The organism is Aquitalea sp. FJL05, assembly GCF_003852595.1.
In the GTDB taxonomy this organism is placed as follows: Bacteria; Pseudomonadota; Gammaproteobacteria; order Burkholderiales; family Chromobacteriaceae; genus Aquitalea; species Aquitalea aquatilis.
Map to the genome: position 1 here is coordinate 176,383 of NZ_QAJS01000009.1, position 57,671 is coordinate 234,053.

The 57,671-nt window shown below is 59.4% G+C and carries 52 protein-coding genes (2 of these 52 only partly in view); 36 read left to right on the forward strand and 16 right to left on the reverse strand.

Annotated elements, in window-relative coordinates:
• Nucleotides 1-1,025: the 3' portion of an MFS transporter gene (locus tag DBR44_RS08910; RefSeq protein ID WP_124643726.1), read on the forward strand. 169 nt of this gene lie to the left of the window's left edge; the window shows 1,025 of its 1,194 coding nt (coding positions 170-1,194); its start codon lies off the left edge, out of view; the stop codon is at nt 1,023-1,025.
• Here the strand turns inward: DBR44_RS08910 and DBR44_RS08915 are convergent.
• A complete protein-coding gene (locus DBR44_RS08915; RefSeq protein WP_124643727.1) occupies nt 1,009-1,791 on the reverse strand; it encodes a helix-turn-helix transcriptional regulator in 783 nt (260 codons plus the stop codon). The two genes, DBR44_RS08910 and DBR44_RS08915, sit on opposite strands and share 17 nt — an antisense overlap.
• A 232-nt stretch (nt 1,792-2,023) precedes the next feature.
• Between DBR44_RS08915 and leuC the strand changes: the two genes are divergently transcribed.
• The 15 genes from leuC to DBR44_RS08990 all read left to right on the forward strand — a co-directional run bounded on the left by leuC (nt 2,024) and on the right by DBR44_RS08990 (nt 19,992).
• On the forward strand, nt 2,024-3,430 hold the full coding sequence (gene leuC / locus DBR44_RS08920) for a 3-isopropylmalate dehydratase large subunit (RefSeq protein WP_124643728.1): 1,407 nt from the start codon (nt 2,024-2,026) through the stop codon (nt 3,428-3,430).
• Between the two features lie 21 nt (nt 3,431-3,451).
• Nucleotides 3,452-3,604: an entericidin EcnAB gene (locus tag DBR44_RS08925; RefSeq protein ID WP_124643729.1), complete on the forward strand. Its 153-nt coding sequence runs from the start codon at nt 3,452-3,454 to the stop codon at nt 3,602-3,604.
• Nucleotides 3,605-3,631: 27 nt separating this feature from the next.
• Nucleotides 3,632-4,276 carry a 3-isopropylmalate dehydratase small subunit gene (gene leuD, locus DBR44_RS08930; RefSeq protein WP_124643730.1) on the forward strand — a complete coding sequence of 215 codons (645 nt, stop codon included), beginning with the start codon at nt 3,632-3,634 and terminating at the stop codon, nt 4,274-4,276.
• 12 nt (nt 4,277-4,288) lie between these two features.
• Complete coding sequence (locus tag DBR44_RS08935) at nt 4,289-5,050, forward strand: class I SAM-dependent methyltransferase (protein WP_124643731.1); 762 nt, start codon at nt 4,289-4,291, stop codon at nt 5,048-5,050.
• A 42-nt stretch (nt 5,051-5,092) separates the two neighbouring features.
• Nucleotides 5,093-6,157 carry a 3-isopropylmalate dehydrogenase gene (gene leuB / locus DBR44_RS08940; RefSeq protein WP_124643732.1) on the forward strand — a complete coding sequence of 355 codons (1,065 nt, stop codon included), beginning with the start codon at nt 5,093-5,095 and terminating at the stop codon, nt 6,155-6,157.
• A 142-nt stretch (nt 6,158-6,299) separates the two neighbouring features.
• A complete protein-coding gene (gene asd, locus DBR44_RS08945; RefSeq protein ID WP_124643733.1) occupies nt 6,300-7,406 on the forward strand; it encodes an aspartate-semialdehyde dehydrogenase in 1,107 nt (368 codons plus the stop codon).
• A 136-nt stretch (nt 7,407-7,542) separates the two neighbouring features.
• Nucleotides 7,543-8,544, forward strand: coding sequence for an aspartate-semialdehyde dehydrogenase (locus tag DBR44_RS08950; protein WP_124643734.1), 1,002 nt, complete (start codon nt 7,543-7,545; stop codon nt 8,542-8,544).
• Between the two features lie 153 nt (nt 8,545-8,697).
• Nucleotides 8,698-11,076 (forward strand): FimV/HubP family polar landmark protein, encoded by a 2,379-nt coding sequence (locus DBR44_RS08955; RefSeq protein WP_124643735.1) that lies wholly within the window; start codon nt 8,698-8,700, stop codon nt 11,074-11,076.
• 151 nt (nt 11,077-11,227) lie between these two features.
• A complete protein-coding gene (locus DBR44_RS19610; protein ID WP_199731003.1) occupies nt 11,228-13,894 on the forward strand; it encodes a FimV family protein in 2,667 nt (888 codons plus the stop codon).
• A 222-nt stretch (nt 13,895-14,116) separates the two neighbouring features.
• The gene (gene truA / locus DBR44_RS08965) at nt 14,117-14,905 is read left to right on the forward strand and encodes a tRNA pseudouridine(38-40) synthase TruA (protein WP_124643736.1); all 789 of its coding nucleotides are present in this window, start codon (nt 14,117-14,119) and stop codon (nt 14,903-14,905) included.
• A gap of 1 nt (nt 14,906) precedes the next feature.
• Complete coding sequence (locus DBR44_RS08970; RefSeq protein WP_124643737.1) at nt 14,907-15,530, forward strand: phosphoribosylanthranilate isomerase; 624 nt, start codon at nt 14,907-14,909, stop codon at nt 15,528-15,530.
• A complete protein-coding gene (trpB, locus tag DBR44_RS08975; RefSeq protein WP_124643738.1) occupies nt 15,517-16,719 on the forward strand; it encodes a tryptophan synthase subunit beta in 1,203 nt (400 codons plus the stop codon). The genes DBR44_RS08970 and trpB overlap by 14 nt, the downstream gene beginning before the upstream one ends.
• 18 nt (nt 16,720-16,737) lie before the next feature.
• Nucleotides 16,738-17,526 (forward strand): tryptophan synthase subunit alpha, encoded by a 789-nt coding sequence (trpA, locus tag DBR44_RS08980; protein WP_124643739.1) that lies wholly within the window; start codon nt 16,738-16,740, stop codon nt 17,524-17,526.
• 82 nt (nt 17,527-17,608) lie between these two features.
• Nucleotides 17,609-18,478 (forward strand): acetyl-CoA carboxylase, carboxyltransferase subunit beta, encoded by an 870-nt coding sequence (gene accD / locus DBR44_RS08985; protein ID WP_124643740.1) that lies wholly within the window; start codon nt 17,609-17,611, stop codon nt 18,476-18,478.
• A gap of 113 nt (nt 18,479-18,591) precedes the next feature.
• Entirely contained in the window at nt 18,592-19,992 is a 1,401-nt protein-coding gene (locus DBR44_RS08990; RefSeq protein ID WP_233578438.1) for an FAD-binding oxidoreductase, read from the forward strand.
• 467 nt (nt 19,993-20,459) lie between these two features.
• On the opposite strand, the gene DBR44_RS08995 is transcribed toward DBR44_RS08990, so the two are convergent.
• Nucleotides 20,460-22,376, reverse strand: coding sequence for an ATP-binding cassette domain-containing protein (locus DBR44_RS08995; protein WP_124643741.1), 1,917 nt, complete (start codon nt 22,374-22,376; stop codon nt 20,460-20,462).
• Nucleotides 22,377-22,422: 46 nt separating this feature from the next.
• Complete coding sequence (gene tsaD, locus DBR44_RS09000; RefSeq protein WP_124643742.1) at nt 22,423-23,448, reverse strand: tRNA (adenosine(37)-N6)-threonylcarbamoyltransferase complex transferase subunit TsaD; 1,026 nt, start codon at nt 23,446-23,448, stop codon at nt 22,423-22,425.
• 122 nt (nt 23,449-23,570) lie between these two features.
• Between tsaD and DBR44_RS09005 the strand changes: the two genes are divergently transcribed.
• From DBR44_RS09005 to flgL, 12 genes are all read left to right on the forward strand, one after another.
• A complete protein-coding gene (locus tag DBR44_RS09005) occupies nt 23,571-23,987 on the forward strand; it encodes an OsmC family protein (protein WP_124643743.1) in 417 nt (138 codons plus the stop codon).
• Between the two features lie 251 nt (nt 23,988-24,238).
• Nucleotides 24,239-24,649: a flagellar basal body rod protein FlgB gene (gene flgB / locus DBR44_RS09010; RefSeq protein ID WP_124643744.1), complete on the forward strand. Its 411-nt coding sequence runs from the start codon at nt 24,239-24,241 to the stop codon at nt 24,647-24,649.
• 2 nt (nt 24,650-24,651) lie between these two features.
• On the forward strand, nt 24,652-25,062 hold the full coding sequence (flgC, locus tag DBR44_RS09015; protein WP_089086096.1) for a flagellar basal body rod protein FlgC: 411 nt from the start codon (nt 24,652-24,654) through the stop codon (nt 25,060-25,062).
• Between the two features lie 15 nt (nt 25,063-25,077).
• Nucleotides 25,078-25,773, forward strand: a complete 696-nt coding sequence (locus tag DBR44_RS09020; protein WP_124643745.1) for a flagellar hook assembly protein FlgD — start codon at nt 25,078-25,080, stop codon at nt 25,771-25,773.
• 39 nt (nt 25,774-25,812) lie between these two features.
• Nucleotides 25,813-27,051, forward strand: a complete 1,239-nt coding sequence (gene flgE / locus DBR44_RS09025; protein WP_124643746.1) for a flagellar hook protein FlgE — start codon at nt 25,813-25,815, stop codon at nt 27,049-27,051.
• A 39-nt stretch (nt 27,052-27,090) separates the two neighbouring features.
• A complete protein-coding gene (locus DBR44_RS09030) occupies nt 27,091-27,831 on the forward strand; it encodes a flagellar basal body rod protein FlgF (protein WP_124643747.1) in 741 nt (246 codons plus the stop codon).
• Nucleotides 27,832-27,885: 54 nt separating this feature from the next.
• Nucleotides 27,886-28,668 (forward strand): flagellar basal-body rod protein FlgG, encoded by a 783-nt coding sequence (flgG, locus tag DBR44_RS09035; protein ID WP_124643748.1) that lies wholly within the window; start codon nt 27,886-27,888, stop codon nt 28,666-28,668.
• Between the two features lie 80 nt (nt 28,669-28,748).
• A complete protein-coding gene (locus tag DBR44_RS09040; RefSeq protein WP_124643749.1) occupies nt 28,749-29,432 on the forward strand; it encodes a flagellar basal body L-ring protein FlgH in 684 nt (227 codons plus the stop codon).
• A gap of 27 nt (nt 29,433-29,459) precedes the next feature.
• Nucleotides 29,460-30,557, forward strand: a complete 1,098-nt coding sequence (locus DBR44_RS09045) for a flagellar basal body P-ring protein FlgI (protein WP_124643750.1) — start codon at nt 29,460-29,462, stop codon at nt 30,555-30,557.
• A gap of 89 nt (nt 30,558-30,646) precedes the next feature.
• On the forward strand, nt 30,647-31,624 hold the full coding sequence (gene flgJ / locus DBR44_RS09050) for a flagellar assembly peptidoglycan hydrolase FlgJ (RefSeq protein WP_124643751.1): 978 nt from the start codon (nt 30,647-30,649) through the stop codon (nt 31,622-31,624).
• Between the two features lie 46 nt (nt 31,625-31,670).
• Nucleotides 31,671-33,470 carry a flagellar hook-associated protein FlgK gene (flgK, locus tag DBR44_RS09055; protein ID WP_124643752.1) on the forward strand — a complete coding sequence of 600 codons (1,800 nt, stop codon included), beginning with the start codon at nt 31,671-31,673 and terminating at the stop codon, nt 33,468-33,470.
• A 15-nt stretch (nt 33,471-33,485) separates the two neighbouring features.
• Nucleotides 33,486-34,400 carry a flagellar hook-associated protein FlgL gene (gene flgL / locus DBR44_RS09060; RefSeq protein WP_124643753.1) on the forward strand — a complete coding sequence of 305 codons (915 nt, stop codon included), beginning with the start codon at nt 33,486-33,488 and terminating at the stop codon, nt 34,398-34,400.
• A gap of 71 nt (nt 34,401-34,471) precedes the next feature.
• Here the strand turns inward: flgL and astE are convergent, their stop codons facing one another.
• From astE to DBR44_RS09075, 3 genes are all read right to left on the reverse strand, one after another.
• Complete coding sequence (astE, locus tag DBR44_RS09065) at nt 34,472-35,485, reverse strand: succinylglutamate desuccinylase (protein ID WP_124643754.1); 1,014 nt, start codon at nt 35,483-35,485, stop codon at nt 34,472-34,474.
• Between the two features lie 100 nt (nt 35,486-35,585).
• Nucleotides 35,586-36,371: an enoyl-CoA hydratase-related protein gene (locus tag DBR44_RS09070; protein WP_124643755.1), complete on the reverse strand. Its 786-nt coding sequence runs from the start codon at nt 36,369-36,371 to the stop codon at nt 35,586-35,588.
• A 46-nt stretch (nt 36,372-36,417) separates the two neighbouring features.
• On the reverse strand, nt 36,418-37,206 hold the full coding sequence (locus DBR44_RS09075; RefSeq protein WP_124643756.1) for an alpha/beta fold hydrolase: 789 nt from the start codon (nt 37,204-37,206) through the stop codon (nt 36,418-36,420).
• Nucleotides 37,207-37,404: 198 nt separating this feature from the next.
• Between DBR44_RS09075 and DBR44_RS09080 the strand changes: the two genes are divergently transcribed.
• The 5 genes from DBR44_RS09080 (at nt 37,405) to speA (ending at nt 44,762) form a co-directional block, all read left to right on the forward strand.
• Nucleotides 37,405-39,219 carry a GGDEF domain-containing protein gene (locus DBR44_RS09080; protein WP_233578440.1) on the forward strand — a complete coding sequence of 605 codons (1,815 nt, stop codon included), beginning with the start codon at nt 37,405-37,407 and terminating at the stop codon, nt 39,217-39,219.
• 307 nt (nt 39,220-39,526) lie between these two features.
• Entirely contained in the window at nt 39,527-39,700 is a 174-nt protein-coding gene (locus DBR44_RS19485) for a hypothetical protein (protein WP_158613584.1), read from the forward strand.
• A gap of 112 nt (nt 39,701-39,812) precedes the next feature.
• Nucleotides 39,813-40,994 carry an ABC transporter ATP-binding protein gene (locus DBR44_RS09085; RefSeq protein ID WP_124643757.1) on the forward strand — a complete coding sequence of 394 codons (1,182 nt, stop codon included), beginning with the start codon at nt 39,813-39,815 and terminating at the stop codon, nt 40,992-40,994.
• Between the two features lie 188 nt (nt 40,995-41,182).
• A complete protein-coding gene (locus DBR44_RS09090) occupies nt 41,183-42,472 on the forward strand; it encodes an FAD-binding oxidoreductase (RefSeq protein WP_124643758.1) in 1,290 nt (429 codons plus the stop codon).
• Between the two features lie 409 nt (nt 42,473-42,881).
• Complete coding sequence (gene speA, locus DBR44_RS09095; RefSeq protein ID WP_124643759.1) at nt 42,882-44,762, forward strand: arginine decarboxylase; 1,881 nt, start codon at nt 42,882-42,884, stop codon at nt 44,760-44,762.
• Nucleotides 44,763-44,825: 63 nt separating this feature from the next.
• Here speA and DBR44_RS09100 read toward each other — a convergent pair whose 3' ends face one another.
• Both DBR44_RS09100 and DBR44_RS09105 read right to left on the reverse strand, forming a co-directional pair.
• Nucleotides 44,826-46,160, reverse strand: coding sequence for an APC family permease (locus tag DBR44_RS09100; protein ID WP_124643760.1), 1,335 nt, complete (start codon nt 46,158-46,160; stop codon nt 44,826-44,828).
• 132 nt (nt 46,161-46,292) lie between these two features.
• Nucleotides 46,293-47,108: a carbon-nitrogen hydrolase family protein gene (locus DBR44_RS09105; RefSeq protein WP_124643761.1), complete on the reverse strand. Its 816-nt coding sequence runs from the start codon at nt 47,106-47,108 to the stop codon at nt 46,293-46,295.
• Nucleotides 47,109-47,288: 180 nt separating this feature from the next.
• Between DBR44_RS09105 and DBR44_RS09110 the strand changes: the two genes are divergently transcribed.
• Nucleotides 47,289-48,065, forward strand: a complete 777-nt coding sequence (locus DBR44_RS09110) for a helix-turn-helix transcriptional regulator (RefSeq protein WP_124643762.1) — start codon at nt 47,289-47,291, stop codon at nt 48,063-48,065.
• A 119-nt stretch (nt 48,066-48,184) separates the two neighbouring features.
• Here the strand turns inward: DBR44_RS09110 and DBR44_RS09115 are convergent, their stop codons facing one another.
• The 5 genes from DBR44_RS09115 to DBR44_RS09135 all read right to left on the reverse strand — a co-directional run bounded on the left by DBR44_RS09115 (nt 48,185) and on the right by DBR44_RS09135 (nt 52,876).
• Nucleotides 48,185-49,219 (reverse strand): fimbrial protein, encoded by a 1,035-nt coding sequence (locus DBR44_RS09115; RefSeq protein ID WP_158613585.1) that lies wholly within the window; start codon nt 49,217-49,219, stop codon nt 48,185-48,187.
• Nucleotides 49,220-49,456: 237 nt separating this feature from the next.
• Nucleotides 49,457-50,503 (reverse strand): fimbrial protein, encoded by a 1,047-nt coding sequence (locus tag DBR44_RS09120; protein WP_124643764.1) that lies wholly within the window; start codon nt 50,501-50,503, stop codon nt 49,457-49,459.
• Nucleotides 50,504-50,778: 275 nt separating this feature from the next.
• Entirely contained in the window at nt 50,779-51,855 is a 1,077-nt protein-coding gene (mnmA, locus tag DBR44_RS09125; RefSeq protein ID WP_124643765.1) for a tRNA 2-thiouridine(34) synthase MnmA, read from the reverse strand.
• Nucleotides 51,852-52,406: a hypothetical protein gene (locus tag DBR44_RS09130; protein ID WP_124643766.1), complete on the reverse strand. Its 555-nt coding sequence runs from the start codon at nt 52,404-52,406 to the stop codon at nt 51,852-51,854. The genes mnmA and DBR44_RS09130 overlap by 4 nt, the downstream gene beginning before the upstream one ends.
• Nucleotides 52,407-52,429: 23 nt before the next feature.
• Nucleotides 52,430-52,876: an NUDIX hydrolase gene (locus DBR44_RS09135; RefSeq protein ID WP_124643767.1), complete on the reverse strand. Its 447-nt coding sequence runs from the start codon at nt 52,874-52,876 to the stop codon at nt 52,430-52,432.
• A gap of 81 nt (nt 52,877-52,957) precedes the next feature.
• Between DBR44_RS09135 and DBR44_RS09140 the strand changes: the two genes are divergently transcribed.
• Nucleotides 52,958-53,158, forward strand: a complete 201-nt coding sequence (locus tag DBR44_RS09140) for a (2Fe-2S)-binding protein (protein ID WP_124643768.1) — start codon at nt 52,958-52,960, stop codon at nt 53,156-53,158.
• Nucleotides 53,159-53,246: 88 nt separating this feature from the next.
• On the opposite strand, the gene DBR44_RS09145 is transcribed toward DBR44_RS09140, so the two are convergent.
• Nucleotides 53,247-54,845, reverse strand: a complete 1,599-nt coding sequence (locus DBR44_RS09145; RefSeq protein WP_124643769.1) for a YdgA family protein — start codon at nt 54,843-54,845, stop codon at nt 53,247-53,249.
• A gap of 143 nt (nt 54,846-54,988) precedes the next feature.
• On the opposite strand from DBR44_RS09145, the gene DBR44_RS09150 reads away from it, so the two are divergent.
• Complete coding sequence (locus DBR44_RS09150) at nt 54,989-56,164, forward strand: fatty acid desaturase (protein WP_124643770.1); 1,176 nt, start codon at nt 54,989-54,991, stop codon at nt 56,162-56,164.
• A gap of 64 nt (nt 56,165-56,228) precedes the next feature.
• On the opposite strand, the gene DBR44_RS09155 is transcribed toward DBR44_RS09150, so the two are convergent.
• Nucleotides 56,229-56,933: an MgtC/SapB family protein gene (locus tag DBR44_RS09155; protein ID WP_124643771.1), complete on the reverse strand. Its 705-nt coding sequence runs from the start codon at nt 56,931-56,933 to the stop codon at nt 56,229-56,231.
• A gap of 126 nt (nt 56,934-57,059) precedes the next feature.
• Nucleotides 57,060-57,671: the 3' end of an Nramp family divalent metal transporter gene (locus DBR44_RS09160; protein WP_124643772.1), read on the reverse strand. It continues 1,029 nt past the right edge of the window; the window shows 612 of its 1,641 coding nt (coding positions 1,030-1,641); its start codon lies beyond the right edge, outside the window — the gene reads right to left on this strand; it ends in the stop codon at nt 57,060-57,062.

The window sequence follows — 57,671 nt, forward strand, 5'->3', positions numbered from 1 at the left end:
TGTCCACGCTGGCGCGTATTGCGGCGCCCGGTTTCTGGGGCTGGCTGGCCGATCGCCAGGGGCGTCGGCGTGCCATCATCATCAGCACTTCGCTGTGCTCGGCACTGGCCTTTGCCTTTGTCGGGCTGGGGCAGGGCTTCTGGTGGATTTTCATCAGCCTGGCGGTGTCGCACTTTTTCTGGGCTGGTGCATTGCCACTGGTCGAGGCCAGTACCGCCTATCTGACACGGGCGCAACCGGGGCGCTATAGCCGGGTGCGGGTGTGGGGGTCGATCGGTTTTGTCTGCCTGTCCATGGTGGGTGGCTATGTGCTGGACCTGATCCATCTGGCCAATCTGCCCTGGGCGCTGTTGTGCTTGCTGGTGCTAATTGTGCTGGCCGGCTGGCTGGTGCCGGATGTGGCCTCGCATCGCCAGCAGGCTGCTGCAGCCCCCATCTGGCACACGCTGCGCCAGCCCAGAGTGCTGGCCCTGTTTGGCTGCTGCTTCCTGATGGCGTATGCCCACGGGCCTTACTACACCTTCTACTCCATCGGCCTGCGCCATGCCGGCTATGCCCAGGGGGCCATCGGCCTGCTGTGGTCGGTGGGGGTGATCAGTGAAATCCTGGTCTTCCTGCTGATGCCGCGCATCATGGGGCGATTTTCGCTGGAGCGGCTGATGCTGGCGTCCTTGCTCACCGCCGTGCTGCGTTTCCTGCTGATTGCCACGGTGGTCGATCATCCAGCATGGGCGGTACTGGCGCAAAGCATGCACGCGCTCACTTTCGGCCTGCATCACGCCACCTCGGTGGGCCTGATTCACCGCTTCTTTGCCGAGCAGCACCAGGGGCGGGCGCAGGGGCTGTACATCATTGCCTCCTTCGGCATCGGTGGCAGCACCGGTGGGCTGGTCGGCGGTGTGTTGTGGCCGCACGGCGGCATGTTGCTCACCTTTGGCATGTCGGTGCTGGCGGCGGCGCTGGGTGTGCTGCTGTGCTGGCGCTATTTGCGGCCACCGGCTGCCCGGCTTACTGCAGCAGCATGATGAGCTTGAGTTCGGCTGAGGCTGCCAGATTGAGTGTCAGCTGCTGATAGACCAGCCGGCCGCGTTGCGGATGATTGAAGGCACGTTCACCTCCTTCGCGGCCTTGTACATCGTGCTGTTGCCACAGACTGTCGAATTCCGCACTGCCCAGCCGCAGCGTGTCCACCCATTGCTGGATGGCGGTTTCATCCAGTCGCTCGCCGGCATCGGCGCGAAATTCCGCCACCATGCGCCTGGCCCGGGTCGGCCAGTCTTCCACCAGTTGGCGCGAGGCCGGCTGCAGGAACATGAAATCCAGCAGATTGTGCCGCGCCAGCGGCTGGTCCAGCCAGCCGCAGAACAAATCCTGTGCCAGGGGATTCCAGGCCAGGGCATTCCAGTTGCCATCCAGTACATAGGCGGGTGTTGCGATCACTTCGACCGCTGCAGCCAGCGCCTCGCGTGCCTGCGGGTTGCGCTCGGTCGGGCGTTCCTGCGGGTTTTTCAGTCCGGCGAGCTTGAACAGGTAATCGCGCTCGGCATGGGTCAGCAGCAGGGCATCGGCCAGCCGTGACAGCGTGGGTGCGGATACCGACTGGCTGCGGCCTTGCTCAATCCAGGTCAGCCAGGTGGGGCTGATGCCGCACAGGGCGGCGACCTCTTCGCGGCGCAAGCCCTTGGCGCGGCGACGCACTCCCGCCGGCAGGCCGGCTTGTTGCGGGCTGAGGCGCTCGCGGTGCGCGCGGATGAATTCACCCAGCGGGCTGGTGGTCTTGCTATGGCTCATGTGCTTTCCCCCGGAGGCAATCTCAACGTGGTAGTGTCAGTACTAGTATAAATGCTTATCTTGTACTAGGAAAAAAGCTGAGACATGATGTCAGGCAACAGCAGCCCTTGTGACTGCTGCCAGATGCACGAGGCCGGTTTCATCCGCCTTGTAGTGCCAGCTGGCAGCGTGACAGAATGACTGCCTTATCCGGCAAACCGGCGGCGCGGCCGCCATCAACGAGCAGGAAGCCATGACAGCACAAACTCTTTACGACAAGCTCTGGTCCAGCCATGTGGTGCGGGAAGAGGCCGACGGCACCGTACTTCTGTATATCGACCGCCACCTGGTGCACGAAGTGACCAGCCCACAAGCCTTTGAAGGCCTGAAGCTGGCCGGGCGCGGCCTGTGGCGGGTGGATTCGGTGGTGTCCACTGCCGACCACAACACCCCGACCGATCACTGGGACGAAGGCATCAAGGACCCGATTTCGCGCCAGCAGGTGGAAACCCTGGACGCCAATATCAAGTCCTTCGGTGCGCTGGCTTACTTCCCGTTCAAGGACAAGGGTCAGGGCATTGTGCATGTGATGGGGCCGGAGCAGGGTGCCACCCTGCCGGGGATGACCGTGGTCTGTGGCGACAGCCATACCTCTACCCATGGCGCTTTCGGTGCGCTGGCACACGGCATCGGTACCTCGGAAGTCGAGCACGTCATGGCGACCCAGTGTCTCGTGGCCAAGAAATCCAAGAACATGCTGGTGCAGGTGAATGGCCCGCTGGCTGCCGGCATCACTGGCAAGGACGTGGCGCTGGCAATCATCGGCAAGATTGGCACTGCTGGCGGTACCGGCTACGCCATCGAGTTTGGTGGCGAAGCCATCCGCAGCCTGTCGATGGAAGGGCGCATGACCTTGTGCAATATGGCCATCGAAGCGGGTGCCCGCTCCGGCATGGTGGCGGTGGATGAAAAAACCATCGACTACGTCAAGGGCCGCCCCTTTGCGCCGAGCGAAGCCGACTGGGATGCTGCCGTGGCCTACTGGAATACCCTGCACTCCGACGAAGGCGCGCATTTCGACGCCGTTGTCGAGCTGGATGCCGGCCAGATCAAGCCGCAAGTCACCTGGGGTACTTCGCCGGAAATGGTCACCGACATCGACGGCATCGTGCCGGACCCGGCCGCCGAAGCCGACCCGGTGAAGAAGGGCAGTATTGAACGCGCGCTGGCTTACATGGGTCTGACCGCCAATACCCCGGTGAAAGAGATTCCGGTCGACATCGTGTTTATCGGCTCCTGTACCAATTCCCGTATCGAAGACCTGCGTGAAGCCGCCGCTGTGGCACGTGGCCGCAGCAAGGCAGCCAGCGTGAAGCAGGTGCTGGTGGTGCCGGGCTCCGGTCTGGTGAAGGCACAGGCCGAGGCCGAAGGACTGGACAAGATTTTCATCGCCGCCGGTTTTGAATGGCGCGAGCCGGGTTGCTCCATGTGTCTGGCGATGAATGCCGACCGTCTGCAGCCGGGTGAGCGTTGTGCGTCTACCTCGAACCGCAACTTCGAAGGCCGTCAGGGGCAGGGTGGGCGTACCCATCTGGTCAGCCCGGCCATGGCGGCGGCGGCAGGGGTAACCGGCCATTTTGTCGACATCCGTCAGCTTTAATTCTGCGAAAGGAATTCATCCATGAAAAAAATTGCACTCAGCCTGTTTGTGACCATCCTGCTGTCTGCCTGCAATACCTTACACGGCGCGGGTGAAGACCTGAAACAAGGTGGCCAGGCTGTTGGTCATGGCATCCAGAAGGCCGGACAGGCCATCGAAAACGCTGCCCAGTAAGGGCAGCCAGATTCGGAAAGAATCCCAATGAAAGCATTCAATACACTCGACGGGCTGGTGTGCCCGCTTGATCGCGCCAACGTCGATACCGACGCCATCATCCCCAAGCAGTTTCTGAAGTCGATCAACCGTTCCGGCTTTGGCCCGAATCTGTTCGACGAGTGGCGCTATCTGGACCACAGCGAACCGGGCATGGACAACAGTGTGCGTCCGATTAATCCGGATTTCGTGCTCAACTTCCCGCGCTACGCCGGTGCCCAGGTATTGCTGGCACGGGAAAACTTTGGCTGTGGTTCCAGCCGCGAACACGCGCCGTGGGCGCTGGATGATCAGGGCTTCCGCGTGGTGATTGCGCCCAGCTTTGCCGACATCTTCTTCAACAACTGCTACAAAAATGGCCTGTTGCCCATCGTCCAGCCAGCCGAGGTGGTCGACCAGCTGTTCCGCGAATGCGCAGCCAATGAAGGCTACCGCCTGACGGTAGATCTGGCAGCGCAGACCATCACCACCCCGTCCGGTCAGTCGTTTGCTTTTGATGTCACCGAGCATCGCAAGCACTGCCTGCTGGGTGGCCTGGATGAAATCGGCCTTACCTTGCAACACGCCGACACCATCAAGACTTACGAGGCGGCGCGTCGCCAAAGCCAGCCCTGGTTGTTCCATCAGGCCTGATTGGAGAATGACATGAGCCAGAGCGCACACGCAGAGCACGTCCAACAGCAGTTTGGTGCCCAGGCCGCGGCCTACCTGCACAGCCAGGTACACGCCCAGGGCGCGGAGTTTGCCCAGCTACAGCAAGCCGTGCGTGAACACGGCGCGGCGCGGGTACTGGATCTGGGCTGCGGCGCTGGCCATGTCAGCTTCCAGATTGCCGAACACGCCGCCAGCGTGGTGGCCTATGACTTGTCGGCCAGCATGTTGCAGGTGGTGGCGGACGAGGCTGCATCGCGTGGCCTCGGCACGCTCACCACCCAGCAAGGCGCGGCCGAACGACTCCCTTTTGCCGATGGCGAATTCGACTTCGTGTTCAGTCGCTACTCCGCCCACCACTGGGGTGATCTGGCTCTGGCGCTGCGTGAAGCGCGCCGGGTGCTCAAGCCGGGTGGCCGGCTGGCCTTCATTGATGTGATGTCGCCCGGTCAGCCGCTGCTGGATACCTATCTGCAGACCGTCGAGGTGCTGCGTGATACCAGTCATGTGCATAACTACGCCATGGCCGAGTGGCTGAGCGCATTGTCCGGTGCCGGCTGGCAAGTGCAGCAGGTGACGCGGCAAAAGCTGCGGCTGGAATTTGGCGTATGGGTGGAGCGCATGCGTACGCCGGAAACCCTGCGTCAGGCCATTCGCCTGTTGCAGAAGTCCGTCGGCCAGGAAGTGCGCGATTACTACGCCATCGAGGCGGATGGCAGCTTTACGGTCGACGTGATCGTGCTGTGGGCGGCGTGAAGCATTCAAAAACAAACAAATACAGAAACCAAAGGATAAATCATGAAAATCGCCGTATTGCCGGGTGACGGCATTGGTCCGGAAATCATTGCCCAGGCCTGTCGCGTGCTGGATGTGCTGCGTCAGGATGGTCTGCCCATCGAACTGGAAGAAGCCCCGCTGGGTGGTGCTGGCTACGATGCCTATGGCGTGCCGTATCCGGAATTCACCCAGAAGCTGTGCCGCGCAGCCGATGCCGTGCTGCTGGGTGCCGTGGGCGGCCCGCAATACGACACGCTGGATCGTCCGCTGCGCCCCGAGCGTGGCCTGCTGGCCATCCGCAAGGACCTGAACCTGTTTGCCAACCTGCGTCCGGCCATCCTGTATCCGGAACTGGCCAATGCCTCCACCCTGAAGCCGGAAGTGGTGTCGGGCCTGGATATCATGATCGTGCGCGAACTTACCGGTGACATCTACTTTGGTCAGCCGCGCGGCATGGGCGTGAACGAGCAGGGCGAACGTGAAGCCTTCAACACCATGCGCTACAGCGAAAGCGAAGTGCGTCGCATCGCCCACGTTGCCTTCGGCATTGCCATGAAGCGCAACAAGAAGCTGTGTTCGGTGGACAAGGCCAATGTGCTGGAAACCACCGAGTTCTGGAAAGAAATCATGATCGACGTGGCGCGCGAATACCCGCAGGTGGAACTGAGCCACATGTATGTGGACAACGCCGCCATGCAGCTGGTGCGCAATCCCAAGCAGTTCGACGTGATGGTGACCGGCAATATTTTCGGCGACATCCTGTCCGACGAAGCGTCCATGCTCACCGGCTCCATCGGCATGCTGCCGTCTGCTTCGCTCGACCAGAACAACAAGGGTCTGTACGAACCTTCGCATGGTTCCGCCCCGGATATCGCTGGCAAGAACCTGGCCAATCCGCTGGCCACCATCCTGTCTGCCGCCATGATGCTGCGCTACACCTTTGCCCAGGAAGAAGCTGCCCAGCGCGTGGAAAACGCCGTCAAGCGCGTGCTGGCCCAAGGCTACCGCACCGGCGACATCTTCGAAGCGGGCTGCCAGAAAGTCAGCTGCTCCGGCATGGGTGACGCGGTGGTGGCAGCGCTGTAAAAAAAACTTCACCCGGATAGGGTTGACCCCATTGCCTCAGTCGCTATCGCGCTGCACAATGGAGTAATAAAAATACTTGGCCCGCTAACGCTTGCGTTGACGGGCCAATCGCAACTTTAGAGACAGATCCCAGGAGAAACCCGTGAAAGTAGGCTTTGTAGGCTGGCGTGGCATGGTTGGTTCCGTGCTGATGCAACGTATGCGTGAAGAGAACGATTTCGCTGTCATCAACGAACCGGTGTTCTTCACCACTTCCAATGTCGGTGGCAAAGGCCCGGACATCGGCCGTGACGTACCGGCATTGAAAGATGCCAAGAACATCGACGAACTGAAGGCCATGGACGCCATCGTCACCTGTCAGGGTGGCGACTACACCAGCGACATCTACCCGCAACTGCGCGCAGCCGGCTGGACTGGCTACTGGATCGATGCAGCTTCCACCCTGCGCATGGCGGACGATGCCGTCATCGTGCTGGACCCGGTTAACCGCAATGTGATCGATGCGGCACTGGCCAAGGGTGTGAAGGACTACATCGGCGGCAACTGTACCAACTCCATCATGCTGATGGGCATGGGCGGTCTGTTCCGTGAAGGTCTGGTGGAGTGGGTGTCTTCCATGACTTATCAGGCAGCTTCCGGTGGTGGTGCCAACCACATGCGCGAACTGCTCAAGGGCATGGGCGTGGTACACGCTGCCGTGGCCGACGAGCTGGCCACGCCGTCGTCTGCCATTCTGGACATCGACCGCAAGGTGGCTGCCGCCATCCGCGAAGACGTACCGACCGAATTCTTTGGTGCGCCGCTGGCTGGTGGTCTGATCCCCTGGATCGACAAGCAGCTGGACAATGGCCAGTCCAAGGAAGAGTGGAAGGGCCAGGCCGAGGTCAACAAGATTCTGGGCAACGAAGCCGCCATTCCGGTGGATGGCCTGTGCGTGCGCATCGGTGCCATGCGCTGCCACAGCCTGGCTCTGACCATTAAACTGAAAAAAGACCTGCCGCTGGCTGAAATCGAAGCCATCATCAAGTCGGGCAATGACTGGGTGAAGTGGGTACCGAACGACCGCGAAATCAGTGTCAAGGAACTGACCCCGGCTGCCATTACCGGCGGGCTGGAAGTGGGCGTCGGCCGTGTGCGCAAGCTGAACATGGGTGGCGAATACCTGTCGGCCTTCGTTATCGGTGACCAGCTGCTGTGGGGTGCGGCCGAACCGCTGCGCCGCATGCTGCGCATCCTGATCGAGCGCTGATTCGGCTTGACATGGTTGTAAGGCTTTAACCGGACTGTCGCCGGAATCGACTACACTGCAAAGGGCGCCTTAACGCGCCCTTTGCTTTTGGCTGAGGTACAATCAGCCTTTTCCAAGAATGTAAGGATTTATTCGGATGATGCAGCTTGCTGTGGTAGGTGCCGCTGGCCTGGTTGGCCAATCTGTTCTCGAACTGCTGGCCCAGCGCCAGTTCCCGGCGGAGCGGGTGTTTGCCGTGGATGGCCCGGAGCATGAAGCGTCTACCGTCAGCTATGGCAATCTGGAGCTGGATATTCGTCAGTTGGACGAGTTTGGTTTCGAGAATGTGGCGCTGGCGATTTTTGTTGCCGGCGACAGCGTGGCGCGTGAATACGTGCCGCAAGCGCGCGCAGCCGGGGTTACGGTCATCGATTTCAGCTCGGCCTTCCGCCTGGATGCCGAAGTGCCGCTGGTGGTGCCGGCAGTCAATGCCGAACAGCTGGCCGGCCTGGAAGCTGGTGCGCTGGTTGCGGTTCCCAATTGCACGGTCACCCCGCTGGCCATGGCGCTGCGCCCCTTGCTGCCCTTGCAGCCCAAGCGGCTGACCGTGGCAACTTATCAGTCGGTTTCCGGCAGTGGTCAAAAGGCCCTGGAAGAACTGGCCGAGCAAACCACCGCCTTGTTCTCGCAGCGCGAATCGGAAAATACCGTATTTGAAAAGCGTATCGCCTTTAATGTGCTGCCGCAGATTGGTGCGCTGGATGAGGACGGTATGGCGGAAGAAGAACGTTCGATCATGCTGGAATTGCGCCGGCTGTTGCAGCAAGCAGAATTGCCGATTGAGGCCACTGCAGTACGGGTGCCGGTTTTCTTCGGACATGCCTGGGCGGTTAGCCTGGAGGTCGCTGCTGATATTGATCTGGTACAAGTCAAAAATCGTCTGGTGGCGGCAGGATTGCAATGTGTCACGGCCGATCAGCATGGCGGCCATATTACGCCGATGGAAGCAACCGGTAATGACGGGGTATGGATCAGCCGCTTGCGCAAAGCGGGAAATACCATTCAATTCTGGTTGGCGGCAGATAATGTGCGCGTTGGCGCGGCATTGAATTGCGTACTGGTTGCCGAGGCCATGTATAAAGCAGGCGTGTTTGAATAAATGTAAAGCCCCGGTTCATCCGGGGTTTTGTTGTTATGTAATCTAGCTAAAAGCTTGGCTAGGGCCTAAGATGGCACTAGTTGCCAGCTCTTTGCCTGCGATGGGCAAACCGAGCGAATAAGATCAAGACAAATAAGTGCCGGAAGGTAGACTGTGAATAATCAGGCAAAATTCAAGCTGAGCGTACTGGCGGTAGCCGTGGTTTGCTCGGCAAATGTATGGGCCGGACTTGGCAGGATCAATGTGCGATCCTTCCTGGGGGAAACCTTTCACGCGGACATCGAGCTGACCGGGGTGCGCTCGAATGAACTGGAAGGCGCACGCATCGGCCTGGCCAGTCCGGATACCTTCCGTGACCTGAATGTCGATTATGCCAGCACGATGTCGGCACTGCGTTTTCAGCTGGCTCCGTCGGCGCATGGTGCCATTATTCGCGTCAGTTCTGCCGTTCCCATCAATGATCCGTATTTACGCTTTGTCGTAGAGGCCAAAACCAGTGCCGGCCGTTCGGTGCGCGAATATACCGTGTTGCTTGATCCGTCCAGCTATAACGCTCCGCAATCCAAATCCATCGTGCAGGATGCCCCGCGCTACGCTGATGAAAACCTGTCCAGCCGCTATCAGGGCAAGCCGGGTAAAGCCAGCCGCAATACCAGCCATGGCGTGTTGCAGACGCGCTCCGGCTCGACCCTGCGCGGCATGGCTGCCAAGGCCGTTCCGCCGGGTGCCACGCTGGAGCAGACCATGGCAGCGCTGGTGCTGGCCAATCCGCATGCCTTCAGTGATGGCAATCCCAGTGCGCTGAAAGCAGGTATTACCCTGAAGCTGCCACCTGTTGCCAAGATCAAGTCGCTGTCTGCGGCGCGGGTCAATGCCATCCTGCGCCCTGACGGTGCTGCTGCGCCGACTACAGCAGTGGCCGATGCCAAGCCGCAAGCGCATGGTCAGGGCGGAGACGTTCTCAAGATATTGCCGCCGGACGCACTGGCCGGTCAGTCGAATCCCAAGCTTTCCGTACTGGAACAGCAGGTTTCTGCGCGTGAACAATCGCTGAAGGACGCCGAAGCCCGCATCTCGGCCTTGGAGCAGCAGCTCAAGGCCATGCAAAGCGGCAAGCCGCAAGCTTCTCAGCCGCAGGCCGAGGCCGCAGCGTCAGTAGCCGCTTCGATGCCAGCCACGGAAACGCTGCAGCCGGCCAGCATGCCGGTTGCCGAGGCTGCCCCTGCGCCGAAACCGGCCGTGGTGCACAAGCCGCTTGCGCCGCCGCCCCCTCCGCCCGAACCTTCCATGCTGGATCGCCTCATCGACAACCTGCCGCTGGTTGGTGGTGGTGTGGCCGGTGTTGGTCTGCTGGGGCTGCTGGGCGCGCTGATTGCCCGCCGCCGCAAAGCTGGTGCTTCCTCGCTGCAGCTGTCCACCCAGACCAATAATGCCGTGCTGGGGCGCGGCGCAGTCGGCAGTGGACCGCAAACAGTCAGTGGCGGTCACTCCTTCATGACCAATTTCACCCAGGCGTCCGGTGATATCGATGCAGCAGAAGTCGATCCGGTTGCCGAGGCTGAGGTGTATATGGCCTATGGGCGTGATGCGCAGGCTGAGGAAATCCTCAAGGATGCGCTGGCCAAGGATCCCTCACGCCAGGAAGTGCGTCAAAAACTGCTTGAGCTGTATGCCGCACGCCCGGACGCCGGCAATTTCGAAAAACTGGCGCGCGAGTTCCATGCCACTACCGATGGCAAGGGCCAGGCCTGGGCCAGGGTGGCTGCCATGGGGCTGGGTATTGATCCGGCCAATGCGCTGTATCAGTTGCCGGAAGACGCGGCCCCAGTGGAAAGTGCCGCCGCTGTTGACGACGGTATTATCGATCTGGATCGCGAACTGTTTGGCGATCTGCAGGCTGAGACGCCACCGCCAGCGGCAGTAGTCGAGCCGGAGCCGGCAGCAGACCCGTTGCGCGCAGCCTTGTTTGAAGAAGATGCCCCCGTGTCCGCGCCAGCCGTGGCGGATGCCAATATGCTGGATTTCGATCTGGATGCCGAACTGGCAGCCGCTCCGCTGGTCGAGCCTGTCGCTGCACCAAGCCTGGCCGAGCCAGCCGCGGCCGATACCAATTTGCTGGATTTTGATTTCAACCTGGATGGCCTGGCTGCTGAAATGGCCGCCGACAACCAGGGCCAGCCGGAAACCGGCACCCTCGAGCTGCCGGCTTCTGCCGCTAGCACGGATGGTTTTGAATCGCTGTATGAAGACATGGTGGCTGCCACGCCGGCAGCAGCGCCAGCGGCACCTGCTGAAACAGCAGCGGTCAGTGCTGCTCCGGTGGTCGCACCTGCACCCGAACCTGCACCGGTCGTGGCCGAGGGCATGACCCTGCTGGATGATCCTTTGTCTACCAAGCTTGATCTGGCCAAAGTTTATCTGGACATGGGCGACCGCGACGGTGCCCGTGAAGTGTTGCAGGATCTGGTCGGAGAAGCACAAGGAAGTTTGAAACAAGAAGCCCAGGCTTTACTTACCAAAATCAGCAGCTGATGCGCCGAGCTTGTCGATCAGGTCCAGTTTTGTGATGCCAGCCGCGCTGTTTTGCAATATTGTCGGTTTTACTATTGAATGGCACACGTTTTAGCCGGGTAGTTCATTAGCAATAAAACCTGCCTAAGCAGGAATCGGGGAAGTCCGGATCATGGCTTCAAAACATAGCATGACCTTGCTCGCCATTTTGTTGGCCGGCATGGGCTCTGCAGGATCGGCCTTGGCCGGCCTGGGGTCGATTCATGTCCTGTCTTCGGAAGGTCAGCCTTTTGAAGCGGAAATTCCCGTGGTGGACGAAGATCCGCAAGGGAATGTGCTGGTCAGCCTGGCTGATCGCAACAAATATCCGCTGGTGTCGACTTATAGCCAGTCGGCACCGGTGCTGAAGTTTTCTGCCATTCGCAAAGCGGATGGCGGTATTCAGAAGATTCTGGTCAAAGGCCCCAGCCATTTCGATGAAGCACTATTGCGCTTTGCCGTGGAAATGAACTGGCCAGCCGGGCGTCTGGTGCGTGAATTCGAAGTTGATTACCAGCGGGATGGCCCGCCGCGCAAGGACAAGCAGCCGGCTCATGATGATACCGTCAAGAAAACCGCCGTCTCGCCAGACCTGATGCCCCGCCTGAGCAGCCTCGGTCTGGGCGAACTCAAGGTTAAGTCCAAGCTGGGCGAGCCGCTGGTGGCCGAGCTGGAGCTGTTTGGTACTGCCGTCAAGCAGACTGACAATGTTCGGGTGGCACTGGCTGCCGATAGCCTGCAAGGCGCACCCAGCGGCGAGCAATTGCAACTGATTGCCTCCATCTCGCACCAGATCAGCAAGTCGCCGGCTGGCAAATCCATGCTGCTGTTGCGCAGCAGTCAGCCTATGAATGACCCGGTGCTGGCTTTCCGCCTGGAAGTCGGGGCGGGCAATGTCCATGCGCAGAAACATTACAATCTGCTGCTGGACCCCAATGGTTACACCGTTGAAGAGCGTTCCATCAATCCGGTCAGCGCCGGCAAGAGTGCGCGTGCTGCGGAGAAGGTGCAGCCGCTGAAGGTATACCGGGTTCTGCATGGCGACACCTTGTCGCTGATCGCCTCCAGGGTAAAGGGCGGCGGTAACCCGGCTGATATCGCCAAGCGCTTGTATCGCAGTAATCCGGATGCATTCATCTCTGGTGACGTCAATCGCCTGCGCGCAGGTGCAGCCCTGAAGTACCCGGCCGACTGGCGTCTGGCCACGGCAGGTAATTCTCCGGCTGCAGCCGAGCCGCCCGCTGTGGCGCAAGAAGCGCCGGTGCCGGCAGCCAAAGCCCCGGCCAAGTCCGATGCTGTCACCCTCAAACCCATGAACAAGCCGCTTCCTGAAGCGGCCCATCCTGCAGCCAAGGTGGCAGCCTCGGCTCCCCAGGTGACCGCAGTCAAGGCGGTGGCGGTGGGTGGGGCTGACACTGCTCAGGAGGATCGCCTGAAAACCATCCTGCAAAAGCAGGATCAGGCCCTGTTACATGCCCAGCAGAAGACGCTGGAGCTGGAACAGAAAATCCGTAATCTGCAAATTGCCAAAGCCGCAACGGCCAGTACGGCTGCCGGTGAAACCCGCGTTGTGGCGAGTCAAGCGGCGGTGGCTGCCGTAGCCAGTCAGCCGGCTGCTGCCGTTGCTGCTGTGGCCAGCCAGCCTGCTGCAGTGCTTGCGTCTGCTCCGGCAGCGCAGCCCGTCAAGCCGGCGGAACCCGCTCATCCGCCAGTCAAGGCGGCCGCGCCGGTCAAGCCCGCTGTCGAGGCCCCGCCACCGTCATTCCTGGTGGATGACGTGCTGGACAGCCTGCGCAACAGTGGGGCGCTGATGTATGGCGGCGGTGCCGCTGCCGTCGGCCTGGGAGCCTTGCTGGTGGCGCAGCGCCTGCGGCAGCGTAAGGCAGCCGAGTCCGGCAGCAAGCCTGCCAGCAAGTCGTCTGCTGATAACGCATCCATGCTGACCATGGGGCCGTTGACCACCTTGATGAGTGGCATCAAGCGTGGTGAAGGTATCGATCTGGCCTCGGTTGACCTGATCGCCGAGGCAGAGGTCTACCTTGCCTATGGTCGCATCGACCAGGCGCTGGAAATCCTGCGCGAAGGTCTGGTGCGCGAACCGATGCGCCAGGATCTGCGCTACAAACTGCTGGAAGTCCTGGCCATGCAGCCGGACAGGGACGGCTTCATTGCCGAAGCGACCACGGCGCGGGGGATTTTCGGCAAGGACAGCACCTTGTGGATGCGGGTGTGTGAACTGGGCCGCACGCTGGCTCCGGAGCATCCGCTGTTTGATGCCAAGCCGGTTGCGGCAGCATCGCCGCTGAATCTGGAAGCCGTGCGCGTCAATTCGGCGGCAGCGCCGGTGGATGTTGCGGCTGAGGCCTTGGCTGAGGCTCCGGCTGAGCGTGTGCCACCGCTGGATCTGGCCGTTGAGCTGGGGGCGGTTGAACCCGAGCCGGAAGCACCGCTGGCCATGGACTTTCTGGACAAGCCGGCAGCCGGGCCCGCTCCGCTGCCGCCGGCTACCGAGCCCAATCCGGCCTTGAGTGGGCTGGATGCCTTTGCTTCGCTGGGTGAGCAGGAGCTGGAGAATGCGGTAAAGCAGGCACCGGAACCGATGTTGAGCATGGATTTCCTGTCTGATCTGCCTGCCTCGGTCAAGGTAGATCCACCTCTAGCGCCAGCTGCGGCAACGACGCAAGCCAAGTCGCAATCCGAGGCCAACGACAAGATGGAGCTGGCCAAGCTTTACCTGGAAATGGGCGACAAGGAAACGGCAGAAGCCCTGATGAAGGAAGCCGGCCAAACCGTTTCGTGACGCAGGACTGGCCGTAGCAAGCGGGGGAGCAGATGCTCCCCCGTTTTGCATTGTGCTGTGCTGCGGGTGATTTTTGCGTGGCAGCCGCCGGTGGCCGGCAGGCGGATCATGCAAGACGGCATGGCGTAAACCCCGCCGGATAGGGTAGAGTTGTCGTTTTAGCGTCTGCTGTCGGCTGCCTAGGCTGCCGACAGCGGAAGATGTTGCAAGCAAGGTGTGGGCATGAGAATAGCGCTCGGCATCGAGTATGACGGCCGGGCCTTTTCCGGCTGGCAGACTCAGCCGCATGGCAATACCGTCCAGGACAGATTGAACCGGGCCCTGAGCCAGATCGCCGGACAAGACATTACAACCCTGGCCGCAGGCCGTACCGATGCCGGCGTGCACGCCGCCATGCAGGTGGTGCATTTCGACAGCCAGATTACGCGCCCGCTCAATGCCTGGGTGCGCGGGGTCAATGCCCATCTGCCGCCCGAGGTGGCCGTGGTGTGGGCACGCGAGGTGGACGAGGGCTTTCACGCCCGCTTTTCCGCTTTTTCGCGCTCCTACAGCTATTTCCTGCTGACGCATCCGGTACGCCCCTGCCTGTTGGCCGGCAAGGTGGGCTGGTATCACCAGCCGCTGGATGTCGAGGCCATGCGCGAGGTTGCTGCCGTGTTGCTGGGTTCGCATGATTTTTCCAGCTTCCGCGCGGCGGAATGCCAGGCGAAAAGCCCGGTCAAGAACCTGCAGCAACTGGCGATCAGCGAGGAGGGCGGGCTGATCCGTTTCGATCTGCTGGCCGATGCCTTCCTGCACCACATGGTGCGCAATATCGTTGGTGCATTGCTGTATGTGGGCAAGGGCAGTCTGACAACGGCCGACCTGGAGGCGCTGCTGGCCGCACAGGACCGCACCCGTGCGCCGCCTACCTTCATGCCGGACGGGCTGTACCTGACCGGGGTCGGTTATCCGGCACAATACCAATTGCCATCGCAGACCGAGCCGGCCCGACTGGCCCTGTGGAGATGATGTGACCATCAGAATCAAGATTTGCGGCATTACCCGGCCCGAGGATGGCGCAGAAGCCGCCCGGCTGGGCGCGGATGCCATCGGCCTGGTGTTTTATCCGAAAAGCCCGCGCAATGTCAGCCTGGCGCAGGCACAGGCGGTGATTGCCGCCTTGCCGCCTTTTGTCAGCGTGGTGGCGTTGTTCGTCAACCCGGAGCGCGAGTGGGTGGAAGAGGTGCTGGCACATTGCGGCATCGACATCCTGCAATTTCACGGTGAAGAACCGGCTGAATTCTGCCGCTCTTTCCAGCGGCCCTATCTCAAGGCGGTGCGGGTCAAGCCCGGACTGGACCTGACAGTAGCCGCCGCCCAATACCCGGACGCGCGCGGCCTGCTCACCGACGCCTTTGTTGAAGGCGCACATGGTGGCACCGGTACCACGTTTGACTGGACTTTGCTGCCGGCAAACCTGCCCCTGCCGTTGATTTTGTCCGGTGGGCTGGACGACCAGAATATCAAGCAAGCCGTGGCCGCAGTGCGGCCGGCGGCGGTGGATGTTTCCAGCGGAGTGGAAGCAGCCAAAGGAATCAAAGATGCCGCCAGGATGGCGGCGTTCATATCAGGAGCAAGGCATGGAGCGGTATGATCTTCCGGATGCAAACGGCCACTTTGGACCGTATGGTGGCGTCTATGTTGCCGAAACCTTGATGGCGGCACTGGACGAACTCAAGAACGAATACGAGCGCGTCAAGGCCGATCCGACTTTCTGGGAAGAGTTTCGCCACGAGCTGAAACACTATGTGGGCCGCCCCAGCCCCATCTACCATGCCAAGCGCTGGTCGGAGCAACTGGGTGGTGCGCAGATCTTCCTCAAGCGTGAAGACCTCAACCACACTGGCGCGCACAAGATCAGCAATGCCATCGGCCAGGCGCTGTTGGCCCGCCGCATGGGCAAGAAACGGGTGATTGCCGAAACCGGTGCCGGTCAGCATGGCGTGGCCACGGCTACCGTGGCTGCCCGTTATGGCATGGAATGCTTTGTCTATATGGGTGCCGAGGACATCAAGCGCCAGTCGCCCAATGTCTTCCGCATGAAGCTGCTGGGTGCCACCGTGGTGCCGGTGGAGTCCGGCTCCAAGACCCTGAAAGATGCACTGAACGAAGCCATGCGCGACTGGGTGACCAATGTCGACAGCACCTTCTACATTCTGGGTACGGCGGCAGGTCCGCATCCTTACCCGATGATGGTGCGTGACTTCCTGTCGGTGATCGGTGAGGAATCCAAGGAGCAGATGCCGGAAGTGGCCGGTCGCCAGCCGGATGTGGTGGTGGCCTGCGTCGGTGGCGGCTCCAACGCCATCGGCATGTTCTATCCCTATATCGGTGTGAATGGCGTGCGCATGGTGGGTGTCGAGGCCGGTGGCCACGGCATTGCCAGCGGCATGCACGCCGCTCCACTGTCCGGTGGGGCTGGCGTAGGCGTGCTGCACGGTGCCAAGAGCTATCTGATGCAGGATGCCAATGGTCAGGTTGTCGAGACCCACTCGGTATCGGCCGGTCTGGATTACCCCGGTGTTGGCCCGGAGCACAGCTATCTGAAGGACATCGGCCGCGCCGAATACGTCGCCATCGACGACAAGGAAGCCTTGTCGGCCTTCCACGACTGCTGTCATCTGGAAGGCATCATCCCGGCGCTGGAATCCAGCCATGCGCTGGCCTGGGCTGCCAAGGTGGCACCGACCATGGCCAAGGACAAGGTGATTCTGGTGAATCTGTCCGGCCGTGGCGACAAGGACATCAATACCGTGGCCGGTCTGGCCGGTATCACGCTCTAACAAGGCTAAGGAAGGCTTATGTCACGTATTGCTGCATGTTTTGCCCGGCTGGACGGCAAGAAAGCACTGATCCCGTTTATCACGGCCGGTGACCCGCATCCCTCGCTGACCGTTGAGCTGATGCACGGTCTGGTAGATGGTGGTGCCGACATCATCGAGCTGGGGGTGCCGTTTTCCGATCCGATGGCCGATGGCCCGGTGATCCAGCGTGCGTCCGAACGTGCGCTGGTGCACAAGGTCGGCCTGCGCGATGTGCTGGCCTTGGTGGCCGAATTCCGCAAGAGCAATGCCACCACGCCCGTGGTGCTGATGGGTTATCTGAACCCGGTGTTCGTCATGGGCTATACCGCCTTTGCCGAACAGGCTCACGCTGCCGGTGTGGATGGCGTGCTGACCGTGGACTGCCCGCCGGAAGAAGCGGCCGAACTGTCTGCGGCACTGATTGCGGCGGATCTTGATCCGGTATTCCTGATTGCACCGACCACGCCGGAAGCGCGGGTGCGTGAAATCGCCCGCCATGCCCGTGGTTATGTCTACTATGTGTCGCTGAAAGGCGTCACCGGTGCAGGAAATCTGGACATTGACGACGTAGCGCGTAAAATTGCCGCCCTTAGAGCACATATTCAGGTTCCCATCGGCGTAGGCTTCGGCATTCGCGATGCCGCCACCGCCCAGGCCATCTCCGTGACGGCCGATGCCGTGGTGGTAGGGAGCCGTCTGGTGCAGGAAATCGAGGCGGCTACAGCAGAAACCGCCAGAGAGCGGTTGACCCGTCTGGTGGCCGAATTGAAGGCCGCCATTCTTTAAGGACACGCAAACGGGGTGACAACACCCCGTTTTATTGTCAGCCCGGCATACCCTGCCGGGCTGCGTTGAGCAAGGAGTCAGCATGAGCTGGTTGAACAAGCTCCTGCCGCCGAAGATCAAGCGCGATTCTCGCGCTGACAAGCCTTCAGCGGTACCGGAGGGGCTGTGGAGCAAGTGCCCGGCATGTGAAGCCGTACTGTATTACACCGACCTGGAGAGCAATCTGCAGGTTTGTCCCAAATGTAATCATCACCATCCGCTGAATGCACGTCAGCGGCTGGATGTCCTGCTGGATGACGAAGGCCGCCGTGAAATCGGTGCCGAGGTCAAGCCGGTGGACATTCTCAAGTTCAAGGATGGCAAACGCTATCCCGACCGTCTGGCTGCCGCCCAGAGCAATACTGGCGAAGACGACGCGCTGGTGGTGATGCAGGGCAGCATCCATTCCATGCCGGCTGTCGTGGCCGCCTTCGAGTTCCGCTTCATCGGCGGTTCCATGGGTTCGGTAGTGGGTGAGCGTTTTGTGCGTGGCGTACAGGCTGCCATCGAAGCCAAGGCCCCCTTCATCTGTGTGGCCGCATCGGGTGGTGCGCGCATGCAGGAAGGTCTGAATTCGCTGATGCAGATGGCCAAGACCAGTGCCGCACTGCAATTGCTGACCGATCACCAGCTGCCCTTCATCTCGGTGCTGACCGATCCGACCATGGGTGGCGTTTCCGCCTCCTTCGCCTTCCTGGGCGATGTGGTGATTGGCGAGCCGGGGGCGCTGATTGGTTTTGCCGGTCCGCGCGTGATCGAGCAGACCGTGCGCGAAACCCTGCCGGAAGGCTTCCAGCGTTCGGAATTCCTGCTGGAAAAGGGTGCCATCGACATGATCGTCGATCGTCGCGAACTCAAGCGCAAGATTGCCGAGCTGGTCTCCATACTGCAAAAGCAGGCTGCTGTTGCCTGATTCTTGCTGACAGCACCAAGATCATCCAGGCCGCTTCCTTCGGGGGGCGGCTTTTTTATTTGTTTTGCCGCGTGCTATGGTAGCCGCTGCCACTTTTCTGTCTGGATATTGCCGTGCTGACCTCGCCCCAACTCTCTGCCTTGCAAACCATTATTCCTGCCGAGCGTATTCATGGCGATGCCGATACGCTGGAGCGTTACGGCCAGGACTGGACCCGTTACACCAAGCCGCAGGCGGCGGCAGTGGTGTTCCCGCTCAGTATTGAGGAAGTGCAGGCGGTGGTGCGCTGGGCCAATGCGCATGGCGTTGCCATCGTGCCGTCCGGTGGCCGTACCGGCTTGTCCGGCGGTGCCGTGGCGGCGCAGGGCGAGGTGGTGCTGTCCTTCGAACGGGTGAATCGTATCGACCAGTTCGACCCGCTGGCGCGCACGGTACGCTGCCAGGCGGGGGTGGTCACGGCAGCGCTGCAGGCCTTTGCCCAAGAGCAGGGGCTGCTGTATCCGGTGGATTTTGCTTCCAGCGGCTCCAGCCAGATCGGCGGCAATATCGCCACCAACGCCGGCGGCATCCGCGTGGTGCGTTATGGCATGACCCGGGACTGGATTGCCGGGCTGACGGTGGTGACTGGCCGCGGTGAGCTGCTGCAGTGCAATCTGGGCCTTAACAAGAACAATAGCGGCTATGACTTCCGTCACCTGTTTATCGGTTCGGAAGGCACGCTGGGGCTGGTGGTGGAGGCAACGGTGCGCTTGTGTGATCCGGCACCGCCCAGCGCGGTATTGCTGCTGGCCGTACCGCAATTGCCCGACATCATGGCGGTGTTCCATGCCTTCCGTAGCCGGCTGACCTTGCAAGCCTTCGAGTTTTTCTCCGATCAGGCCTTGACCCATGTGCTGGCGGCCGAGCAGGCGCAGCCACCGCTGGCAGAGCGGCAGCCATTTTATGTGCTGCTGGAGTGCGAATTGCCGCCAGCGGCTGACGATGCGCTGGTATTGCAGGCATTTGAATATTGCCTGGAACAAGGTTGGGTGGTGGATGGTGTGCTGGCGCAGTCGCAGCAGCAGGCCAGGGCGCTATGGCGCTTGCGCGAGGGCATCAGTGCTGCCATTACGCCGCGTACGCCGTACAAGAACGACATTTCGGTGGTGATTAGCCGTCTGCCGGATTTTGTGTCCCGGCTACAAGCCTTGCTGGCCCGCGATTACCCGGATTTCGAGGTGCTGTGGTATGGCCATATCGGCGATGGCAATCTGCATATCAATGTGCTGAAGCCCGAAAGCTGGGCGCTGGAAGATTTTCGTCACGCCTGCGAGGCGGTCAACAAGCAGGTGTTTGCACTGGTGGCCGAGTTTGCCGGCAGCATGTCGGCCGAGCATGGCGTGGGGCTGTTGAAACGCGATTATCTGGGGGTAACGCGCAGTGCTGCAGACATTGCGCTGATGCGCGGGGTCAAGGCGGTATTCGATCCCAACAACATCATGAATCCGGGCAAGTTGCTGAGCCGAGAGGGATAGGCTGCTGTTGCCCGGCGCACTGGTATTTGAACCGTCATCTTCATGGCATATATTTTTTCATATGAGCTACTGAAAAAATAAAGATAAACAGTATATTTTCATTAAAATCAATGGCTTGATTTGAATTATTGCAATCAGGCAAGCAGGGAAGTGCTCAGGACTGATAATCAGTAGCCAACTGGGTCTATTCTGCCTTTTTAGTGAGCAGTTGCAGCAAGTTGTTAAGGTAAAAAGACTTTTTTTATTTGTTCAGTACTTATCCACAGAGTTATCCGCTGATTGCTGTGGATAATTGCAGCCGGCAGCAAGAGGCATGGGCGGGTGGCATCGGCCCAGCCTCGCTGATGACAAGCTTTGGCGCCGCTAACAAAAACCCTGTTGCGGCCTTGCGCCTCCTGGCCGTACACCTTGCAATGTCTGCGTCGGTGTCCCTTGCTCCAGGGGCGCTACGCTCTTGTTAGCCGCTCTTAGTCCGGGCTGTCCATACTGTTTTCCAGCGCTTCCAGCTCTTCTTGCAGCAGCATCCAGTCTTCCTCTACCTGAGCCAGTTCACTGCTGACCACACCCAGCCGTTTTACCGCCTCGGCCAGCTTGCTCTTGTTGGCGTCCGAGTAGGCTTCTTCGCCAGACATGAAGGCGTCCAGCTGGTTTTTTTCGCTGCTCAGTTGCTCCAGCTGCTTCTCCAGCTTGGCGAGCTTGCTCAGCAGCGGCTTTTTCAGCTGAGCCAATTTCTGGCGGGCTTCGGCTTCCTGTCGCTTCTGCTCCTTGCGGTTGACGGCCTGGGCGTCGCCGCTGGACGGTTTGCCGCTTTCTGCCAGCTGGGCCAGTCGCCACTGGCGATAGTCTTCCAGATCGCCGTCAAACGGGGTGACCGTGCCGCCGCTGACCAGCCAGAACAGGTCGGTGGTGGATTCCAGCAGGCTGCGGTCGTGGGAAACCACGATCAGCGCGCCGGAAAAATCCTGCAGTGCCAGCGTCAGGGCATGGCGCATTTCCAGGTCCAGATGGTTGGTCGGTTCGTCCAGCAGCAAGAGGTTGGGCTTTTGCCAGACGATCATTGCCAGTGCCAGTCTGGCCTTTTCACCGCCGGACATGGGGCCGACCAGATCGGTCGCGTTGTCGCCACGGAAATTGAAGCCGCCCAGAAAGCTGCGCAGTTCCAGCTCGCGTGCAGTGGGGGCCAGTCTCTGCATATGCTGCAGCGGTGATTCGTCCTCGCGCAGGGTTTCCAGCTGGTGCTGGGCGAAATAGCCTATCTTCAGCGTTTGCGCCTTGATCAGCTCGCCCGCCTGTTGCGGCAGGTCGCCCGCCAGCAGCTTCACCAGTGTGGATTTACCGGCACCATTCACCCCCAGCAGGCCAATGCGGCTGCCGGCTTCTACCGACAGCGACAGGCCCTGCAAGATGGTCGTATCGCCGTAGCCGATATTCACCTTGTCCAGCCGCAACAGCGGGTTGGGCAGGTTGTCTGGGCTGTCGAAGTGAAAATCGAAGGGCGAGGCAATGTGGGCCGGGGCAATGCGCTCCAGTTTTTCCAGTGCCTTGACCCGGCTTTGTGCCTGCTTGGCCTTGGTGGCCTTGGCCTTGAAGCGGGTGATGAAGGATTCCAGATGAGCAATCTGGCGCTGCTGCTTGTCGAATTCGCCCTGTTGGCGCGCCAGCTTTTCCGCACGCATGGTTTCAAACTGGCTGTAATTGCCGGTGTACAGCGTCAGGGTCTGGTTGGCTACTTCGGCAATATGGCTGCAGATGCTGTCGAGGAAGTCGCGATCATGCGAGATGATCAGCAAGGTCCCCGGATAGCTTTGCAGCCAGTCTTCCAGCCACAGTACGGTTTCCAGATCCAGGTGGTTGGTGGGTTCATCCAGCAGCAGCAGGTCGGAACGGCACATCAGCGCCTGCGCCAGGTTCAGCCGCATGCGCCAGCCGCCGGAGAAGCTTTTCACTGCCCGCTGGTGGGCTTCGGTGGCAAAGCCCAGGCCGGTCAGCAGCTTGGCGGCGCGGGCCGGGGCAGAATAGGCTTCGATGCGCGCCAACTCACCATGCAGATGGCCGATGGCGCTGCCGTCGTCGCGCGCTTCGGCGGCAGAGAGTTCGGCTTCCAGTTGGCGTAACTCGTGGTCGCCATCCAGCACGTAATCGATGGCAGCGGTGTCCAGTGCCGGCGTTTCCTGCGCCACATGGGCCATGACCCATTGCTTGGGGATGTCGGCATCGCCGCCATCGGCGTGCAGCTCGCCCTTGAGCAGGGCAAACAGGCTGGATTTGCCCACACCATTGGCACCGACCAGGCCGGTTTTGTAGCCGGGGTTCAGGGTCAGGCTGGCGTTGACCAGTAATTCTTTCAGGCCGCGACGCAGGCTGAGGTTTTTCAGTTGGATCATGATGGGGTTGTCAGGCCGACGCAGCAGGCTGCGCCGGCGGGGTGATTTAGGCAGCGGGCAGGCCGGACAGGTCCCAGCGCGGTTTGATCGAGTAGCTGCCGGGTGCGGTGGCGTATTTCAGCCGCATGGCGCCAGCAAAGGCAATCATGGCACCGTTGTCGGTGCACAGGGCCAGTGGCGGGTAGAACACCTCCAGCTTGCGCCTTGCCGCGGCCTGATCCAGTGCGGCGCGCAGCTGTTTGTTGGCACCTACGCCGCCAGCCACCACCAGCTTTTTCATGCCGGTCTGCTTCAGGGCTTTCAGCGATTTGCTGACCAGCACGTCGACAATGGCCTCCTGAAAGGCGCGGCAGATGTCTTTGCGCGTCTGTTCGTCGATCTGGCCATGCTCGGCTTCCACCTGTTTGCTCAGTGTCAGCACGGCAGTCTTGAGGCCGGAGAAGCTCATGTCCAGGTTGTCGCTGTGCAGCATGGGGCGTGGCAGGTTGAAGCGCGCCGGGTCGCCTTCTTCGGCCAGGCGCGACAACAGCGGGCCGCCTGGGTAGGGCAGGCCCAGCAGTTTTGCCGTCTTGTCGAAGGCTTCGCCGGCTGCGTCGTCCAGCGTTTCGCCCAGCACCTCGTACTGGCCGATGCCGCGTACGGCCATCAGCTGGGTGTGGCCGCCGGATACCAAGAGGGCGATGAAGGGAAAGTCCGGTCGCGGCTCCGCCAGCAGCGGCGATAGCAGATGGCCTTCCAGATGATGGACGCCAATCACCGGAATGTTCAGGCCAAAGGCTAGCGCATTGGCCACGCTGGCACCAACCAGCAGGGCTCCACCCAGGCCGGGGCCTTGGGTGTAGGCAATGGCATCCACATCGGCCAGGGTCTTGCCGACTTCAGCTAGGCAGGCTTCGGTGAGCGGGATAACCCGGCGGATGTGGTCGCGGCTGGCCAGTTCGGGCACCACGCCACCGTATTCGGCGTGCATGGCCATTTGCGTATGCAGTTGGTGGGCAATGAGGCCCGCCTTAAGGTCGTACAGTGCAACGCCGGTTTCGTCGCACGATGATTCGATTCCAAGTACCAGCATGATGGCTTTATAACAGGTCAATCTTTCCATTTTACCGGTGAATCTTTGTCTGCCCAAATCGGGAATGATAGTCTGTGGCGATTAAGCGGATTTGCGCTGAACAAAAGCGGAAGGATGGGGCAGTGAAAGCAAGACTCAAATGGGTGGATGGCGTGTGTTTCATGGGCGAGAGCGGCAGCGGCCATGCGGTGGTGATGGATGGTGCGCCGGAAGGCGGCGGCCGCAATCTGGGGCCGCGTCCGATGGAGCTGCTGCTCTTGGGCACTGCCGGCTGTACCAGCTATGACGTGATTTCCATTCTGAAAAAGTCGCGTCAGCAAGTGACTGATTGCTGGGTGGAAATGGAAGCCGAGCGCGCCGAGACCGAACCCAAGGTCTTCACCAAGATTCATTTCCACTTTGTGGTCACCGGACGTGATCTCAAGTCCGAGGTAGTGGAGCGGGCCATCAAGCTGTCGGCGGAGAAATACTGCTCGGCCTCCATCATGCTGGGCAAGACGGCTGACATCAGCCACGATTTCGAGCTGCGCGCAGACTAAGAAGCTGTTTGCGGGGTGTGCTGTTAAGGCTGGATCAAAACCGCCGACGCCATGGGCCGTCGGCGGTTTTGTTTTGGTGGCAGCGGCAGCGGGGCGGTGATGGCGGCAAAACTTGCCGCTCCTGCCGGTGTGCGCTGTGCGGGTGGTGGTGTGTATTGCCTGTAGTTTCAATAAAATCAATGGTCTGTATGGATTGTTTGTGCTGGCACAGTTCCTGCTAAGGATGGGGACGCATTCAAGGAGGCAAGGTCATGTTGGACAAGATTGGCAAGGAATTTGATTTTCAGCAGCGAGCGCTCAACCTGCGCGCCTATCGCCAGGAAGTCATTGCCAGCAATGTTGCCAATGCCGATACCCCCAATTACAAGGCAGTCGATTTCGATTTCAAGCAGGCCTTGCAGTCTGCGCAGGATGGACAGGGCAAGCTGGCGATGAATGTGACCGATACGCGCCATCTGGCTGGTACGGGGGCTGGCAGTGCCGGCAAGCCGGCGGTGCAGTATCGCAATGCGGTACAGCAAAGCCTGGACGGCAACACGGTGGATATGGATGTGGAGCGTGCGGCCTTTGCCGATAACGCCTTGCAATACCAGACCACGCTCACCTTCCTCAGCAAGCGTATGTCCAGTCTGAATACCGCCATTACCGGTGGAGGCCAGTAACCATGTCGCTCGCCAATATTTTTGCCATTTCCGGTTCGGCGCTGACTGCCCAGTCCATGCGTCTTAACGTGGTGGCCAGCAATATCGCCAATGCGGAAAGTGCCACCAGCTCGACCGGCCAGCCTTACAAGGGCCGCCACGTGGTGTTTACCGCCTTGCCGGTTACCGCCAGTCAGCCGCAAGTGGCCGGTGTGAGGGTGACTTCCATTGTGGAAGACCAGACCCCGCCGCGGCTGAAGTACGACCCCAGCAACCCTCTGGCGGACGAAAAGGGTTATGTCAACATGCCCAATGTCAATCCGGTCGAGGAAATGTCCGACATGATTTCCGCCTCGCGCTCGTATCAGACCAATGTGGAAATGATGAATACCGCCAAAACCCTGCTGCAGAAGACTCTGCAGCTTGGACAGTGATGAAAGGCAGCAGCCATGACCAGCTCGGTTAATTCCTCGACCAATCCGTATGCCGCGCTGAATGGCACTACTGGCAGCACCAGTGGCACCGGTAATTCCAATACCGATACCAGTGCACAGGGTATTCAGGATCGCTTTCTCAAGCTCTTGGTGACGCAGTTGCAGGCGCAGGACCCGATGAACCCGATGGATAACAGCCAGATCACCAGCCAGATGGCGCAGATCAGTCAGGTATCCGGGATGCAGACGCTGAACACCGCCATGCAGAGCCTGGTGCAGTCGCAGGCTGCCAATCAATCGCTGATGGCTGCCACCATGATTGGCAAGCAGGCGTTGGTGCCGGGTAATGCGCTGGGCCTGACCAGCGGTTCCAATGTGCAGGGTGCCGTGAATCTGAGTGGTGCGGCCACCGATTACACCGTCAGTATCGCCGACGCCAATGGCAATGTGGTGGATACCCTGACGGTCAAGAGCCCTAGCAGCGGCCTTAACTCTTTCAACTGGGATGGCACCGATGCCAACGGTAAGCAGTTGCCCAGCGGCAAATACACTTTCAGTGCCAAGGCGACCAGTGCCAGCAGCGCTGCGGTGACGGCCACACCGTATGCCAACCAGGCGGTAACCGCCGTCAGCTGGGCCAGCGGCTCGCCGCAACTGATCATGAAAGACGGGACCAGCGTCGGTCTGGCAAACGTTGCACAGCTGTCTTAACCAAGTCATTAGCGCAAACAGGTTTCGGGGAGTAATCACATGGGTTTTCAACAAGGTTTGAGCGGTCTGAATTCGGCGTCCTCGCAGCTGGATACCATTGGCAACAACGTATCCAATGCCAGCACCGTCGGCTTCAAGAGTTCGCGCGCCGAGTTTGCCGATCTGTTCTCCACCAGCTTTTATGGTGTGGCCAATACCAGCGCCGGTATCGGCTCGCAGGTGAATGCAGTCACCCAGTCCTTCAGTGCTGGCAACATCACCCCGACCGGCCGCAGCCTGGACCTGGCCATCAATAACAATGGCTTCTTTATCATGCGGCAGAATCCGACCTCGACCACCGGTTCGCTGGCGTATACCCGCAACGGACAATTCCAGGTGGACAAGGATGGTTACATCGTCAATGGCAACGACCGCCTGCAAGGCTGGATGGCCAATAATGGCGTGGTGACCCAGGGCCCGGTCACCGATCTGAAACTGCAAACCAATCTGATTTCGCCGGCAGTCACCACCAAGGTCACCATGGGCGTGAATGTGGATTCGCGACTGACGCCGCCGACGGTAACGCCGTTGAATCCGACCAATACCAACAGTTTTAACTGGTCGAATGCGGCACAGGTGTATGACAGCCTGGGTAATCAGCACAACCTGACCATGTATTACGTCAAGGGTACGGCTACCGCTACCGGCACACCGTGGACGGTGACGGCCTATGTCGATGGCAGCCCGGCCAGTGGTACCAATACCTACACCATGAACTACGACACCAAGGGTAATCTGACCAATACCACCCCGTTCAGTGTCACTTTCTCCCCGACGCCGGTGAATGGCTCTTCGTCCCCGGTTACCTTTACCGTGGATTACACCGGCTCTACCCAGGTGGCACAGGCTTCCGGTACCCCGACGGAAACAGTGGATGGCTATGCGCCGGGTACCCTGAGCAGCATGAATATCGACACCCATGGCAATATCATGGCCAGCTTCTCCAATGGTCAGAATAAAGTCATCGGTCAGGTTGCCCTGGCAACCTTCACCAACTCGCAGGGCCTGCAGAACGAAGGTGGTAACCGTTGGCAGCAAACGCTGGCCTCCGGCGTGCCGGCCTACAATGCACCGGGCTCGGGCAACTCCGGTACCGTGCAGTCGCAGGCGCTGGAAGATTCCAATGTGGATCTGACATCCGAGCTAGTGAACATGATTACCGCGCAGCGCTTCTATCAGGCCAATGCCCAGACCATCAAGACCGAAGACACCTTGATGCAGACCATCATCAATCTGTAATTGATGTCAGCCAGAACAGCCTAAGGAAGCGGGGAAACAATGGATAAGATGCTGTACCTGGCCATGACCGGTGCCAAACACATCGATTTGCAGCAAGCCACCACGGCCAACAATCTGTCCAATGCCAATACCAATGCCTTCAAGGCCGATCTGGCTTCCTTCCGTGCGCTGCCGGTGGTTGGCCCCGGTGCCCCGACCCGTACTTATGTGGTGGACAACACCATTGGCCATGACATGAGCCAGGGCAGCCTGATGCATACCGGCAGCCCCAGCGACTTTGCCCTGGGTTCGCCCGGTTTCTTTGCCGTGCAGGCAGCGGATGGCAGTGAAGCCTATACCCGCGATGGCGGCTATGTGCTGGACGCCAACGGCATGATGCGCACACGCAGTGGCCTGCCCATCAGCGGTGACGGTGGCCCGATTACCGTACCCTCCGGTTATCAGGTGCAACTGGGGCAGGATGGTTCGGTAGTGGGTGTGCCACAGAATGGCAAGGACCGCACCCCGCAGCTGCTGGGGCAGATCAAGCTGGTGAATCCTGCGGTCAAGGATGTTTATAAAGGCCCGGATGGCTTGTTCCGCATGAACGGGGGCGATACCGCCACTGCCGATACCTCGGTCAAGCTGGTGCCGGAAACGCTGGAAGCCAGCAATGTCAATGCGGTGGAAAGTCTGGTGCAGATGATCTCGCATGGCCGGCAGTACGACATGAATATCAAGCTGATGACCAATGCTGATCAGAACGATCAGAAAGCCACCCAGCTGCTGGCCATAGGCTAAGGCCTGGTCGCGACAACACTGATAACAAATCAAGAATTCTGAGGAAACACCGCCATGATGCGTGCGCTTTATGTTGCCAAGACCGGGATGGACTCCAGCCAGTTCAATCTGGATGTCATTTCCAACAACCTGGCCAACGTCAACACAGTAGGTTTCAAGCGCGGGCGCGCCATTTTCGAAGACCTGTATTATCAGACCCTGCGCCAGCCGGGCGCTCAGCTGGCTGATGGCAGCACCACGCCGACCGGTTTGCAGGTAGGCACGGGTGCCACGGCGGTGGCCACAGCCAAAAACTTTACCCAGGGCAATATGACGCAGAGCAGTCAGCCGCTGGACTGGGCCATTACCGGTGACGGTTTTTTCCGCATCCAGCGCCCGGACGGCACGACTGCCTATACCCGTGATGGTGAATTCAAGCGCAACTCCAGTGGCGATATCGTGACCTCGGATGGCTATCAGCTGAACCCCAATATCAATATCCCCAGCACGGCGTCGCAAATCACCGTTTCCACCGCTGGTGTGGTGCAGTACTTCCTGCCCAATAACCCGGCGCCGCAAACTGCCGGCACCATCCAGCTGACGACTTTCATCAATCCGCAAGGTCTGGAAAGTGTTGGCAATAATCTGTATCTGCAGAGCGCCTCTTCGGGCGATCCGCAGGATGGGGATCCGGGTACCGACAGCCGTGGTCTGGTCAAGCAGGGTTTTCTGGAAGGGTCCAACGTCAATGTGACGGAAGAGCTGGTCAACATGATTACTGCGCAGCGTTCGTTTGAAATGAACTCCAAGGCGATCACCACCGCTGACCAGATGCTGCAAAAGCTGACGCAGATGTAATCTGCCGGTTCTGCTGGCGGTGTTTAAACGCTAAAATCCGGTTTTGCTTGATGGCCGGCAGGCGGTGTGGGGAGGGCGGAATGAAAATGCTGAAATGGATGATGCCAGCGATGCTGGCCTTGCTGCTGGCCGGTTGCGCGGCGCAGGAACCGCCGCTGGTGACGCTGCCGATGACAGCCCGCCCGCAGCCGCAAGCCAGCACCTTGCCGGCTAATGGCTCCATCTTCCAGGCTGGCAGCTACCGTGCCATGTTTGAAGACAAAATGCCGGCGCTGGTGGGGGATACGCTCACCATCACCATCCAGGAAAAGTCCTCGACTTCGCAGTCGGAACAAACCACGGCCACCCGTTCCTCGGCACTCAACGACAGCATTTCCAGCGGCATCCAGCTTCCCTTCGTGCCGGGCGGTCTGACCAAGGGCCTGGGCGCATCGCTCACCGGCAGTGGCGCGGCCAGCAATACCGGCAAGGGTACCAATCAGGTAGCCACCACCTTTGTCAGCTCCATTACCGTTACCGTGATCGAAGTGCTGGCCAATGGCAATCTGGTGGTCAGCGGTGAAAAAGTGGTACGCATCAATGGCGATACCGAGTCCATCCGCCTGTCCGGCGTGGTCAATCCGCGAGATATCGCCGCCGACCGCTCGGTCTCCTCGCTCAAGGTGGCCGATGCCCGCATCGAGCAGGAAACCAAGGGCAATAACCGTCTATACAACGAGCCGGGCTGGCTGGCCAAATTTTTCCTGAGCATCATCCCCATCTGAATGATGCGGCTCGGGCTGGATGACATCATGAATAAACTGTTGCTGGCAGCACTGCTGCTGATGCTGGGTGGGCAGGCGCTGGCGGCCGACCGGCTCAAGGACATTACCAATATCGCCGGCGTGCGCTCCAACCAATTGCTGGGTTACGGCCTGGTGGTGGGGCTGGATGGCAGCGGCGACAAGGTGACTTCCTCGCCGTTTACCGGTCAGTCGCTATCGAACATGCTGACCCAGCTGGGTGTGCAGATTCCGCCGGGTACCAAGGTTGATCCCAAGAACGTGGCGGCGGTCAGCCTGACCGCCACCTTGCCGGCGTTTGCCCGTAAAGGCCAGGCGCTGGATGTCACCGTGTCCTCGATTGGTGATGCCAAGAGTCTGCGCGGCGGTACCTTGCTGCTGTCACCGCTCAAGGGTGCTGACGGGCAGATTTACGGCATGGCGCAGGGCAATGTGCTGGTGGGGGGCGCGGGTGCGGCCGCGGGTGGCAGCAAGGCCCAGGTCAATCAGCTCAGCGTGGGGCGGATTGCCGGCGGTGCCACGGTAGAGCGCGAAGTACCCACGGCACTGGGCAGTGGAGAATTCATCAATCTGGAATTGCAGGAGGCCGATTTCACCACGGCCAATCGTGTGGTGCAGGCCATCAACAAGGCATTCGGCAGTGGCACTGCTCGGGCGGTGGATGGTGGCATGGTGGAAGTGCGCGCACCTTTTGATTCCAATCAGCGAGTGCAGTTTCTGTCGCGGATGGAAAATCTTGCCGTCGACCCGGCAGAAGTTTCCCCTCTGGTCATCATCAATGCCCGCACCGGCTCTATCGTGATGAACCAGGCGGTGCAGCTTGCGCCATGTGCCGTGGCGCACGGCAACCTGACTGTGACCATCAGCAATACCCCTCAGGTGAGCCAGCCGCCGGCGCTGTCCGGTGGGCAGACGGTGGCCACCAACCAGACCAGCGTCAATGTCAGCAGCGATGGCGGCAAGGTGCTGAAAGTGGCCAAGAGCGCCAATCTCAATCAGGTTGTCTCGGCACTGAACGCCTTGGGTGCCACCCCGCAAGACCTGATTTCCATCCTGCAGGCGATGAAAGCAGCCGGTTCGCTCAAGGCAGATTTGCAAATCATCTGAAGCCTGATTTCCTTGCTGAAAAACGCCCCGTTTACGGGGCGTTTTTTATTGGCCCGCTTCTTGCTTTTAGCCGGGTGGAGGAGTGAAGAATGACGACGCAGTTTTCCAGTACCTATTCGGCAAACGATGCCCTGAGCCAGCAGCTGGCGGTGGATCCCACCCAGATGTCCAGCCTGCGTGCGCGCATGAGCAAGGACCCCCAGGGGGCGGCCAAGGAAGCAGCGTCGCAGTTCGAAGCCCTGCTGATGGGAACCATGCTGAAAACCATGCGCGAGACCAAGTTTGACGACGAAGGTGACTCGGCCATGGATACCTATCGCGGCATGCTGGACCAGCAGATGGTGCAGTCACTCAGCCGTGCCGGTGGCATGGGCATTGCCGATCTGGTGTACAAGCAGATCGCCAAACAGTCCGGTTTTGATGCCGGTACCGATGCCAGCAAGCTGCATTCGGCGGCCAGCAGTCCGGTACTCCCCACACGCTTTACCCAAGCGAGTGGCGTGAAAGCCTATCAGGCAGCGCAGAGCGAGGCGGCCAGTGCCGGTCTTGCCTCCAATACCGCAGCTGCGGCTGCAAGCAGCAGCCCGGTTGTCAGCGGTGATGGCAAGAGCTTTATCCAGGGCATGTTGCCGCATGCACGTAATGCGGCCTCACAACTGGGTGTGGCACCGGAGTTCGTGGTGGCACATGCCGCGCTGGAAAGCGGCTGGGGCAAACGTGCCATTCGTAATGCCGACGGCAGCAATTCGCACAACCTGTTCGGCATCAAGGCCACGGGTGACTGGCAAGGCAAGTCCACCAGCATCACCACCACCGAATACGTGAATGGCACTGCGCAGAAGAAGGTGGAGAAGTTCCGTTCCTATGATTCGTATGCGGATGCCTTCAGCGATTACGCCAGCCTGTTGAAAGGCTCTCCGCGCTATCAGGCAGCATTGAATCAGGGACGTAATGTGCAGGGTTTCGCCCAGGGTTTGCAAAGCGGCGGCTATGCCACTGATCCACGCTATGCGCGCAAACTGGTGGACGTGGCCGCTTCACTGGCACAGCAAGCGGTGCGCTCTTGATTAAAGTTTCAGCAGTTGCGGTCGATAAAACAGCAGAGAGGCGATAATGGGCTCAAACATTTTTTCCATTGGCGTTAGCGGCCTGAATGCAGCACAAACTGCGCTTTCTGTTGTCGGCCAGAACATTTCCAATGCCAATACCCCGGGCTATAACCGTCAGGTCATGAGTCAGGCTGCGCGCATGCCGCAACAGGAGGGCTTTGGCTTCCTGGGGCAGGGCGTGGACATCACCGGTGTCAGCCGCATCTACGACAAGTATCTGGATTCGCAAGTGCTGAACGCACAGGCGGGCAGTAACTTCTATTCCAGTCAGTTGTCGCAGCTGAACCAGATCAACAATCTGCTGGCTGATCCAACCGTTGGCCTGAATAATTCTTTCCAGAGCTTTTACAGCAGCCTGCAGACGCTGTCGCAAGACCCGTCGTCCATTCCCAGCCGGCAAACCGTGGTCAATATGTCGCAGGCGCTGGTGTCCAACTTCACCGCCATCGGCAACAATCTGTCCCAGATGCAAGCGGGTGCCAATTCGCAAATTACCAGCACCGTCAACAGCATTAATGCACTGGCTCAGAATATCGCCGACCTGAACAATCAGATTGCCGCCGCCGCCGCTGGTAATAGCCAGCAGCAACCCAACGACCTGATGGATCAGCGTGATCAGGCGATGGAGCAGCTGAACAAGCTGGTGAGTGCCAAGTCGGTGGCGCAGTCGGATGGTACTTACAGCGTGTTCATCGGTAATGGTCAGGCGCTGGTCTTGGGCAATCAGGTCAACAAGCTGGGCACGCAGACTGACCCGGCCAATCCGCTGAATGTGCAAGTGACTTACCCCAATCCCAACGGCACCGCCACGGTGATTCCCAGCTCGGCGCTGTCGGGTGGGCAATTGGCTGGTTATATGTCTTTTCGCGACGGTACGCTGCTGACCACCCAGCAAAAGCTGGGTACGCTGGCCATCGACTTCACTACGGCGATGAATTACCAGAACCAGCTGGGGCGAGACCTGTCGGGTAATCAGGGTGGGCAGATTTTTGCCGATATGAGCAGCTACGCCACGCACCCGCAGGATGCCGTGGCCAATATGCAGTTGCTGCTGGCAGATCCGTCCAAGCTGGCAGCTTCTTCGTCCTTGCAACTGGGAGCGGGTGGTATTACGCCTGCCGGCACCGGGGTGACCTTGTCCGGGGTCTGGGCCAGCATGCCCGGCACCTATGGCTGGGCCAATGCTACGACGCCGCCTTCTACTGCGACGCACCCGGTTACCGGTATGACTGGCATGACCATCAATGCCACTTCAGCCACCAGCATTACCGCCACCTTGGCTGGCGGACCGGATAATGGCCAGACCTTCAATGTCGTGCCCGACCCGACTGTTTCCAATGGCTACAAACTGGTGGACAGTGCCTCCCCAGCCAATGATCTGGGTATCAAGTTCCAGCTGTCCGGCCAGATGAAGGCTGGCATGACCATCAATGTCTCGCCCGTGCCCACCGGTACTGCCGTCATCGGTAATGGTAATAACCTGGCTGAGATGATGGGTCTGCAAACGCGCAAGATCGTCGATGAAAACAAGAACGGCACCAATAGTGGCTTGCAGTCTTTCCAGACTTATTACTCCACCACCGTCAGCTATGTGGGCAATGCCACCAATACGGTGAAACTGGCCTCAACGTCGCAGACCACCTTGCTGCAACAGGCCACCACCTCGCGTTCCAATGTCAGCGGGGTGAACATGGATCAGGAAGCCGCTGACCTGATCAAGTATCAACAGGCTTATCAGGCGTCCGGCAAGGTGCTGCAGATAGCACAGACACTATTCCAGCAAATCCTGCAAATGGGCGGCTGAGGCGAGGGTTGAATCATGAGAATCAGTACCGCAACATCCTATATGACCGGCACCTACGACATGCAATCGCTGCAGTCGCAGTTGCAATCGCTGCAGATGCAGCTGGATACCCAGAGACGGGTGGTAACCCCGGCCGATGATCCGGTCGCGGCGGCACGCATTTTGCAACTGAATCAGTCCGACGGCATGAATAGCCAGTACGTCACCAATACCAAGGCGGTGGAGTCCACCTTGTCATTGGCCGAATCCCAGCTGACCAATGCCTCCAATCTGCTCACCAGCATCAAGGCGGTGGCCATCCAGGCGGGTAATACCGTGCTGTCCTCCGACCAGTTGCTGATGATCCAGAAGCAGGTGCAGGAGGGTATTGCCGAGATGACCGGTTATGCCAATGCCACCGATGGCAAGGGCAACTACCTGTTTAGCGGCAACAAGGTGGATACGCCCCCTTATGTGCTGGATGCCACCTATGCCGCGACTTATCAGGGGGACACCGGTCAGCGCAATGTGCCTATCAGTGCCTCGCGCAGCATGCAGATTTCCGATGCCGGCAGCAATGTGTTTGGCAATGCCACCAGTACGACTGCGGTGTTTGATGCGCTGAAATCGTTGAATGATTTGTTGGCCCAGAATCCCAAGCCGGCGAATTACAGCACGTCAATGGGTGCCATCGTGACGTCGCTGGATACCGCGCAGAAAAACCTGTCTACCAATATTGCTTCGATTGGTGCGCGCCGGCAGGAAAACCAGAGCGTGCAGGACATGGGTACCCAGCTCGGGCTGCAGTACAAGTCCGGCATCAGTGATCTGCAGGATCTGGACATGCCCAGCGCCATTACCAGTTTCACCCAGACCCAGACTTCACTGAAGTACAGCCAGCTGGTGTACAACAAGGTGACCAACCTGTCGCTGTTCAACTATATGTCCTGAGCCCTGTCGCATGGCTCTTCAAGCAAATGGCCGCGTTGAGCGGCCATTTTCATTGTGGGGGCGGAGCAGCGTCAGGCGGTGAGTGTGGCCGGCTCGACCACGATGCCGGCGCGCAATCCCGGTTTTACCGTGGGGTTGGGAAACAGGATGCGTTCCTCGCCACCGCTGGCGATGTAGCGCTGTGTGCCATCCTCGGCAATGAGAAAACCATCCGGCAGCACGGTGAAGTTTTCCACGCTGGCGGCCAGATGCAGGCGGAAGGCTTCGCTGTGCTTGATCAGATCATACTTGGCGCGGAATAGCGGGTAGTCGCCATCGCGATAGTCGGGCAGGGCTGGTGTGCTGTCATCAAGCAGCTGGCGCAGGGCGTGGTCGATGCCGGCAAAGCGGCCAAGGTCGTTCTCGCCAAAGGGCCTGGCCTTGCCCAGCTCCAGGGTGAAGGCATCGGCCTGATGCTGCTGGCTGGTGTAATAGCTGAAGGTATTGGCCGGCTTGCTGTGCAGCAGTACGGCTTCGATGCCGCAATGCTTCAGCCAGGCCAGTTGGCTGCGGCGGTGCGTGCGCTGTTGCAAGAAGGGGTAGATGGCAAATTTTTCGTAGACCGAACCGCGAATGGCGGTGTGCAGGTCGTAATGCAATTTGGGCTTGTGTGGGCCTGCCTGAGCGAAAAAGCGGCTGGCGCGTTGCTCCAGCAGTGCAGCGCGTTCGGCTTCGTACAGGTCGGCGTGTTGCTGATGCGCGCCATTGAACAGGCGGTTCAGATCGTAATCCAGATAGCGCTCGCCGCAACGCATGGCTTGCGGATTGCCAAACAGCACCAGCAAGGGGTGGTGCAGGCGCAGCTGGCCGCTGTCGATATCGGCCAGGATGCCATCCACCACTTCGACCGGCGCGGTTTCATTGCCGTGTATGCCGCAGGACAGCAGGATGTAGCTGCAGCTGGCAGCCGGCGTGGCCGGGCGCAGTTCGACGGCGCTGTCATCATGCCAGTGTGCGGTGACGCCGTGCGCCAGTGTCCAGCGGGTTTCCGCCAGCGCTGCCGGCTGCAGCACGTGCTGCAGAAAACGAGAATGCGAGGTGGTCATGGGCTATCCGTGCGGAGGGAAGGGCTGATTGTAACCATTCCCGCATGGCTTGCAGCCGGCATGCCGCGCATTTGAACGCGGATGCCGTATATGGGCAAACTCAGTCTATCCAGCCGGGTTTGCGCATTTCCAGAAAAGCCTTGACCCCTTCCTGGCCTTCATCGCTGCGACGCAGGGCGACAATGCGATCCACCGTCAGCGCGATGACTTCCGGGCCGATGTCGCGGTGCTCGATGTCGCGGATCAGCTGTTTGGCAGCAATCATGGCCTGCGGGCCGTTCAGCAGCAGCTGGCGGCACATGTGATCGACCGCATCGTCCAGTTCGTCGTTTTCCACGGTCTGGTGGATGAGTCCCAGCCGGCGCGCCTTGCCGGCATTGATGCGCTCGGCGGTGACAAAATAGCGGCGCGCGGCACGCGGGCCGATGGCGCGCACGATATAGGGTGCGGCCAGTGCCGGAATGATGCCCAGCTTGACGTCAGAGAAGCAGAACAGGGCCTCGGCGACGCTGATGGAGACATCGCAGCAGGCAATGAGCGCCGCGCCAATACCGAAGGCCGAGCCTTGTACCCGGGCGATGGTGGGTTTGGGCAGGTGGTCCAGTGTTTCCAGCAGGGTGGACAGGCGCTCGGCATCACGGCGCAACTGGGCTTCGTCGTAGTCGGTCAGGCGGCGCATCCAGGCGCTGTCGTGGCCGGCGGAAAAACTGATGCCTTCGCCGGTCAGGATCACGGCACGGATGCTGTCGTCTTCTGCCAGGGTTTGCAGGGTGGCGGTGAGTAATTCCACCATCTTGTCATCCAGCGCATTGTGCAACTCGCCGCGATTCAGGGTAACGGTCGCAATGCCCTGCGGGCTGACCTTGAGCAGTACGGCTTCTTCCATCAGGTTCTCCTCAGTATTCATCTTGTTGTTGTGGCTTTGGGCCGGCCTAGGGCTGGCAAAAACGGAAAATACTGCGCACAAATGCTTCGGCCGCTTCGATATGCAGCACGTGGGCGGCGTGCGGCAGCAGTTCCAGCGTGGCACCGCTGATGCGCTCTTGCAGCAGGTGGGCCTGGTATAGCGGCGTCAGACGGTCTTCTTCCCCCAGCAGGATATGGCAGGGCAGCTTGATCTGCTGCAGCCAGTTGCGCGCATCGTGCTCGCGGACGCCATTGATTAGCCGGATGACGGCAGCCCAATCCACCATGCCGGCCATTTCTTTCATGTCGTCCAGCATGGCGGCATTGGCTGCCAGAAAACGGCTGGAAAACAGCCAGGGCACGCTGGCGCTGTAACGCAAGTCCAGGCCGCCGATGGCGTTGGATTCGATCCAGCTCTGGCTGATGCGGTTGTTGACTTCGTCCGACCAGGCCAGGGTAGAGGCCAGCAGCAGCTTGTGCAGGCGCTGGCCATGACGGTGGGCGAAGTGCTGCGCCACCATGCCGCCGTAAGACAGCCCCACCAGAAACACCTTGTCCAGTTGTAGCGCATCCAGCAAGGCGGCCGCCAGATCGGCCTGCTCGGTCAGCGCGTACTTTTCCGCCTCCGGCTTGTCGCTCTGGCCCTGGCCGAGAAAATCCAGCCGCAGCAGCCGATACTGGCTTTCCAGCGCCGGCGTCATCAGGGTCCAGGCCGGGGTCGACATGGTGATGCCATTGAATAGCAACAGGGTGTGCTGGCCTTGTCCGGTCAGTTCGTAGAACAGTGAATGTCCGTTGAGCGTGATGTGTGGCATGGGCGGCTCCTGCGGGCTTGCCTGCCCGCCGGTTGGCGGGTGTCTGGTTTCATTCTAGGCTGCATTGCGGCAGGCCGGCCAGCGAGAGACGCGGGTTTGCTGGCGATATGGGGGTTGGGTCACCAGATTGTCATTTGTAAAGTTTAAAGTGCTGCGATGGTAAATGGCGGGATGGCTTGATAATCGGGTATGAACTGTATGTCTCAGATGGAAGTGGCGGAGCTGGAGCAATCAGCCTCCCGCTGTCAGGAGCTGGAGCTGATCATCAATGAAAGGCGTTTGCAGCCGGTATTTCAGCCCATTGTCGATCTGGAGAGCGGCGGCATCCTCGGTTATGAGGGCTTGATCCGTGGCCCGTCCAACAGCCCGCTGCACGCGCCGGTCAGCCTGTTTGACCAGGCCGAGCGCTGCAATATGACGGTGATGCTGGACCGCACCTGCCGCCAGGTCACCATGGAGCGCTTTGTCGAGCTGGCGCTGTCCGGTTTGCTGTTCCTGAATATCTGTCCCGCCACGCTGCTGGCTCCCGAGCACCGTCACGGCGAAACGCTGGCCTTCCTTGAGAAAATAGGGCTGGCGGCCGAGCGCATCATCATCGAAGTCACCGAAACCACGCCCAGTGGCTGCTATACCGCCCTGCGCTGTGCCACCGAGCATTATCGCGATCATGGCTTCCGTATCGCGCTGGATGATCTGGGCGAGGGCTTTTCCAATTTGCGGCTGTGGTCGGAACTGCGGCCGGACTTCGTCAAGCTGGACAAGCACTTTGTGCAACAGCTGCATCTGGACCCGCTCAAGGAGCAGTTTGTCCGCTCCATGGTGGATATTGCCCGCCAGTCCGGCGCGATGCTGGTGGCCGAGGGCATCGAAACCGTGGCCGAGCTGCGCACCCTGCAGCGGCTGGGCGTGCGCTACGGCCAGGGCTATCTGCTGGCCCGTCCCAGCGCCGTGCCGGCGCTGGATCTGCAAATCCATGTCAAGGGCGTGGCGTGGTCGGGCAGCCGGCCACGGCTGCCGTGGCAAGTACCTGCGGTAGCGCGTGACCTGCTGCAGGAAGTGCCCTATCTGGAGCCCAAGCTGCCCAATGAGGCGGCTTACCGGATTTTTGCCAGCGACCCGGCCCGCTTTGCCATTCCGGTCGTCGAGAATGGCGTGCCCATCGGCCTGCTGCGCCGCCATCATTTGCTGGAAAGCTTTGCCAAGCCTTTCAATCGTGAACTGTACGGCAAAAAGCCCTGCACCATGATGATGGACAAGCAGCCGCTGATTGTCAGTGCCGACATCAATGTGCACGAGCTGTCGGCGCTGGTGGTGGCTTCCGAGCAGCGCTATCTGGTGGACGGCTTCATCATTACCGAAAACGGCCGTTATCTGGGCATGGGTACCGGCTTTGCCCTGATGCGCAAGATGACCGAGCTGCAGATTTCCGCCGCCCGCTATGCCAATCCCTTGACCGGCCTGCCCGGCAATGTGCCCTTGTCCGAGGCCATCGACCGCCTGCTGGAAGCGCGGCTGCCTTTTGTGGTGGCGTATGCCGATCTGGACAATTTCAAGCCCTTCAATGACCTGTACGGTTATGCCGCCGGTGATGAAATGATTCAGCTGGTGGGACGCTTGCTGGTGGAGTGTGCCGACCCGGATCGCGATTTTGTCGGCCATGTCGGCGGTGATGATTTTGCGCTGTTATTCCAGTCGGCAGACTGGCAAGACAAATTGCAGAGCATGCTGCAGGAGTTTGACCGCAGCGTGCGCAGCTTTTTTGATCCCGCGCACCTGGCTGCCGGTGGTTTTGAAATGACTGGTCGCAACGGCGAGCACATGTGTTTTCCACTGACCAGCCTGTCGGTGGGGGTGGTACGGGTGAGCCCCGGGCAGTATCCCACCCACTATGAAGTCGGCTCAGCCACTGCCGAGGCCAAAAAGCAGGCCAAAAAGCAGGCGGGCAGCTCCTTGTTTGTCGAGCGGCGGCATCTGCTGCCGGCTCAGGGCAGCTCGCTGCAAAAGGGCGTTTGATGAATTAAACAAGCAGCAGAATTTCCCAGGTTTTGTATCAAATATTTTTCGACGTAATGGATTTTTTACCAAAATAAAGGCGCTGTGAGGCTGGGAAGCCACATTGCAGCATCACTTTTGATCAAGTTTCGTGTTGAGGCTTGTCAAATTTATTAAACGTAAGCTAGGCTTCTCTCCAGCAAAAGAGCAGCGGTAAAGACTGCTCTGGGTGGTAGTGCAAGCATTCTTGCAAGGCGCATGCGGTTTGCCCCTTGTCCGGAACGCCTGCTAGCACCACCACGTACGGGAGAGTAGGGGAGGAGCCAGCATGAAATACGCCACAGCGGATATTGCCGTCCCTGATGACAGCACAGGCCATGCCTGTGTTTGCCAGCCTCCTCGAAATGTTATCGTTTCCGATTTGATCGTTTTTCCCGCTTTTTTCCTTGCTGGCTACTGCCCATCCGGGTTGGGTACTGGTATTGTTTTGAAAGCGGATTAGGTGCGAGTGGAAAGAGCAGCCCGGCTGCCCTTTCTGGAAGCTGACCCGATAATCAGGTCGCGAACACGCGAAATCAGCCGCCAAGGCTGGAATAGTTGGAGGGAGCAAAATCATGACGGATGCTGTAGCGGCCAATAAGCCGGTTCAATCAGTTGCGGGCGCACAGGCTGCCAAGCAGGTTCAGAGCGTGCAAGCCAATGACAAACCCTATCTGCGCATCAGCGGAGTGGTGAAGAAGTTTGGCGACAACGTTGCCGTTGACCATGTCGATCTGGATATTCGACAACACGAAATTTTCGCCCTGCTGGGTAGCTCCGGCTGCGGCAAGTCCACCCTGCTGCGCATGCTGGCGGGCATGGACTCCCCGACCTCGGGCAAGATCATTCTGGATGGCGAAGACATCATCGGCCTGGAGCCGTACGAGCGCCCGGTCAACATGATGTTCCAGAGCTATGCGCTGTTCCCGCACATGACAGTGGCAGAGAACATCGCCTTTGGTCTGAAGCAGGACAAGCTGCCCAAGGCTGAAATCAGTGCCCGCGTCGACGAAATGCTCGATCTGGTACAGATGCGCAAGTACGCCAACCGCAAGCCGCACCAACTGTCCGGCGGCCAGCAACAGCGCGTGGCCCTGGCCCGCAGTCTGGCCAAGCGTCCGAAACTGTTGCTGCTGGATGAGCCGCTGGGCGCACTGGACAAGAAACTGCGTCAGCAAACCCAGCTGGAACTGGCCAACACCATCGAAAAAGTGGGCGTGACCTGCATCATGGTGACCCATGACCAGGAAGAAGCCATGACCATGGCCGACCGCATCGGCATCATGAGCGAAGGCAAGCTGCTGCAAGTGGGTACCCCGACCGAGATCTACGACTACCCGAACTGTCGTTTCACCGCCGAATTCATCGGTGAAACCAATATGTTCGAAGGCGCGGTGACGGTGGATGAGGCCGACCGCGTGGAAATCACCTCGCAGGAGCTGGGTGGCGTGGTGCGTATCGACCACGGCATTACCGGTCCCAAGGGTATGCATGTCTGGGCCAGTGTGCGTCCGGAAGACGTACGTCTGGACCGCAAGCCGGTGGCTGTCGGCCCGAACATGGCCGCCGGTGTGGTCGAAAACATCGCCTACATGGGCAGCTATTCCATCTTCCACATCAAGCTGGCCAGCGGCAAGATCGTCAAGACCGTGGTGCCGTCGTCGCGCTGGTACGATGCCGATGAAACCGCCCCGACCTGGGGTGACCCGGTGTTTGTCAGCTGGCGCGCTGATGTGCCGGTAGTGCTGACCCAGTAAGTATCGCCAACAAAACCGGGTAGCTGCACCGCGGCTGCCGGGGTTTTGTGAGTGGGGCGCAGTCTGCCCCGCACAGGCCAGGAGCGGATAACTCGCAAGAGTGTCCGCTCTTTTTTCGTCCGTCCTGGCCGTTATCTGGCCAGCGGCTGCCAGCTTCATCCTGCCGTTTCATTGCTCGCGAGGTCTTTATGCTCCGCTTTGTCAGACAGCCGCACGCACCTTCCTACTATTGCGCCAGCGCCCATGCCTGGCAGGCCTGTCCCGAGCTGCAAGGCTCGGCCAGTGTTGATGTGTGCGTGGTGGGCGGTGGGCTGGCCGGCTTGTCGGCTGCGCTCAATCTGGCCGAGCGCGGCTTGTCGGTGGCGCTGCTGGAGGGCTCGGCCGTGGGCTTTGGTGCTTCCGGCCGCAACGGCGGGCAGGTGATCGCCGGCTATGCCTGCGGTATCGACACCATGCGTGAACAGCTGGGGGCGGAGCTGGCGCGGGTGATGTGGGATATGTCGGTGGAGGCGGTCGACATCATCGATGAGCGTGTCAAGCGGCATGCCATAGCCTGTGACTGGACGCGCGGCTTTTGCAATGCCGCGCTCAAGCCGCGTCACATGCAGGAGCTGGCCGAGTGGCAGCAGGAGGCCGAAGAAGAATACGGCTATGGCGGCATGGAGCTATGGGACAAGGCAACGCTGGCGCAGCAACTGGGCAGCGAGCGTTATCTGGGCGGCTTGTATGATGCGCGTTCCGGGCATCTGCATCCGCTGAATTATGCGCTGGGGCTGGCGCGGGCTGCGCTGGCTGCCGGGGTGAAAATTTACGAGCAGACACCGGTATTGCGGCTGGAGCAGGGCAGCCGCCCCACCGTGCATGCCGAGCACGGCACGATCAGCTGCGACCATGTGGTGCTGGCCTGCAATGCCTACATCGGCCAGCTGGTGCCGCAACTGGAGCGCAAGATCATGCCGGCCGGGACTTATGTCATTGCCACCGAGCCGCTGGGGCGGGAGCGTGCCGCCAGCCTGATCGCCAACAATATGGCGGTGTGCGATACCAATTTTGTGCTGGATTACTACCGGCTGTCGGCCGATCACCGCCTGCTGTTCGGTGGCAAGGTCAGCTATTCCGGCAAGCCGCCGCATGATCTGGCGACGGCCATGCGCCAGGACATGCTGCGGGTGTTTCCGCAGCTGGCCGATGTGAAAGTGGACTATGCCTGGGGCGGCTTCTGCGACATCACCGTCAACCGCGCGCCGGACCTGGGCCGGCTGGCCGGCAATATCTACTACATGCAGGGTTTTTCCGGCCATGGCGTGAATGTGACCGGCATTGCCGGCAAGGTGGTGGCCGAGGCCATCGCCGGCACGGCCGGGCGGCTCGACCTGTTTGCCCGGCTGCAGCACCGTGATTTTCCCGGTGGCAAGTTGCTGCGCACGCCGGCGCTGGTGTTGGGCATGGCTTATTACCGCATGCTGGATGCCCTCTAGGCCCGTGTCTGCCAGCCTGCTGACGCATATCGCCTGGTCTGGCAAGCCCGCGTGGCAGAGGGCTGGATGTTGAAAATCTTGCACAGTTTCGCTGTGCACTGCCTGCCGCGGCAGAATGGAAGATATGCTATCGCTGGCATCGTTAGGCAGCACATTTGCCATTTATTGGCGGCCTGAAAAGGCTGTCATGCCATGTGGTTTGTCCAAAAAAATGGACGTAGGGCCACGTCATCAAACTTTTACTTGTCAAGCTGCGTGATGTTGTTAAAATCCGCGCTCGTTTTGCAATGCAAAACACTGACAATCAATTGTTTCGCTCCGACATCCCAGGCCCACATAAAAGCTTTGTAGCCCGAAAGCCGCGCACTAAGGAGCGGGGTTATCCATCGAATCATTGAGGGAAAATCTCATGGCTTGGACTGTGGCTGATAGCCGGAGCCTGTATGGCATCCGGCATTGGGGGGCGGGTTATTTTGACGTGGGTGACAATGGCTGCATTCAGGTGCAGCCCAATGTACGCCACGACACGCGTATCGATTTGCACGAATTGAGCCGCCAGTTGGGCGCCAAGGGACTGGACCTGCCGCTGCTGGTGCGTTTCCCCGACATCCTGCAGGACCGCGTGACACGCCTGTGCCGCGCTTTCGACACCGCGATTGCCGCGCAAAACTATGGCAACCGCTACACCGCCATCTATCCGATCAAGGTCAACCAGCAAGAAGCGGTGGTCAAGAGCATCATCGCCACGCGCGAGGTCTCCATCGGGCTGGAAGCCGGCTCCAAGCCGGAACTGATGGCCGTGCTGGCGCTGGCGCCCAAGGGCGGCACCATCATCTGCAATGGCTACAAGGACCGCGAATTCGTGCGGCTGGCGCTGATTGGCCAGAAGCTGGGCCATCAGGTGTTCATCGTTATCGAAAAAGAGTCCGAAGTTGACCTGGCCATCGAAGAAAGCAAGAAGCTGGGCGTACGCCCCATGCTGGGCATGCGCGTGCGCCTGTCCTCGCTGGCCAGCAGCAAATGGGCGGATACCGGCGGTGACAAGGGCAAGTTCGGCCTGTCCGCTGCCCAGCTGATTTCCGCTGCCGACAAGCTGGCTGCCGCCGGCATGTCCGACTGCGTACGGCTGATGCACTTCCACATGGGTTCGCAGATTGCCAATATCGGCGACTACCGTGCCGGCTTCCGCGAAGCGGTGCGCTACTTTGCCGAGCTGCGCGCGCTGGGCCTGCCCATCGACCATGTCGATGTCGGCGGTGGTCTGGGCGTGGACTACGACGGTACCCATTCGCGCAATGCCAGCTCCATCAACTACGACATGGACGAATACGCCCAGGTCATCGTGTCGATGCTGGCTGAGTTCTGCGACGAAAACGGCATTCCGCATCCGCGCATCCTGTCCGAATCCGGCCGTGCCATGACCGCCCACCACGCGGTGCTGATCATGAACGTGACCGACGTGGAACGCCTGCCGGAAAGCGTGCCGGAAGTGGCCGACCTGTCGGTGCTGGCCAAGCCGGTGCGCAAGCTGTTCGAGCTGATGGAGCTGACCGACGAGGAAATGGTGACGGAAATCTATTACCGTGCCAGCCACTACGCCTCCGACGTGTCCGATCTCTACTCCGCCGGCCGCATTTCGCTGAAGGAAAAAGCCATGGCCGAAGACGTGCACGCCACCCTGTGCCGTCGCTTGCATCGCCAGCTGCAAGCCAGCCAGCGCTCGCAGCGCCAGGTGTATGACGAGCTGACCGACAAGCTGGCCGACAAGTATTTCTGCAATTTCTCGGTGTTCCAGAGCCTGCCGGATACCTGGGCCATCGACCAGATTCTGCCCATCATGCCGGTACACCGCCTGGACGAGCAGCCCACCCGCCGCGCAGTGCTGCAGGATTTGACCTGCGATTCGGACGGCAAGGTGAAGCAGTATGTCGATCAGCAAAGCATCGAATCCAGCATGTCGGTGCATGCGGTGGAGCCGGGTCGCGAATACCTGATTGCGGTGTTCATGGTGGGTGCCTACCAGGAAATCCTGGGCGACATGCACAATCTGTTTGGCGATACCGACTCGGTCAACGTCTATGTGCGTGACAACGGCCAGCTGGAGTTTGCCGGCGTGGAAGAGCATGACACCATCGAAGACATGCTGCGTTATGTGCACCTGTCACCGGAGGAAATCCTCAACCGCTACGAGGAAAAGGCCCGTGCGGCCGACCTCACCAGCGACGAGCGCAATGTGTTCTTCGCCGAATTCTGTCGCGGTCTGAAGCAGTCGTCCTATCTGTCGGTTTAAGCCAGTACGGATAGCAAAAAGCCCTGATGCGTCAGGGCTTTTTTGCGTCTGTGGTAGATGGAATCAGCCTTCGGCTTCGACAAAGTCCAGCTCTGGCGGCTCGCGACGGAAGAAGCCGGTGAGCTTGGCCAGGTAGGCAATCCCCACCGCCAGCCAGATCAGGCCCAGCGTGATGGCGCGGACATCCAGGCTGACCAGCAGCCACAGGTCGGCCAGCATGCCAATCAGCGGAAACAGCAGGAACAGGAAGAAGTCACGCGGTGAGCGGCGGCGCTGGCGCACATAGTAGTGGGCAATCACCGACAGGTTGACGAAGCTGAAGGCGAGGAAGGCTCCGAAGTTGATGAAGGAAGTGGAGGTGGTGACATCCAGCTTCAGCGCCAGCAAGGCCACCACGCCACAGATCACCAGATTGTTCACTGGCGTGCGAAAGCGCGCATGCAGCTTGCCGAAGATGGACTGCGGCAGCACCGCATCACGGCCCATGGCGTACAGCAGGCGCGAGGCACTGGCCTGCGCCGACAGGCCGGAGGCAAACTGGCCGATGATCAGGCCGATCAGAAAAATGCTGGCAAACAGGTCACCGCCGATATTCTTGGCAATCTCGAAGGCGGCATCATCCACACTCTTGAACTGGCTGGAGGGGTGGGCCAGCTGCACAAAGTACGATGCCACCACAAAAATCAAGCCGCCGATGATGGTAATCCACATGATGGCGCGCGGAATGGTGTGGCGCGCATCACGGGTTTCCTCGGTAAGCGTGCTGACCGCATCAAAGCCCAGGAAGGAGTAACAGGCCACGGCGGCACCAGCCATGATCATCGGCAGTTTCATGTCACTACGGAAAAACGGGGCCAGATTCCACAAGGGTTTGCTGGCGTCGCCGGCCACATAGTGGATGCACAGCACCACGAAAGCCAGCAGTACCCAAAATTGCAGCAGCATCATCAGGTAGTTGACGGTATTGGCCATCTTCAGCCCGACAATATTGATCAGCGTGGTGAATACGATGAAGGCAATCACCCACACCGCCATCGGAATGCTGGGGAAAGCCGAAGCCAGGTAGGCGGCACCGATCAGCCAGATGGCCATCGGCAGGAACAGATAGTCCAGCAATACCGCCCAGCCCACCAGAAAGCCCAGCTTGGCGTGGATGGACTTGCGGGTATAAGTGTAGGCCGAACCAGCCACCGGATAGGCTGCCGCCATGCGGCCATAGCTGTAGGCGGTAAACAGCATGGCCACCAGTGCCACCAGATAAGAAGCCGGCACCATGCCATCGGTCATTTGCGCCAGGATGCCAAAGGTTCCCAGCACGATGATGGGCGTCATGTAAGCCAGCCCGAACAGCACCACGGAGCCCAGCGTCAGCGAGCGCTCCAGTTGTTTCGTTTCCATTGTTTCTCCTTTGTCGCTCATGTTTGTGTTTGTTGTCATGAGCCTGTCTCTTTTGTATGTACTTCACCTTGTGGGCCGGGGTGTGCTTCCGGGCGGACGTGGCGCGTCCGGCTGACGGAGGCGACCCACTGCCTAGTGTTTGATGCGGAAGCTGCGCTGGCCGTGTTCTCCCGTGCTGATGCTGCCGGCGAGGGCAATGCGCCGGTCGTGCAGATAGCGGTAGTCGCGGCGGCTGGCTTGCAGCTGCGTCAGGTCCAGCGCAACACGCAATTGCTGTGGATCGCGCCCGCAGCTGGCCACCAGTTGACCAAAGGGGTTGATCACGGCGCTTTCGCCGGCAAACTGCAGGCCGTCGCCGCTACCGCAGCGATTGGTCATTACCGCAAACAGCTGGTTTTCCATGGCGCGGGCAGTAATCGCCGTGCGATGCACCGGGCCGTAGGGGTCCATATTGCCGTTGGTGACAATCAGCAGGTCCACCTCTTGCTGGGCCAGGGCGCGGGCGGTTTCCGGAAACTCGATGTCGTAACAGATGAGGATGCCGACGCGCAGGCCCTCCCACTCACAGCTCACCAGTGCATCGCCGGGGGTGAAAATGCCGTGGTCGGAAGCCCACAGATGGGTTTTGCGATAGGCCAGTGCCACGCCTTGCGGGGTAAGCAGGGCGGTGGTGTTGTAAAAGTGGCCGTCATGCGCCTCGGCAAAACCGATGGCGATACTGATGTTTTTGTCGCGTGCGGCCTGCTGGATGGCGCTGATGGCCGGGCCGTCAATGGGCTGGGCCAGGCTGGCGATATTGTCGGCGGTGGGAAAACCGGTGAGATAGGTTTCCGGGAAAACCAGCAGGCGGGTGTCCGGGCCGCAGCGGGCAATGGCCTCTAGGGCGCTGGCGGTGTTGGCCGGGATGTCGCCATCCACGCCAGGTAGTTGGGCCAGTTCTACAATCATGCTGTCTCCTTGTTTGGCTGTTGTCAGACTACATCGCCAGCGCAGCCCTGTTGGCGGCAGGGAGGCTGTTGGAGAGTCTGGAAGCGTGCTAGCTTGAGAGGCTGTCAGCGCAGGGCTCAGTATCAGCTGCTGTTAAGCGTATGAAAATTACATCAAGTGGGTAACCAGATTGGGGTAGTCATGGCATTGCAACTACAGGATATCGCCTGGCACCGCACGGTGGGGCGCTTGATTGATCAGCTGGACAAACCGGTATTCTGGCCGGCCTTGCTGGGTGTGCTGGCAGATTATGTGGCGTTTGACAGCTGGGTGGTATTGCTGTTTTTCCCCCAGCAGCCGCCGCAGGTACTGGCCGAGCAGGCCATGGCCGATGGTGGGGTGGATACGCTGTTCCAGGATTATCTGCAGGGGCTGTACCGGCTGGACCCGTTTTATGTGGCCAGCCTGGAGCATCGCCATGCCGGGCTGCTGCGGCTGGACGAGGTGGCACCGGATCGCTTTCCCTTTACCGACTACTACCAGCGCTATTTCAGCCTGAACATTGTCGAGGACGAAGTGCAGTTCAACCTGCCGCGTGAAGATGGCAGCACGCTATGCCTGTCGCTGGGAGCCGGCCAGCGCTTTTCACCGCAGCAGATGGCGACTTTGAGCCTGCTGCAGCCCTGGGTGGTGGCGCTGATGCGCCAGCGCCTGCACTTTGAACAAACGAGCACGGCCAAGCCGGTCGCCGTGCCACCTGCGACCGTGCATGGCGGGCTGGAAGGGCAGGGGGTGACGCTACGTGAGAACGAGGTGGCGCAGCTGATGCTGAGCGGGCATTCCAGCAAGGCCATTGCCCAGCGCCTGCAGATATCGGTGGAAACCGTGCGGGTACACAAGAAGCATCTGTACAGCAAACTGGGCATCAACTCACAGTCCGAGTTGTTCTCGGTATTCCTGCGCGCCAGTCGGGCATGAAAAAAGCCTGCGCGTGGCAGGCCTTGGGATATTTGGTGTGCTGGGTGATGTTGCCAGCCGGATAGATGTCGCACCGGCTTATTCTGACTTTGCAATAATCATGCTGTCGGTGCCAATGATTATTGATAGGAAAAAGTAAAAGAAGCCAGTGCCGTTAGCTTGCCTGCAATCAATGGACCGTTGGCGGTGCGAATATAGTTGACGCTGAATGGAAGCAAGATACTACCCGTAGTGTTACCGATTAATAGTTGATTGGTATTGCCAAGCACGTTGGAGTCAGGGCCAAATGATACGGCCTGGCCGTTTTGTTTGATCTGTAATGCGAGTCCCGAAGCGGTTGCGCCAGACTGTAGGCTCAGCATATTACCTGTCTGACCTGGATTATTGCTGTCTGTAAATGTGATATAGAGCTTGGTGGTTTGTGGGCAGTTCACTGGAATATTGAAGGGGGTATTCCCCGCAATATCACCAGGGGATGGCATGGCATTATTGTAAATGGCGGGTAGTGTGACATTAAGAGCGCTGCTGCTGACTGTACAGGTATTGACCTGGAAAGATGGCGCTGTCGGAGTGCTTAAGCTGTAGAGCAAGCCTTGTTTAGCATAGGATATACTGCCCTCGTAATCTGTCAGTAAAGCGATCGGGCTGATGGTACCACTTGAGATAGGCCCGGTTTTGACCAGATAAATCGTGTCAGTAAAGGTAGTGGTCATGGTGGCGGGAGGGGATGGTGGTGTAGGTAGGCCGCGTCCAACTCCGAGGGGGATATTGTTCAGTGGATATTGGGTCCAGATGGCGGTGCTGCCTGTCGCAGAGCTTAAATTATCCCAGCGTATGCCTATGCCGGGGGTTGTCGTGTTACGGACATTCGTGACGCTGCTGGCACCATAATCCACATTGTTTTTGGACGGATAGGCACGCCAGGAGGCATCAAGGCCGACAAAACCATGACTATCGCAGGTGACGGCTGTGCTGATTTTTGCACTAGCCAAGATGGTGCCGATGGGAAGGTCGCGTCCGATATTGATTAGCGGGGTAAAGTTAAGTAAACCATTACCACTGGCACTGCAATAGGCAGAAGTAATCGGGCTGAGGCAAAATAATAATACTGAGAACAGCCAACGGTGCGGTAAAGAAAATAGCGGTAATTTCATTGTCATCGCCTAGTGAATGGGCAGGGCAGAACTGTCTTTCATGACAGCTGGGCGATTGACAATATAGATACTGGTGATGGTTTTTTTGCTAAGAAATTTCTGTAGTTATCATGGCTGAAATGGACGAGGTGCGGTCGGATTGTTCTGTAGATGCAGCCAAGCCCTTGGTTGGCTGAGTGGCGTTACCGCTGTCTGTGGCGTATGGACGTGATCATCCGTCCAGCCTGTCTACGTCTGTTATTGATAAGAAAGGGTAAACGATGCAACGGCTGTCAGCGCTCCTGCAACTAATGGGCTGCTGGTGGTGCGGATGTAATTGACACTGAAAGGCAGTGAAATATTACCGGTAATGTCACCGATTAACAGTTGACTGGTATTGCCCAGTAGATTGGAGTCTGGGCCAAATGATACTGCCTGGCCATTTTGTTTGATCTGCAATGCCAGTCCCGATGCGGTCGAGTCAGGCTTCATGCTCAGGATATTGCTGGTTTGACTTGGGTTGCTGGTGTCGGTGAACGTGATATAGAGCTTGGTTGTTTGCGGACAGGACAGCGTGATATTGAAAGAGGTATTTCCCGTGGTGTCGCCGGGAAATGGCAGGGTATTCGTGTAGATGGGTGGCAACGTGACATTAAGGGCGTTGCTGTTGACTGAGCAGGTATTGACCTGGAAGGATGGTGTGGTCGCTGTGTTCAAGCTGTAGAGCAAGCCTTGCTGGGCATAACTCTGGGCACCTTCATAATCCATCAGCAAGGTGATTGGGCTCAGGGTGCCGCTACTTATTGCTCCGGTTTTGACCAGATAAATCGTGTCGGTAAGGGTGGTGGTGGTGGAAGAGCTTATTGATGGCGGAGTAGGCAGGCCACGGCCAACGCCGACGGGAATATTGTTGACTGGATATTGGGTCCACGTTACGGTAACACCTGTTGCAGAGCTTAAGCTATCCCAACGCATACCTATGCCAGGCGTTGTCGTGTTGCGGACATTCGTGACACTGCTGGCCCCATAGTCCACATTGTTTTTGGATGGATAAGTGCGCCATGAGGCATCTACACTACCTGCTGCGGTAAAACCACGACTATCGCAGGTGATGGCCGTGCTGATTTTTGCACTGGCCAGAATGGTGCCGATGGGGAGGTCGCGTCCGATATTGACTGTGGGGCTGAAATTGAGTGTGCCGCTACCACTTTTGCTGCAATAGGCGTGGGCAAGCGAACTGAAAAGTAGCAGTCCGATAACAAGTAGGCCCTTGTGTAGGCAAAGCATCTTTCTTTTCATCAGCATTGCCTTTCCTTCAGAGTTTTACCTGTACGGGAAGGATGGTAAATAAATATTTCAGTATGGTTTTGGTATCAGTGCTTGTTCAGGGGCAATATCATATTAAGTCCGTCTTTGATAGGTTGATCAGCTCAGACTATAGGACTCTGCATCTTGATTTTAGCTAAGAAATTGCCGAAGTGAAGTTACAGCGTGAAGGGTACTGCGGAGGGTGGGGGAAGGCTATTGCGCTAAAGGCTGGTGAGGTAGGCCGGTAGTTTTTGCTACCGGCCATATTTCGTTTATTGGATGATGCCACCGCCCAGGCAGATATCGCCGTCGTATAGCACGGCGGACTGGCCGGGGGTGACCGCCCACTGTTTTTCGCGGAAGGTCAGCGTAGCCTGGCCATCCACTACCGGGGACAGTGAGCAGGCTGCATCGGCCATGCGGTAGCGGTTCTTGGCCGCGTACTCGCCGGCTGCCGGTGCGCCATTCAGCGTCCACGACAGGTCGCTCATCGCCAGCGTGGGCTTGAGCAGCAGCGGGTGGTCGTGACCCTGCACCACGATCAGCTTGTTGCCCGGAATATCCTTGCCGGCGACAAACCACGGCTCGCCATTGCCATCCTTGCTGCCGCCTATGGTTAGGCCCTTGCGCTGGCCCAGCGTGTAGTACATCAGCCCCATGTGCTCGCCGACCACCTTGCCATCCGGCAATATCATCTGGCCCGGCTGGGTAGGCAGATAGCGTTGCAGGAATTCACGGAAGGGTCGCTCGCCGATGAAGCAGATACCGGTGGAGTCCTTTTTGGCTGCAGTCGGCAGCCCGGCTTCCTCGGCCAGCTTGCGTACCTCGGTCTTGCGGATGTCGCCCAGCGGGAACATGGCACGCGATAGCTGGTGTTGTTGCAGGCGATACAGGAAGTAGCTTTGGTCCTTGGTGTGGTCCACCGCCTTCATCAGGTAGTGCAGGCCGTCGCGCTCCATTTTGCGGGCATAGTGGCCGGTGGCGATGCAGTCGGCGCCCAGTTCCAGCGCGTAGTCCAGAAAGGCCTTGAACTTGATTTCGGCATTGCACAGCACGTCCGGATTAGGGGTGCGGCCAGCCGAGTATTCCTTGAGGAAGTACGAGAACACGCGGTCCTTGTATTCCTTGGCGAAGTTGACGATTTCCATGTCGATGCCGACGATGTCGGCCACGCTCATGGCATCCAGCGCATCCTGCTTGATGGAGCAGTATTCGTCGTCGTTGTCGTCTTCCCAGTTCTGCATGAATACGCCGATGACTTCATGCCCCTGCTGCTGCAGCAGCCAGGCGGTTACCGACGAATCCACACCGCCGGACATGCCGACGACAATACGTTTCTTACCCGTCACGGGGAAAATCCTTCTTTCCAGAGAGCCAGGGGCACCACGACCGGTGGTTCCCCGAATGAATTGAACCAGCTGTCCACCACCCATTCCTGGCCGGTGTCCTGCTCGATGATGTGGCTGGCAAAATGCTGAGCCACCAGATAGCGGGTGCGGCGCACGATGGCGTCGACCCGGTGAAAATGCAGCCAGCCCTGTGCCGCCAGATAGTGCAGAAAGGCCGAGTCGTTATGGCTGTGGTCTATGCAGTCCATGCGGCCATCGGCATCGTTGTCGAAACGATCGGCACCCTTGTCGTGCCAGAGGGGGCTGTCCTGAGCCGCCAGCAGATACAGCGCCTGCACCGCGTGCTGGATCTGGCTGCGTTCGATGGTGGCGTCATGCAGGTCGTCAAACAGTCCGGCCAGCCAGTCGCGGGCCTCGCCAGAAATTTCCATTTCCAGCTGTTTGGCGCAGCCGTAATCATAACAGAGCTGCAAAGGCTCCGCATGCGCGGCCCCTGCGGTCATATCCAGCAGCGTCAGCACGAACAGGAAACGATAGAGCAGATGGCGCAAGGGTTTCTCCCTTGCCGCCCGTTTCAGGGTTGATGATGGATCAGATCCAGAGCGAAACGTTTACCCAGCCGGTAGTCATCCAGACAGTGCATGACTACCGGGCTGCGGTGTTGCGACAGGCGGGCGGCGATCTCATCGTAGGTAAGCCAGTGCGCGCTGACAATGCCTGTGTCGAGTTTTTCTGCCGGATGATGGCGAATGGCCCGTGCAGCAAAGGCAAAGCGCAGCCAGGTAATGTCGCTGTCGGGCTTGTCCACCATATAGATGCCGACCAGGTGTTGTAATTCCACCTCCCAGCCGGTTTCTTCGCGCGTTTCGCGGATGGCGGCGGCAAACAGGCTTTCGCCATGTTCCAGATGCCCTGCCGGCTGGTTGAAACGCAGGCCGTATTCGGTTTCTTCTTCCACCAGCAGATAGCGGCCATCTTGCTCAACGATGGTGGCGACTGTGGTATTGGGTTTCCATTGCATGACGCTTACCTCAATCTAATTGACAATCGTTATTATTTGAAAATACTATATCGATAATTATTCTCATTTCAGGTTGCTGCCATGTATGTCTGCTTGTGCAATGCCGTCACCGATAGCCAGATCCGCCGTGCGGTGGAAGACGGCGCCACCCGCATGTGCGATTTGCGCACCGAGCTGGGCGTGGCAGCCGATTGCGGCAAGTGTGCCTGCTGTGCCAACCAGCTGCGTAAGGAAACCCTGCAGCAACTGGGTGCTGGCCATCCGGCACGGGTAGCGGCCTGATTCGGCTCGTAGTGCTGATCGTGTCGGTTTAATATCGGCGGGAATGAAAAAGGGGGCGTTAGCCCCCTTTGTTACGTCGGTCACCCGCTTATTTGGCGGCGCTGGCAGCTTTGGCTGCTGGTGCTGAGGCGGTCGGGGCCGGGTCTTCCTGCTCTTCCCATGGCAGGTTGACCTTCTTGCTGTTGATGGCCAGGTTGCCACCCTTGTAGTTGAGCTGGGTGGAAATCTGCCCCTTGTCTTCGTTGATGAACTTTTCGTCCTTCCATTGCGCCAGCTGGCTATCCAGCAGACTGCGCGCCAGATCTTCCACTTCGCTCATGTTCGGCTGCACTTCGGCGCTCTGGTCCACCATGAACAGGGTGCGCGCCTGGGCAACCACCAGGTTTTCCAGCGTCTTGCGCGGCAGGCTGAGCTTGGCCTCAACTTCAAAGCGCTTGAGGAAGGCCGTGGAGTTGTTCAGGTCTGCTTCCTGCAGGCCATTCAGGCCCAGACTGCCTTGTAGCGTGGTTTCGCCACTGGGCATCTTCAGGTAGAAGTCGTTGATCACCAGCTTGGGATTGTTGGTCAGCAGCGGAATGCCGGTGTGCTTGATGGTGTCGATGTACTGCTTGCGCAATACTGCCGGGTCCACGCCTTCGAACGGAATCTGGCTGATGGCCTGATCCAGCTTCAGCAAGGTGGGGCCGTGCAGGTGGTTGGCCGACACATCCAGCCGCAACGGGCCATAGCGCTGGTCGTTGTAGTTGAATTCGGCAAAATCCAGCTTGCCGCGGGTATTGATGAATTCATCCTGTTCGCTGCTGACAATCTGGTAGCGGAAGTTCTTCAGCGACACGGCCGATGGCTTGAATTCGCCGGACGGGTTGATGAATTCGCCCACACGCATGCGCGTCATCAGGTAGACCAGTTCGTTCAGCTTGATGCTGTAGGGAACGCTGTCCTTCCAGTTGAGCTGCACATTGCCCACGGTCAGTTCGCTGGTGCCCAGCTTGATGCCGGTGCTGCCAGGGCGGATGTCCGAGACATAACGCACGCCGTCAAAGGCGAGGCTGCCCTTGCTGGAGGCTTCCAGCAGGAAGCCCGGCGAATTGGCTTCGGTCTTGTATTCCTTGTAGCCCGATGCATAGTCCAGCTTCAGGTCGAAGCCTTTCCATTTCATCTTCACCCCGGACAGGGTCTCTTCGTAATCGAAGGACGGAATGTTGACGTTCAGTTCGCCGCCGCCGCCAAAGCCCAGCCGGTTGGTGACGGTAATCGGGTCCTTGTCGCCAAAAAAGGTCTTGAGCGTCTTGCGGGTGGCATCGCTCATGGCAAATTCCGTGGTGACCAGCGCCCGCGCAGGACGGAAGTCCAGGCTGGACAGGCCGGGGAAGGGGCCATGCTTGATGTGGTGGGTGAACTTGATGGTGGAGTTCAGCAGCGGCTTGAAGTTGTCCGGCAGCATGTTTTCATACGGCCCGGACAGGCGGCGGTTGAACTCCAGCTCGGTGGTTTCGGTGGAGGAGAACCAGCCACGGTCATAGCTGTGGGACTTCACCTTGAACAGCGGCAGGCTGGCCAGCATCTTGTGCTGTTCCTCCAGCGTGTCCTCGGCTTTCATGCCAGCCCAGAAGGCGGCGGCCCCATTGAACACCAACAGGCCACCCAGAGTGGCTCCCGCAATAATCAGACGTCGTTTTGGCAACACAAGCGTTTTTCTGAAGGGTGTGTGGAATAAGGCCCTATGGTACACCAAGCGCGCCACAAGTCGAACCGTAGAAAACAGTCTGACACTGTTGGATCAATTAGTTAAAATGGAGGATTGTCCAAATTACAAGGTTGCCGGCCCTCATGCATTGGCTTAACGGTTTGCTTGATCTCCCGTGGTGGGGATATATCGTTGCTGCACTGATCCTGACGCATATCACCATTGTGTCGGTCACCATCTTCCTGCATCGCCATCAGGCGCACCGCGCGCTGGACCTGCATCCGCTTGCCAGCCACTTTTTCCGTTTCTGGCTGTGGCTGACCACTGGCATGGTCACCAAGCAGTGGGCGGCCATTCACCGTAAACACCATGCCAAGTGCGAAACCGCAGAAGACCCGCACAGCCCGCAGATTCTTGGCATCAAGAAAGTACTGTGGGAAGGGGTGGAGCTGTACCGCGCCGCCTGCAAGGACCAGTCCATCATGGACAAGTTTGGCCATGGCACACCGGACGACTGGCTGGAGCGCAAGTTGTATGCGCCGCATTTCGGCAAGGGCATCATCTTGATGCTGGCCATCGACCTGTTGCTGTTTGGCCCGGCCGGTCTGTCGATCTGGGCGGTACAGATGCTGTGGATTCCCTTCTGGGCCGCCGGTGTCATCAATGGCCTGGGTCACTGGTGGGGCTATCGCAACTTCGAAAACGAAGATGCCTCTACCAACCTCATTCCCTGGGGCATCATCGTGGGCGGCGAAGAGCTGCACAACAACCACCACACTTTCGGCACCTCGGCCAAGCTGTCTTACAAGTGGTATGAGTTTGATATTGGCTGGATGTATATCCGCCTGCTGGAAATTTGCCATCTGGCCAAGGTACGCCGGGTGGCACCGCGCCTGGCGCAGGATGCCAGCCGGACGCAGCTGGATCTGGAACATCTGCAGGCCATCATCTCCAACCGCTACGCCATTGCCTCGCGCTACGCCCGCGAGCTGAAAGAGGTGTATCGCAGCGAGCTGGAAAAAATCAGCTTGCCGGACATGGATGATATGGCGCGCAAGATGAAGGTATGGCTGAAGCAGGATGCCAAGGACACGCCGTCTTGCGACAAGGCGCAGCTGGCTGTGGTGCTGCAACATAGCGAAACCTTGCATACCGTCTACACCATGCGTCAGGAGCTGTGCCGGCTGTGGGAGCGTTCCTCGCTCAGCCGCGAACAGTTGCTGCATGAGCTGCAGGACTGGTGTGTGCGGGCCGAGCAGTCCGGGATTGCCGCACTGGAGCGTTTTGCCCAGAGTCTGCGCATGACGGCGCTAGCTTAAACAGCAGCTTTGCCGCACACAGAAAATCCCGCCGCTGGCGGGATTTTTCATGGGCAGGACAGTATTACTCGGTAATGCTCTGGTTCCAGTAGGCCTGCTTGATATAGGGCTTGGCGGCCAGTTGGGTGGCAATCTGCTCCAGCACTGCCGAATCGGCCGATGTCGACAGCAGGGTGGCAGTGATTTCCACATCATCATCGCCAAACGGCTCGACATTCATATCGCCCAGCGGGTACTGCGCCTGCTCCAGCAACTGGTCGATCAGGGTGAAGGCCAGTTTCTGCTGTTCCTCAGCGCTGATTACACAAAGCTGGTAGGTGACTTCGCTGTGCTCATCGTCCAGCGGTGTGCGGTTGATTGAATTCACCACCGGCCGCAGCAGGGTGTTGGCCGCGAGTACAAATACGGCGTCCAGCAGCGCAGCATCCAGCAGGCCGGCCCCGGCGCAGGCTCCGGCCGCGGCCGAGCCCCATAGCGTGGCGGCAGTATTCAGGCCACGCACATTCAGCCCTTCTTTCATGATGGTGCCGGCACCCAGAAAACCCACGCCAGATACCACGTATGCCACCACGTGGGTGGCACCGTCATTGCCGCCCAGCCGCATGGCGAGATCAACAAAGGCCGCCGCGCCCACGGCGACCAGGGCATTGGTACGCAGGCCGGCGGTACGCTGGCGCACCTGGCGTTCGTAGCCGATGGCTGAGCCGAGCACAAAGGCCGTGACCAGCGCAATAAAGGAATGGGTGAAAGTGGCAAAGTCGAAATGCATGTGCTCTCCTGCTGTCGGTTTCCGCCTGATGGATATAACAGATGACGATTGCAAGCTGGTGAATGAGCGGCACGCCGCCGGGGGTGCCGCTCCGCTTTGGCAGGCAAGGGTGCCTGCCGGCAGGGTTCAGACCAGGGAAATGATCACCTTGTAAATCACCATGCCCATGGCGACGAGCAGATAAGTCCGTAGTACCGACATCCATAGCTTGTTGCGGCTGGACAGTACCATGGGTTTCAGCTTGTCCAGTGCCGGCATGCGCCAGTCATGGCGATGCTGTACATCGCGCTTGTGCGCTTTGTGATTGGCCTGCTGGCCCCTTTCCATTTCTTCGCGGGCATGCAGCACATTCACGGCAATGGCAATGATCAGGCCCAATACGCTACCGCCAATCAGGATGTTGCTGATGGTTTCGCTGGAGATGTCGGGGAATACCACCGCAGCAGTCAAGATGACCGATAGCAGCACCAGTACGGCCACAATGGCGGCGGCAATCAGGTTGGTCAGGCGGTTGTTGACCCAGGGGCCCAGTACTTCCTTGTCATTGCACAGAATCAGCAGGAATACCACGGCGCTGGGTAGCAGTACGCCGGCCAGCGTCTGCACGGCATTGGTCAGCAGGCCCAGCGGTACGCCCGGCAGCAGCACCAGCGCAGCTGCCAGGATGATCAGGCCGCAGTACATGGCATAAAAGCCCTTGGCATCCCCCGGCTTGCGATGCAGCGAGTGCTTCAGACT

Bases quoted from the DNA above. Each gene is read 5' to 3' on its own strand.
- DBR44_RS19610 (WP_199731003.1), top strand. From the start codon at position 11,228: ATGGCTTCAAAACATAGCATGACCTTGCTCGCCATTTTGTTGGCCGGC.
- flgL (WP_124643753.1), top strand. From the start codon at position 33,486: ATGAGAATCAGTACCGCAACATCCTATATGACCGGCACCTACGACATG.
- DBR44_RS09090 (WP_124643758.1), top strand. From the start codon at position 41,183: ATGCTCCGCTTTGTCAGACAGCCGCACGCACCTTCCTACTATTGCGCC.
- DBR44_RS09155 (WP_124643771.1), bottom strand. From the start codon at position 56,933: ATGCATTTCGACTTTGCCACTTTCACCCATTCCTTTATTGCGCTGGTC.
- truA (WP_124643736.1), top strand. From the start codon at position 14,117: ATGAGAATAGCGCTCGGCATCGAGTATGACGGCCGGGCCTTTTCCGGC.
- DBR44_RS08995 (WP_124643741.1), bottom strand. From the start codon at position 22,376: ATGATCCAACTGAAAAACCTCAGCCTGCGTCGCGGCCTGAAAGAATTA.
- flgK (WP_124643752.1), top strand. From the start codon at position 31,671: ATGGGCTCAAACATTTTTTCCATTGGCGTTAGCGGCCTGAATGCAGCA.
- accD (WP_124643740.1), top strand. From the start codon at position 17,609: ATGAGCTGGTTGAACAAGCTCCTGCCGCCGAAGATCAAGCGCGATTCT.
- DBR44_RS09105 (WP_124643761.1), bottom strand. From the start codon at position 47,108: ATGATTGTAGAACTGGCCCAACTACCTGGCGTGGATGGCGACATCCCG.
- speA (WP_124643759.1), top strand. From the start codon at position 42,882: ATGGCTTGGACTGTGGCTGATAGCCGGAGCCTGTATGGCATCCGGCAT.
- DBR44_RS09045 (WP_124643750.1), top strand. From the start codon at position 29,460: ATGAATAAACTGTTGCTGGCAGCACTGCTGCTGATGCTGGGTGGGCAG.
- DBR44_RS09120 (WP_124643764.1), bottom strand. From the start codon at position 50,503: ATGCTGATGAAAAGAAAGATGCTTTGCCTACACAAGGGCCTACTTGTT.
- leuC (WP_124643728.1), top strand. From the start codon at position 2,024: ATGACAGCACAAACTCTTTACGACAAGCTCTGGTCCAGCCATGTGGTG.
- DBR44_RS08915 (WP_124643727.1), bottom strand. From the start codon at position 1,791: ATGAGCCATAGCAAGACCACCAGCCCGCTGGGTGAATTCATCCGCGCG.
- flgJ (WP_124643751.1), top strand. From the start codon at position 30,647: ATGACGACGCAGTTTTCCAGTACCTATTCGGCAAACGATGCCCTGAGC.
- DBR44_RS09115 (WP_158613585.1), bottom strand. From the start codon at position 49,219: ATGAAATTACCGCTATTTTCTTTACCGCACCGTTGGCTGTTCTCAGTA.
- leuD (WP_124643730.1), top strand. From the start codon at position 3,632: ATGAAAGCATTCAATACACTCGACGGGCTGGTGTGCCCGCTTGATCGC.
- DBR44_RS09080 (WP_233578440.1), top strand. From the start codon at position 37,405: ATGTCTCAGATGGAAGTGGCGGAGCTGGAGCAATCAGCCTCCCGCTGT.
- DBR44_RS09040 (WP_124643749.1), top strand. From the start codon at position 28,749: ATGAAAATGCTGAAATGGATGATGCCAGCGATGCTGGCCTTGCTGCTG.
- DBR44_RS09020 (WP_124643745.1), top strand. From the start codon at position 25,078: ATGACCAGCTCGGTTAATTCCTCGACCAATCCGTATGCCGCGCTGAAT.
- leuB (WP_124643732.1), top strand. From the start codon at position 5,093: ATGAAAATCGCCGTATTGCCGGGTGACGGCATTGGTCCGGAAATCATT.
- DBR44_RS09085 (WP_124643757.1), top strand. From the start codon at position 39,813: ATGACGGATGCTGTAGCGGCCAATAAGCCGGTTCAATCAGTTGCGGGC.
- DBR44_RS08950 (WP_124643734.1), top strand. From the start codon at position 7,543: ATGATGCAGCTTGCTGTGGTAGGTGCCGCTGGCCTGGTTGGCCAATCT.
- DBR44_RS09135 (WP_124643767.1), bottom strand. From the start codon at position 52,876: ATGCAATGGAAACCCAATACCACAGTCGCCACCATCGTTGAGCAAGAT.
- flgC (WP_089086096.1), top strand. From the start codon at position 24,652: ATGTCGCTCGCCAATATTTTTGCCATTTCCGGTTCGGCGCTGACTGCC.
- DBR44_RS08925 (WP_124643729.1), top strand. From the start codon at position 3,452: ATGAAAAAAATTGCACTCAGCCTGTTTGTGACCATCCTGCTGTCTGCC.
- DBR44_RS08935 (WP_124643731.1), top strand. From the start codon at position 4,289: ATGAGCCAGAGCGCACACGCAGAGCACGTCCAACAGCAGTTTGGTGCC.
- trpB (WP_124643738.1), top strand. From the start codon at position 15,517: ATGGAGCGGTATGATCTTCCGGATGCAAACGGCCACTTTGGACCGTAT.
- DBR44_RS09140 (WP_124643768.1), top strand. From the start codon at position 52,958: ATGTATGTCTGCTTGTGCAATGCCGTCACCGATAGCCAGATCCGCCGT.
- trpA (WP_124643739.1), top strand. From the start codon at position 16,738: ATGTCACGTATTGCTGCATGTTTTGCCCGGCTGGACGGCAAGAAAGCA.
- tsaD (WP_124643742.1), bottom strand. From the start codon at position 23,448: ATGCTGGTACTTGGAATCGAATCATCGTGCGACGAAACCGGCGTTGCA.
- DBR44_RS09070 (WP_124643755.1), bottom strand. From the start codon at position 36,371: ATGGAAGAAGCCGTACTGCTCAAGGTCAGCCCGCAGGGCATTGCGACC.
- DBR44_RS09030 (WP_124643747.1), top strand. From the start codon at position 27,091: ATGGATAAGATGCTGTACCTGGCCATGACCGGTGCCAAACACATCGAT.
- DBR44_RS09100 (WP_124643760.1), bottom strand. From the start codon at position 46,160: ATGGAAACGAAACAACTGGAGCGCTCGCTGACGCTGGGCTCCGTGGTG.
- DBR44_RS09110 (WP_124643762.1), top strand. From the start codon at position 47,289: ATGGCATTGCAACTACAGGATATCGCCTGGCACCGCACGGTGGGGCGC.
- astE (WP_124643754.1), bottom strand. From the start codon at position 35,485: ATGACCACCTCGCATTCTCGTTTTCTGCAGCACGTGCTGCAGCCGGCA.
- DBR44_RS19485 (WP_158613584.1), top strand. From the start codon at position 39,527: ATGAAATACGCCACAGCGGATATTGCCGTCCCTGATGACAGCACAGGC.
- flgB (WP_124643744.1), top strand. From the start codon at position 24,239: ATGTTGGACAAGATTGGCAAGGAATTTGATTTTCAGCAGCGAGCGCTC.
- DBR44_RS09150 (WP_124643770.1), top strand. From the start codon at position 54,989: ATGCATTGGCTTAACGGTTTGCTTGATCTCCCGTGGTGGGGATATATC.
- DBR44_RS09075 (WP_124643756.1), bottom strand. From the start codon at position 37,206: ATGCCACACATCACGCTCAACGGACATTCACTGTTCTACGAACTGACC.
- flgE (WP_124643746.1), top strand. From the start codon at position 25,813: ATGGGTTTTCAACAAGGTTTGAGCGGTCTGAATTCGGCGTCCTCGCAG.
- flgG (WP_124643748.1), top strand. From the start codon at position 27,886: ATGATGCGTGCGCTTTATGTTGCCAAGACCGGGATGGACTCCAGCCAG.